This window comes from Paraburkholderia sp. SECH2 (assembly GCF_030464795.1).
GTDB classification, from domain to species: Bacteria; Pseudomonadota; Gammaproteobacteria; order Burkholderiales; family Burkholderiaceae; genus Paraburkholderia; species Paraburkholderia aspalathi.
Genome location: NZ_JALPRH010000041.1, coordinates 1 through 45,789, shown reverse-complemented (window position 1 = coordinate 45,789; position 45,789 = coordinate 1). Strand labels below are relative to the sequence as shown.

41 protein-coding genes and 1 riboswitch are annotated in these 45,789 nt (G+C 63.4%); of the genes, 16 read left to right on the top strand and 25 right to left on the bottom strand.

Translation table 11 applies throughout. The annotated features are described in order from the left end of the window. Positions 1-160: 160 nt before the first annotated feature. The 4 genes from M0D66_RS36105 to M0D66_RS36090 all read right to left on the bottom strand — a co-directional run bounded on the left by M0D66_RS36105 (position 161) and on the right by M0D66_RS36090 (position 5,085). Positions 161-1,396: a multifunctional CCA addition/repair protein gene (locus M0D66_RS36105; RefSeq protein WP_266212754.1), complete on the bottom strand. Its 1,236-nt coding sequence runs from the start codon at positions 1,394-1,396 to the stop codon at positions 161-163. Next, entirely contained in the window at positions 1,393-2,046 is a 654-nt protein-coding gene (locus M0D66_RS36100) for a glutathione S-transferase family protein (RefSeq protein ID WP_211706178.1), read from the bottom strand. The genes M0D66_RS36105 and M0D66_RS36100 overlap by 4 nt, the downstream gene beginning before the upstream one ends. Positions 2,047-2,078: 32 nt before the next feature. Further along, a complete protein-coding gene (locus tag M0D66_RS36095) occupies positions 2,079-3,032 on the bottom strand; it encodes a complex I NDUFA9 subunit family protein (protein ID WP_093640994.1) in 954 nt (317 codons plus the stop codon). Between the two features lie 85 nt (positions 3,033-3,117). Beyond that, entirely contained in the window at positions 3,118-5,085 is a 1,968-nt protein-coding gene (locus M0D66_RS36090) for a lytic transglycosylase domain-containing protein (RefSeq protein WP_093640991.1), read from the bottom strand. Positions 5,086-5,162: 77 nt separating this feature from the next. Between M0D66_RS36090 and M0D66_RS36085 the strand changes: the two genes are divergently transcribed. Then, complete coding sequence (locus M0D66_RS36085; RefSeq protein ID WP_266212753.1) at positions 5,163-5,705, top strand: 5-formyltetrahydrofolate cyclo-ligase; 543 nt, start codon at positions 5,163-5,165, stop codon at positions 5,703-5,705. Positions 5,706-5,763: 58 nt separating this feature from the next. Here the strand turns inward: M0D66_RS36085 and M0D66_RS36080 are convergent, their stop codons facing one another. After that, positions 5,764-6,276, bottom strand: a complete 513-nt coding sequence (locus M0D66_RS36080) for a winged helix DNA-binding protein (RefSeq protein WP_179734916.1) — start codon at positions 6,274-6,276, stop codon at positions 5,764-5,766. A 207-nt stretch (positions 6,277-6,483) separates the two neighbouring features. Here M0D66_RS36080 and pxpB point away from each other — a divergent pair, with 207 nt between their 5' ends. From pxpB to M0D66_RS36050, 6 genes are all read left to right on the top strand, one after another. Next, positions 6,484-7,137 (top strand): 5-oxoprolinase subunit PxpB, encoded by a 654-nt coding sequence (pxpB, locus tag M0D66_RS36075; protein ID WP_266212752.1) that lies wholly within the window; start codon positions 6,484-6,486, stop codon positions 7,135-7,137. Continuing rightward, positions 7,134-8,186 carry a biotin-dependent carboxyltransferase family protein gene (locus M0D66_RS36070; protein WP_093640985.1) on the top strand — a complete coding sequence of 351 codons (1,053 nt, stop codon included), beginning with the start codon at positions 7,134-7,136 and terminating at the stop codon, positions 8,184-8,186. The genes pxpB and M0D66_RS36070 overlap by 4 nt, the downstream gene beginning before the upstream one ends. A gap of 19 nt (positions 8,187-8,205) precedes the next feature. After that, the gene (gene pxpA, locus M0D66_RS36065) at positions 8,206-8,958 is read left to right on the top strand and encodes a 5-oxoprolinase subunit PxpA (RefSeq protein ID WP_093640982.1); all 753 of its coding nucleotides are present in this window, start codon (positions 8,206-8,208) and stop codon (positions 8,956-8,958) included. A 278-nt stretch (positions 8,959-9,236) separates the two neighbouring features. Beyond that, positions 9,237-9,986: a DUF969 domain-containing protein gene (locus tag M0D66_RS36060; protein ID WP_266212751.1), complete on the top strand. Its 750-nt coding sequence runs from the start codon at positions 9,237-9,239 to the stop codon at positions 9,984-9,986. Further along, on the top strand, positions 9,983-10,939 hold the full coding sequence (locus M0D66_RS36055; protein WP_175053966.1) for a DUF979 domain-containing protein: 957 nt from the start codon (positions 9,983-9,985) through the stop codon (positions 10,937-10,939). Before M0D66_RS36060 ends, M0D66_RS36055 begins: the two co-directional genes overlap by 4 nt. A gap of 218 nt (positions 10,940-11,157) precedes the next feature. Then, a complete protein-coding gene (locus tag M0D66_RS36050; protein ID WP_266212750.1) occupies positions 11,158-12,951 on the top strand; it encodes a tetratricopeptide repeat protein in 1,794 nt (597 codons plus the stop codon). Positions 12,952-13,049: 98 nt separating this feature from the next. Here the strand turns inward: M0D66_RS36050 and M0D66_RS36045 are convergent, their stop codons facing one another. From M0D66_RS36045 to M0D66_RS35985, 13 genes are all read right to left on the bottom strand, one after another. Then, on the bottom strand, positions 13,050-13,307 hold the full coding sequence (locus M0D66_RS36045) for a BrnA antitoxin family protein (protein WP_211706175.1): 258 nt from the start codon (positions 13,305-13,307) through the stop codon (positions 13,050-13,052). 51 nt (positions 13,308-13,358) lie between these two features. Further along, a complete protein-coding gene (locus M0D66_RS36040) occupies positions 13,359-13,637 on the bottom strand; it encodes a BrnT family toxin (protein ID WP_266212749.1) in 279 nt (92 codons plus the stop codon). Positions 13,638-13,839: 202 nt separating this feature from the next. Then, on the bottom strand, positions 13,840-14,991 hold the full coding sequence (locus M0D66_RS36035; RefSeq protein WP_200653120.1) for a TraB/GumN family protein: 1,152 nt from the start codon (positions 14,989-14,991) through the stop codon (positions 13,840-13,842). Beyond that, a complete protein-coding gene (locus M0D66_RS36030; protein WP_093640961.1) occupies positions 14,984-16,003 on the bottom strand; it encodes a peptide ABC transporter ATP-binding protein in 1,020 nt (339 codons plus the stop codon). The genes M0D66_RS36035 and M0D66_RS36030 overlap by 8 nt, the downstream gene beginning before the upstream one ends. Continuing rightward, positions 16,000-17,004 carry an ABC transporter ATP-binding protein gene (locus M0D66_RS36025; RefSeq protein WP_093640958.1) on the bottom strand — a complete coding sequence of 335 codons (1,005 nt, stop codon included), beginning with the start codon at positions 17,002-17,004 and terminating at the stop codon, positions 16,000-16,002. Before M0D66_RS36025 ends, M0D66_RS36030 begins: the two co-directional genes overlap by 4 nt. 1 nt (position 17,005) lies before the next feature. After that, complete coding sequence (locus M0D66_RS36020) at positions 17,006-17,923, bottom strand: ABC transporter permease subunit (RefSeq protein WP_200653122.1); 918 nt, start codon at positions 17,921-17,923, stop codon at positions 17,006-17,008. Between the two features lie 7 nt (positions 17,924-17,930). Next, on the bottom strand, positions 17,931-18,941 hold the full coding sequence (locus M0D66_RS36015) for an ABC transporter permease subunit (RefSeq protein WP_093640952.1): 1,011 nt from the start codon (positions 18,939-18,941) through the stop codon (positions 17,931-17,933). A 132-nt stretch (positions 18,942-19,073) separates the two neighbouring features. Further along, a complete protein-coding gene (locus M0D66_RS36010) occupies positions 19,074-20,702 on the bottom strand; it encodes an ABC transporter substrate-binding protein (protein ID WP_256455908.1) in 1,629 nt (542 codons plus the stop codon). 208 nt (positions 20,703-20,910) lie between these two features. Further along, positions 20,911-22,554 (bottom strand): ABC transporter substrate-binding protein, encoded by a 1,644-nt coding sequence (locus tag M0D66_RS36005; RefSeq protein WP_266212748.1) that lies wholly within the window; start codon positions 22,552-22,554, stop codon positions 20,911-20,913. A gap of 315 nt (positions 22,555-22,869) precedes the next feature. Continuing rightward, positions 22,870-23,700 (bottom strand): methylenetetrahydrofolate reductase [NAD(P)H], encoded by an 831-nt coding sequence (gene metF / locus M0D66_RS36000; RefSeq protein WP_093640943.1) that lies wholly within the window; start codon positions 23,698-23,700, stop codon positions 22,870-22,872. Between the two features lie 11 nt (positions 23,701-23,711). Further along, the gene (locus tag M0D66_RS35995) at positions 23,712-24,065 is read right to left on the bottom strand and encodes a phage holin family protein (RefSeq protein WP_054040830.1); all 354 of its coding nucleotides are present in this window, start codon (positions 24,063-24,065) and stop codon (positions 23,712-23,714) included. Positions 24,066-24,193: 128 nt separating this feature from the next. Beyond that, positions 24,194-25,609, bottom strand: coding sequence for an adenosylhomocysteinase (ahcY, locus tag M0D66_RS35990; RefSeq protein ID WP_093640940.1), 1,416 nt, complete (start codon positions 25,607-25,609; stop codon positions 24,194-24,196). 33 nt (positions 25,610-25,642) lie between these two features. Then, a riboswitch (S-adenosyl-L-homocysteine riboswitch) is annotated at positions 25,643-25,777 on the bottom strand. A gap of 53 nt (positions 25,778-25,830) precedes the next feature. Next, on the bottom strand, positions 25,831-26,628 hold the full coding sequence (locus M0D66_RS35985) for a glycosyltransferase family A protein (RefSeq protein ID WP_266212747.1): 798 nt from the start codon (positions 26,626-26,628) through the stop codon (positions 25,831-25,833). Positions 26,629-26,851: 223 nt separating this feature from the next. On the opposite strand from M0D66_RS35985, the gene M0D66_RS35980 reads away from it, so the two are divergent. Continuing rightward, positions 26,852-27,829, top strand: coding sequence for a LysR family transcriptional regulator (locus M0D66_RS35980; RefSeq protein ID WP_200622485.1), 978 nt, complete (start codon positions 26,852-26,854; stop codon positions 27,827-27,829). Positions 27,830-27,974: 145 nt separating this feature from the next. Here M0D66_RS35980 and M0D66_RS35975 read toward each other — a convergent pair whose 3' ends face one another. Both M0D66_RS35975 and M0D66_RS35970 read right to left on the bottom strand, forming a co-directional pair. Further along, entirely contained in the window at positions 27,975-29,726 is a 1,752-nt protein-coding gene (locus M0D66_RS35975) for an OmpA family protein (protein ID WP_266212746.1), read from the bottom strand. Between the two features lie 172 nt (positions 29,727-29,898). Next, positions 29,899-31,548 carry a GMC family oxidoreductase gene (locus tag M0D66_RS35970; RefSeq protein ID WP_266212745.1) on the bottom strand — a complete coding sequence of 550 codons (1,650 nt, stop codon included), beginning with the start codon at positions 31,546-31,548 and terminating at the stop codon, positions 29,899-29,901. Positions 31,549-31,857: 309 nt separating this feature from the next. On the opposite strand from M0D66_RS35970, the gene M0D66_RS35965 reads away from it, so the two are divergent. Together M0D66_RS35965 and M0D66_RS35960 are read left to right on the top strand one after the other, a co-directional pair. Further along, the gene (locus M0D66_RS35965; RefSeq protein ID WP_266212744.1) at positions 31,858-33,543 is read left to right on the top strand and encodes an isovaleryl-CoA dehydrogenase; all 1,686 of its coding nucleotides are present in this window, start codon (positions 31,858-31,860) and stop codon (positions 33,541-33,543) included. Positions 33,544-33,606: 63 nt separating this feature from the next. Continuing rightward, the gene (locus tag M0D66_RS35960) at positions 33,607-35,025 is read left to right on the top strand and encodes a coniferyl aldehyde dehydrogenase (protein ID WP_256455902.1); all 1,419 of its coding nucleotides are present in this window, start codon (positions 33,607-33,609) and stop codon (positions 35,023-35,025) included. A gap of 8 nt (positions 35,026-35,033) precedes the next feature. On the opposite strand, the gene M0D66_RS35955 is transcribed toward M0D66_RS35960, so the two are convergent. The 5 genes from M0D66_RS35955 to fliE all read right to left on the bottom strand — a co-directional run bounded on the left by M0D66_RS35955 (position 35,034) and on the right by fliE (position 38,299). Next, positions 35,034-35,402 carry an EscU/YscU/HrcU family type III secretion system export apparatus switch protein gene (locus M0D66_RS35955; RefSeq protein WP_200565229.1) on the bottom strand — a complete coding sequence of 123 codons (369 nt, stop codon included), beginning with the start codon at positions 35,400-35,402 and terminating at the stop codon, positions 35,034-35,036. Next, positions 35,402-36,829, bottom strand: a complete 1,428-nt coding sequence (locus M0D66_RS35950) for a flagellar hook-length control protein FliK (RefSeq protein ID WP_266212743.1) — start codon at positions 36,827-36,829, stop codon at positions 35,402-35,404. The genes M0D66_RS35955 and M0D66_RS35950 overlap by 1 nt, the downstream gene beginning before the upstream one ends. A gap of 81 nt (positions 36,830-36,910) precedes the next feature. Continuing rightward, positions 36,911-37,237, bottom strand: a complete 327-nt coding sequence (locus M0D66_RS35945; protein ID WP_093640916.1) for a flagellar protein FliT — start codon at positions 37,235-37,237, stop codon at positions 36,911-36,913. Beyond that, complete coding sequence (gene fliS / locus M0D66_RS35940; protein WP_093640913.1) at positions 37,234-37,668, bottom strand: flagellar export chaperone FliS; 435 nt, start codon at positions 37,666-37,668, stop codon at positions 37,234-37,236. The genes M0D66_RS35945 and fliS overlap by 4 nt, the downstream gene beginning before the upstream one ends. A gap of 295 nt (positions 37,669-37,963) precedes the next feature. Next, complete coding sequence (gene fliE, locus M0D66_RS35935) at positions 37,964-38,299, bottom strand: flagellar hook-basal body complex protein FliE (protein WP_093640911.1); 336 nt, start codon at positions 38,297-38,299, stop codon at positions 37,964-37,966. Positions 38,300-38,536: 237 nt separating this feature from the next. Here fliE and fliF point away from each other — a divergent pair, with 237 nt between their 5' ends. The 6 genes from fliF (at position 38,537) to M0D66_RS35905 (ending at position 45,692) form a co-directional block, all read left to right on the top strand. After that, positions 38,537-40,336 carry a flagellar basal-body MS-ring/collar protein FliF gene (gene fliF / locus M0D66_RS35930; protein ID WP_093640908.1) on the top strand — a complete coding sequence of 600 codons (1,800 nt, stop codon included), beginning with the start codon at positions 38,537-38,539 and terminating at the stop codon, positions 40,334-40,336. Beyond that, positions 40,326-41,321: a flagellar motor switch protein FliG gene (gene fliG, locus M0D66_RS35925; protein WP_093640905.1), complete on the top strand. Its 996-nt coding sequence runs from the start codon at positions 40,326-40,328 to the stop codon at positions 41,319-41,321. Before fliF ends, fliG begins: the two co-directional genes overlap by 11 nt. Next, positions 41,308-41,991 carry a flagellar assembly protein FliH gene (fliH, locus tag M0D66_RS35920; protein ID WP_208620711.1) on the top strand — a complete coding sequence of 228 codons (684 nt, stop codon included), beginning with the start codon at positions 41,308-41,310 and terminating at the stop codon, positions 41,989-41,991. The genes fliG and fliH overlap by 14 nt, the downstream gene beginning before the upstream one ends. Then, positions 41,985-43,637: a flagellar protein export ATPase FliI gene (fliI, locus tag M0D66_RS35915; RefSeq protein WP_266212741.1), complete on the top strand. Its 1,653-nt coding sequence runs from the start codon at positions 41,985-41,987 to the stop codon at positions 43,635-43,637. The genes fliH and fliI overlap by 7 nt, the downstream gene beginning before the upstream one ends. Before the next feature lie 2 nt (positions 43,638-43,639). Continuing rightward, positions 43,640-44,089, top strand: a complete 450-nt coding sequence (fliJ, locus tag M0D66_RS35910; protein ID WP_093640896.1) for a flagellar export protein FliJ — start codon at positions 43,640-43,642, stop codon at positions 44,087-44,089. Positions 44,090-44,150: 61 nt separating this feature from the next. Then, the gene (locus M0D66_RS35905) at positions 44,151-45,692 is read left to right on the top strand and encodes a flagellar hook-length control protein FliK (RefSeq protein ID WP_266212740.1); all 1,542 of its coding nucleotides are present in this window, start codon (positions 44,151-44,153) and stop codon (positions 45,690-45,692) included. Positions 45,693-45,789 lie beyond the last annotated feature (97 nt).

Here is a 45,789-nt window from a genome sequence, read left to right as displayed (position 1 = left end):
CTTATCTTTCTTTGCGGCGGCAAAGAAAGTAAGTGCCGCCCCGCACAGGGGCAACGCTAATAGACCACTAACAATTCAAGGAAAGGCACGAAAGCCAGAACAAGGAAAGGCCAACCCCCCAAGAACACTGACGAACAAGCGCCGCACAGGCAAAAAAACCTCAAACAACAAGAGCCCCTTCAACAGCGCGAACGCGCTCCTGATGCACTGCATCCTTAATCCCCGCAGGCGAGTCAACGAGCCGCTTAGCCACGGCACCAGCATCCACCCCCCGCGCAGCAACAAGCGCAACCCGCAGCCGCTCAGCCTGCGGATACTCCCGCATCTCAAACCCAAGCCGCCCACGCGCATCCGCCTCGCAAGCCTGCAAGGCTTCAGCAAACCGCCCAGGTTTCCGAATCGCATCGCTGCGCTCGAGCAGCCTCACCAACGCGGCTGCCCCCATCTCCATCACGCGATGAATATTCCCGTGCTCCCGCGCGACCAGCAGCGCCAGATCGCGGCATTCATTCGGCACCCGCAGCCGCTCGCATAAAGGCTTCAGCAAATCCACGCTGCGCCCCTCATGCCCGATATGCCGCGGCAATACGTCGTCCGGCGTCGTCGCTTTGCCCAGATCATGCGTGAGCGCCGCAAACCGCACCGGCAACGCGTAACCCTGCTGCGCGGCATGGTCGACCACCATCATTACGTGCACGCCCGTATCCACTTCGGGATGATAGTCAGCCCGCTGCGGTACGCCGAACAATGCATCGATCTCCGGCAGAATCCGCGCCAAAGCGCCGCATTCCCGCAGCACTTCGAACATGCGCGACGGCTTCTTCTCCATCAATCCGCGCGACACCTCCTGCCATACGCGCTCGGCGACCAGTGCATCGACCTCACCCTCGGCCACCATCTTGCGCATCAGCGCCATCGTCTCCGGAGCCACCGTGAAATCGACGAAACGCGCCGCAAATCGCGCAATCCGCAAAATCCGCACAGGGTCTTCCAGAAACGCATCGCTGACGTGACGAAACAGCCGCGCCTGCAAATCGCCCCGGCCGTTGAACGGGTCGATCACCGGGCCGGTCAGTTCGCCGTCCGGGCGCATTTCGCGCGCCATCGCGTTGATTGTCAGGTCGCGGCGCGCGAGGTCCTCTTCGAGTGTGACGTCCGGCGCGTAGAAGAACTGGAAGCCGTGATAGCCCGCGGCCGTCTTGCGTTCGGTGCGCGCAAGCGCGTACTCCTCGTGCGTCTGCGGATGCAGAAACACCGGGAAATCCTTGCCCACCGGACGATAGCCCTGCGCCACCATCTGCTCGGGCGTCGCGCCCACCACCACGTAGTCCCGGTCCTGCACGGGTACGCCCAGCAACTCGTCGCGGATCGCACCGCCTACTGCGTAGATATTCATGGGCATACGTCTTGGTACGGAATGGCATGCGTTTCGCGCAGCGCGTCGTCGATCCACGAATTCACCGCCGGCAACGCCGTCACGCGACGAACATAAGCCGCGGCAGCCTCGGAGAGCGCCGGTTGCCACGTGTTGAAGCGCATCACGACGGGTGCGTACATCGCGTCAGCAATGCTGAACTCGCCGAACAGGAAAGGACCGCCGTAGGTATCGAGACACCTGCTCCAGATCGCGTCGATACGCGCAATGTCGGCCAGTGCGCCCGGTGTGGCGTTCTTACCCGGAAACGACGCGCGAATGTTCATCCACATGTTCGAGCGCAATTCGCCGAAGCCCGAATGCATCTCGGCGCTGATGCTGCGCGCGTGACTGCGCGCCGCCGGGTCGCGCGGCCACAGCGCATGCTGCGGGAAGCGCTCAGCCAGTGTCTCGGCGATCGCCAGCGAATCCCAGGTGGCCAATCCATCTTCGCCGATCAGGCACGGCAACTTGCCCGGACCGGTCGGCGCATACGCCAGAATCGCGGACTTCGTGCCGGCTTCATTCAGATGAATCAGCACCTCTTCAAATGGAATGCCGAAATGTTTGACCAGCAACCACGGACGCATCGACCATGACGAGTAGTTCTTGTCACCGATAAGCAGCTTCATGCCTGGTATAAAAGGTAGAGATTAGAAAAGGTTCAACGCCCCGCGCTCGCGCGAAACGTGTCGAAGCGCGAACGCGACGACGCGCCGGTCAGATACACGGGCGCGATCGTTTCGATGCTGGCGGGTTCGATGCCGAGTTCAGGCGCAAGCGGTCCGGTCAACACGTTGTCGACTTTCATCGAATCGAGATTGTCGCGCGAAATCACCGGTTCGCCCGGCGCCATTTCAAACGTCAACGCCTGCAAGCGCGCCAGCGCCTCCGGCAGGCGAATGATTCGCGCATGCCGGCCGATCACGTCGCCGCAATACTTGACGAGGTCTTCGAGCGTATAGACGGTCGGCCCGCCCAGCTCGTAGGTATGGCCGCTCGCCGCGTCGAGATCGAGCACGTTGCAGATCGCTTTTGCCACGTCGCCGACGTACACCGGCTGGAATTTTGCGTCCGGCATCGCAAGCGGAATCACCGGGAACATCCGCTGCAGGAACGCGAACTTGTTGAGCAGTTGGTCTTCAGGACCGAACACCACGGACGGACGGAAAATCGTCCACGCCAGATTCGCCGCATGCACGGCCTTTTCCCCGTCGCCCTTCGAGCGCGAATACATGCTCGGCCCGTTCGAGTCGGCGCCGAGCGAGCTGATATGAATCAGCCGATGCACGCCCTTGCCTTCGCAAGCCGCAACGATTTTGGTCGGCAATTCGACATGCGCGCGGGCGAACTCCGGGCCATAAGGCGTGCCACGTTTGCCATGCAGCGTGGCAACGAGGTTGATCACGCAATCGGCGCCCTCGACGAAACGCGCAAGCTGAACCGGATCGAACACGTCAGCTTCGATCACGTCGATGGGGAGCAGGGTGAGATGGCGGGCGTTGTAGCGCCGCCGGGTGGCGATGCGCACGTCTTTGCCCATTTCAACCAGAGCATTGACGAGATGGCTGCCGATAAAACCGGAACCGCCGATGACCGCAACGGCTTGATGTCGCATTTTCGACTCCCTGGTGGAAGCCGCGGCAACGGCTGGCGTGGCGCACCGCCGCATCAGAAAACCTGACGCGGCGGCGGCACGGCGCTTACGGTGCGATATAACCCAGACGCGCCTTCAGCGATTGCGGACGGCCTTCGAACAATGCCGCGTAGTAGACCGTGTTGGACAACACATTCTTGACGTAGTCGCGCGTTTCCTGGAACGGAATCGCCTCGGCGAAGATCGCGCCTTCAACCGGATGCTGCAACGATTGCCGCCAGTTGCGCGGACGGCCGGGACCGGCGTTATAACCGGCGGTGGCCAGCACAGCAGACCCGTCGAACTGATTGTAGATCATGGACAGGTAGTTCGTGCCGAGCAGGATGTTGGTGTTGATATCGTTCATCTGCTCGCGCGAAATCGGGCCGAGGCCGATTTTCTTCGCCACCAGTTGCGCGGTGCCCGGCATCAGTTGCATCAGACCGCTCGCGCCAACTTCCGAGCGAGCGTTCATGATGAAACGCGATTCCTGGCGAATCAGCCCGTATGCCCATTCGACGTCGAGTCCATTCGACTGCGCATCGCGCTCAACGATATCCTTGAACGGCGACAAATAACGCAGCGAGAAATCGTGCTCGCTCTTCGTGCGGTCCGCCGTGTTCACGGTCCGGTCATACAACTCGATGCGGCGCGCGTATTCGGCCACAGCGATCAGCTGCCGGTCGCTCATATTGCGCAGCGGCCAGTTCCATTCGCGATTGCCCTCGAGCCGCAGATTCAGCGCGTAGAAGCGCTGCGCCAGATCGAGACCCGGCGTGTTGCCGGCCTGTTGGATTTCGGCGTCGGTCACGGTGGTTTTCGGCGGCACGGTGATCTTCTGGCCGAGCTCTTCCGCAGCCAGTTGGCCGTAGAAGTTGAAGCCCTGCGAGATCGACTCGAATTCCTGGTTGGCCGTGGTTGTGTCGCCAGCCTGCTTGAGCGCACGGGCATGCCAGTACACCCACGACGGCTGATTGCGCAGCGCCGCCGGCATCTGTTCGATCGACCAGCGCACCATGGTCCAGTCGCCGGCGAGCAGCGCGGTGCGGGTGCGCCATTCGTACGCCGGGTTCGACAGCGGCGCATTCGCCGAGAGCCGGTACCAGTCGACCGCGCTCGGCATCTGCTTGGCGGCGGCCTGATAGGCAATCGTGCCCCAGCCGATTGCGCGCTCGGGCGAGCTCAACGACGGCGCGACCGAGGCGAAAGTGGCCGCGGCCATGGCCGGATCGTTGCGCGCCATGCGCGTGATCGCGAGCAACGCGAGTTGATGCGATTGCGTATCCGGACCGACGCCGCGCGCCAGCAACAACGGCGGCGTACTCGTGGCCTGGCCGAACAGCACCGGATCGGGCGGCTGGTTGCTAAGCGCATCGACGAGCTTGCTGCCCGTGCTCGTGTAGTTCTGTTCGTACGCGAGGCGGATCTGTTGCCACACGTCGTCGGAACTGAATTGCTGATTGACCGCGAGCGCGGTGATCAGATCGACGCAGCCGTCGCCGTACGACTTCGGGTCGACGAGCAGCGCACGCGCCGCGTCGGCGACGTTTTCACCCCGCGCGGCACGCGACTCGAGCGCGTAGCACTTAACCTGCGTATCGTCGTTCAGCACGAAACGCGCGTATTGCTGATCGAAGTTACGCCAGTCGTGACGTGCGCCGAGCACCGTGAGGTAGTCGTTGCGCATGCGGTCGGCGATGGCCTGGCCGTCGTACTTCTGCAGGAACGACAGCACCGGCGCATCCGGCGCGTCAATGCGCGCGTGACCGCTGGAATCGAACAATTGCGGCTTGAGCTGGAAGTACTCCAGATACGAAGGCGCTGGATAGTTCGGGATCATGCTCGCCAGTTGCGCTGCGCGCGCCGCGTCATTATTGCGGGCGGCTTCGCGAAGCTGGACGAAGGTCTGGTCGTCGTTCGTGAGTTGCGAAAGGGGAATGGGCTTGACGGCGGAGGCCGTGCTGCACGCGACGAGTGCCGCAGCGGCAAGCGCCAGACCGGCCGCGCGATATACTCGATAGAGGCGTATTGACATCGTTGTTTCTGGAGCGCGAATTGAACCCAAGCATAGCATGCAACCCTGTCGCAGAATCGAAAAAGGCGCTGCGTCGAATGCTATTGGAAGCAAGGCTACAAGCGGCTTCCGAGCCGGCGCACAACGCCGCGCTCAACCGTCGCGTTCTCGATGCGTTGAAACACTACGGCGTGAGCAGTGTGGGGTTCTATTGGCCGCTGGCGGGCGAATTCGACGCGCGCGCCGCGATTGCGATCTGGCTCGCGGCCGACTCGCAACGCGAGGCGGGTTTGCCGATCGTCAAGGAACGCGGCGCGCCGCTCGAATTTCACGCATGGGCGCCGGATATGGCGATGAAGATCGGCCATCATAAGATTGCCGAGCCTACTTCGGGGCGCGTGGTGGTTCCCGATCTGCTGTTCGTGCCGTGCGTGGGCTTCGACGCCGACGGCTTCCGGCTCGGTTACGGCGGTGGCTACTACGATCGCACGCTGGCCGCATGGCCGGGACCGAAGAAGCCGGTCACGGTCGGCATTGCCTATGAAGCATGCCGCACGGACGCATTGCAGCGCGAGGCTCACGACATCCCGCTCGATCTGATCGTGACGGAAGCCGGTCTCTATCCACAGCCGGCGGATTAAGCGTTTGAAGAGCGCCCTGCGAGGCGCCCCCTTCAATAACTACCGAGGCAGAACCCTGTTATAAAGACGCCGCCGCCCGTGCGGCCGTGTCGTACAGCCCGGACGCATTGCGCATCAATTGCGCCGCCTCGCCAATCTGTTCGTTGGTCAGGCCGCTTTCCTTCAGCGTCGAAATCAGGCAACTCTCGCGCACTTCACGGTATTTCAGACAAAGCGCGCGGCCCGCATCGGTCGCCGAGAAGAACACTTCCTTGCCGGTCTTTTCGCTTTTTACATACCCTCTAGCTACGAGCTTCTTCAACGCGTAAGTGGCAACGTGCGTGTCTTCGATGTTCAGCACGAAGCAGATGTCCGCCAGCTTCTTGCGCCGCTCGCGATGACTGACGTGATGCAGCAACGAGACTTCAATCGCGGTCATGTCCTTTTCGCCCGCCGCCGACATGCAGCGCACCATCCATCGGTTGAATGCGTTGCCCGCCATGATCAGTGCGTACTCCAGTTCGGACAGCTCCGCGCTGGTGTCGGACACGAGATGTTCCGAGGAAACGATCTTGGTGGGGTGGCGCGACATGGTGAAAATTCTCGAGAAACAGGATGGGAAAGTGTCAGGAGTGTACGACGAGCCACCCATTCCGGGGAGCCTGGCGAAAACGCTTATAGATAAATTGTTGATATTTTATTGATAATGTACGCTTCATACATCGTGGACCCGATGCCGATAACCAGGTATAGGGTCCGATATGTTCGACATTCCGGACTCAACCTGGGCCATTAAGCGATGAGCCAACCAAGAATCTTCCCGCTCGGCGACGCCGCGCTTGTCTGCGAGGCGCCGCCGCCTGCCACGCTGGACTGCCAGCGGCGCGTGTGGACTGCCGCCGAGGCCGCGCGCGACTGGCCGCACGTGCTCGAGGTTGTGCCGGGTATGAACAATCTGACGCTCGTATTCGATTCGCTCGAAGCCGATCGCGAAGCGCTGGTGAGCCTTCTGCAGGCAGCCTGGAATGCGGTGAGCGACGTGCCCGCGGCCGGCCGTGAAGTCGAAATCCCCGTGCAATACGGCGGTGAGTTCGGCCCCGACCTGCAAGTGGTCGCCAATCACACCGGCCTGAGCGTGCGCGAGGTCGTGCAACGTCACGCGGATGGCGAGTACGTGGTGTTCTTCCTCGGTTTTCAGCCGGGCTTCGCCTATATGGGCGGGCTCGACACAGCGCTGCACACGCCGCGCCGTTCATCGCCGCGGCTGGAAGTGCCGGCCGGTTCGGTCGGTATCGGCGGTGAGCAGACCGGCATTTATCCGGCGACCTCCCCCGGTGGCTGGCAGTTGATCGGCCGCACCGAACTGCCGCTGTTCGATCCATCTCGCCGTCCGCCCACGCTGCTGCAACCGGGCGACCGGGTGCGCTTTACCGTCGCGGGGATACACGCATGATCGATGTGATTCGCGCGGGTCTGCTGACCACGATTCAGGATCTTGGCCGTCACGGCTACCGGCACCTCGGTGTCGCGATGGGTGGCGCGCTCGACCGTCTGTCGCTCGAAGTCGGCAACCGGCTGGTAGGCAACCGGCCCGATGCGGCCGGCCTGGAAATTACCTTCGGACCGACCGTGCTGCGCTTTCTGCGCGCCACACGCGTGGCCATCACCGGCACCGAATTCGGCGCAACGCTCGACGGCAAGCCGGTCTATTCATGGTGGAGCCTGCCGGTTCAGGCAGGCCAGGAGCTGGTTCTGCAAGCGGCCAAGCGCGGCATGCGCGGCTATGTCTGCATCGCGGGCGGCATCGACGTGTTGCCGATGCTCGGTTCGCGCAGCACCGATCTCGCCGGCCATTTCGGCGGACTCGGCGGCCGGGCGTTGCGCGACGGCGACCGTCTGCCGGTCGGCGCGCCGCCGCAACGCGGCCACCTCGGCTTTACCCCCGAAGCGCCGGAGTTCGGCGTGAAGGCGCCCGCCTGGTGCAAGTTCGTGCTGGTTCACGAACCGCTGCGGCGCGGCCGGCATCCGTCAGGCGTGCCATGGGCGGTGCCGATCCGCGTGCTGCAAGGCCCGGAATACGATAGCTTCACTGAAGAAGCGCACGAATCGTTCTGGTCCGATGAATGGCTGGTCACACCGAACAGCAACCGCATGGGCTACCGCCTCGCCGGCACGGAACTGAAGCGCACCCGGAAAAACGATCTGCTCTCGCACGCGGTGCTGCCTGGCACGATTCAGGTCCCGCCGAACGGCCAGCCGATCGTGCTGATGAGCGATGCGCAGACCACGGGCGGCTATCCGAAGATCGGCGCTGTGATCCAGGCCGATCTATGGAAGCTCGCGCAGGTTCGCCTGAACGCCGCCATCCGTTTCATCCCGACGACGCCCTATGAGGCACGCCAGGCTTTGCTGGAAGAACGCACGTACTTGCGGCAGATCGACGCCGCGATTGCCATGCACGAAGAACGTTGCGCGCGCCAGCCGGCGGTCGCAGCGCTGTAACACTAAGTAGGGGAACACCATGGAAATCGATTTGAACGCCGATCTCGGCGAAGGCTGCGGTTCCGACGAGGCGCTGCTCGACCTCGTCAGCTCGGCCAACATCGCGTGCGGCTGGCACGCGGGCGGCGCCAACGCTATGCGCGACTGCGTGCGCTGGGCGGTGCAAAAGGGTGTGTCGATCGGCGCGCATCCGAGCTTTAACGATCCTGAGAATTTTGGCCGCAAGGAAATGGATCTGCCGGCCAACGATATCTACGCGGGCGTGCTGTATCAGCTCGGCGCCCTGTCGGCGATCGCGCAGGCCGAGGGCGGGCGCATCGCGCACGTTAAGCCGCACGGTGCGCTGTACAACCAGGCCGCGCGCGACGCGAAGATCGCCGATGCGATCGTCTCGGCGGTTCACGATTTCGACCCGTCGGTGGCGGTGTTCGCGCTCGCCAACAGCGGACTCGTGACGGCTGCCCGGGCAGCCGGCCTGACTGCCATCGAAGAAGTATTCGCCGACCGCGGTTATCGCGCCGACGGCTCGCTCGTACCGCGCAAGGAGCCGGGCGCGCTGCTCGACGACGAAGACGTGGTGCTGGAGCGCACGCTCGCGATGGTGCGCGAGCGCCGCGTGCAAGCCGTCGACGGACACTGGGTGCCGCTCAACGCCCAAACCATCTGCCTGCACGGCGACGGTCCGCACGCATTGGCGTTCGCGCGGCGCATCCGCAGCGCGCTGGAGGACGCGGGCATTGACGTTCACGCGGCCGGCGCCGCGAGCGTCTGATCCGCGCGTCAATCGGCGCGAGCCAGACAGCGCGATTCAACTGTTGCCCAACCCCGAACGCCCCGCTCCGTGCGGGGCGTTTGCCAGGTACACGACGACGCATTGCAGTACCCGCAGTGGAACAGCAAACAAGCAGCAAATGCAGGTGCAGGTGCAGGTGTAGTCGAAGCAACGCGGCCATCAAGAGCCGTAGCAGCAAGACGGCGCGTGGATCATCAGGCGCCGGCCCACGTTAGCCGCCATAAGCGGCGAGGTTGAAACCCTGTTTGGAGATCCAGATGCAGACAACAGTCAGTCTATGGCCGCTCATTGGCGTGGCCGTCATCATCGTCGGCTTTTTATTACGGTTCAATCCGATGCTGATCGTGGCGGTGGCCGCGATCATCACAGGCCTGGCCGCGCACTTCCCGCCTGAAAAGATCCTCGCTGAAATCGGCACCGGTTTCATCAAGACCCGCAATATCCCGTTGATCATCCTGCTGCCGCTGGCCGTGATCGGCCTGCTGGAACGGCATGGCCTGCGCGAGCGCGCGCAAGCGTGGATCGGCGGCATCAAGGCCGCGACCGCAGGGCGCTTGCTGATCGTCTATCTGCTGGTGCGCGAACTGACCGCCGCTGTCGGCCTGACCGGTCTCGGCGGCCATCCGCAAATGGTGCGTCCGCTGATCGCACCGATGGCCGAAGGCGCGACTGAAACGCGCTTCGGCAAGATCAGCGACGCCGTGCGTTTCAAATTGCGCGCCTACTCCGCGGCGACCGACAACGTCGGCCTGTTCTTCGGTGAGGACATCTTCGTCGCGTTCGGCGCAATCGTGCTGATGACGACCTTCCTGAAAGAAGCCGGCATCATCGTCGAGCCGATTCACGTGGCCGTCTGGGGCATCCCGACCGCGATCTGCGCGTTCATCATTCACGGTTTCCGCCTCTATCTGCTCGACCGCAGGCTCGAACGCGAACTGCGCGGCAATGCCGCAGCGAACACCGCCTCCGTTGCGCCGACGCAACCCGCCGCAGGAGACAAAGCATGACGTTCACGATTACCTATTTGTTCTGGCTGCTCGGCGTCGTGCTGCTGGTGATCGGCGGCATGATCGTCACGGATAAGGAACACCCGCGCCGTTTCACCGCCGGCGGTTTCTGGATTCTTTACGCGCTGATTTTCCTGATCGGCGACAAGCTGCCACCCTCGGTGGTCGGCGTGCTCGTAATCGTGATGGCGCTGGCCGCAGGCTTCGGCGGCGTGACCGCGGCCAAGCCGAAACTGCTGTCGCTCGAAGCGCGCAAGGCGAGCGCCGCGCGTCTGGGCAACAAGCTGTTCGTGCCCGCGCTGACGATTCCGGTCGTCACCGTGATCATTACGTTGTCGGCCAGCCATCTGATTTTCGGCGGCATGCCGCTGATCGAGAAAGCGAACGTCACGCTGATCGGCTTCGGCATCGGCTGCGTGATTGCACTTGCGATCGCGTGCGTGCTGACGCGCGATACCGTCGGTCAGTCGATGAAAGAGGCGCGCCGCCTCGTCGATGCGTTGTCATGGGCCGCGGTGCTGCCGCAGATGCTCGGCATGCTCGGCCTCGTGTTCTCGGACGCCGGCGTCGGCAAGGCGGTCGCTCACGTGACCACGGCCTACATCAGCCTCGATTACCGCTTTATCGCGGTGGCCGTGTACTGCATCGGCATGGCGCTTTTCACTATGGTGATGGGTAACGGCTTCGCCGCGTTCCCGGTGATGACAGGCGGCGTCGGCGTGCCGATCCTGGTCGGCGTGTTCCACGGCAATCCGGCAGTGATGGTCGCGATCGGCATGTTCTCTGGCTACTGCGGCACGCTGATGACGCCGATGGCCGCGAACTTCAACATGGTGCCGGCCGCGCTGCTCGAACTGCCAGATAAGAATGCGGTGATCAAGGTGCAGGTGCCCACTGCGCTGAGCTTGCTGGTTGTGAACATCTTCCTGTTGAATTTCCTGATGTTCCTGTAGGGCGGTTGGCCGAGCCGCGTGGCAAATGCCAACATCGCGTAGGACTTTCGCTCTGGTCCATGCACGCGCGTGAGTCCGCGGCAAATGGACGCCGCCGAATTCGGAGGCGTCCGATCGTCCGGCAAGGGGCCTGAACATAAGCTGGTGGATGATCTTCCATCCACATGCGCTGGCGACGCGCGCAACGCGCGCCGTCAGCGCTTTCCAGCAGGTCCCTCATGGAACACCAATCCCACCCCGACACCGCACCGCCCTCCGCTTACCTCACCTCTCTGATCGAGGCCGCGCTCGAAGCACACCAGGCCGGCCGTCTCGATACCGCCGAACCTCTTTACCGCGAAGCCCTCGCACTTGACCCAACGCATGCCAAAACACTGCATTACTTCGGCGTGCTGCAACATCAGCGCGGCGATCATGGTTTCGCCGCCGAGTTGATGAGCGAAGCGCTCAAACTCGATCGCACTGATGCCGCCTGCTGGAGCAACCGTGGCCTCGTCGCCGCTGCGCTCGGCCATCGCGAAGAAGCGATGATCTGCTATGACCAGGCGCTGCAGTTGCAACCGGATTTCGCCGACGCGCGCAACAACTTCGGTGTCGCGCTGCAAGCGCAAGGCTCATTCGAAGTAGCGATCGAACAGTATCGGCTGGCGTTGGCGGTCAATCCCTCGCTGGCCGACGTACATCTGAATCTCGGCACGGCGCTGAACAAGCTCGGCCGCTACGACGAAGCGCTGGCCTGCTATCAAAACGCGCTGTCGCTCGATCCACAATCGGCGGAAGCGCATTTCAATGCTGGCAATGCGTACAACGCGCAAGGCGATCACGCGGCGGCCATCGCCAGTTTCGAGCGGGCACTGGCACTGCGCGGCGACTATGCCGAGGCTCACATCAACCTGGGCAGCCTGATCGGCAAGCTCGGCGACTACGTCGGCGCCGAATCGCAGTATCGGCGTGCGGTCGCACTCAAGCCGAACCCGACGAATCTGGTTTGCCTCGGCGGCTCGCTTGGCGCGCAGGATCGCCTCGATGAAGAAGAAGGCTTCTACCGCCACGCACTGGCGCTCGATCCCAACTACGCAGACGCGCATCAGGGCCTCGCGTGGCTGTTGCTCAAGCGCGGCGACTACAAGCAGGGTTGGGCGGAGTTTGCGAAGCGCTGGCGCAAGAGCGACTACGAGGCGATCGCTGTGCCGGACGTTGCCGAGTGGCATGGCGAGCCGCTCGACGGGCGCCGTCTGTTGCTGGTCGGCGAACAGGGTTTCGGCGACCATTTCCAGTTCCTGCGCTATGCGCGCGTCCTCGAGCAACTCGGCGCCGCGGTCGATCTTTGTGTGCGCGAGCCGCTTCTGCCGCTGGTCGAACGCATCCCGGGCTTGCATCGCGCGTTCAGCGGCAAGCCTGAAGGTCCGTACGATTTCTGGGTGCCGATGATGAGCGTGCCGTCGTGCGTCGGCACCGAACTGTCGACCATCCCCGTGGACGTGCCGTATATGTTCGCCGACAAGGCAAAGATCAAAACATGGCGCAAGCGGGTGGACGCAGCCGGCAAAGCAAAACGCAAAGTGGGCCTGGTGTGGTCCGGCAGCCCGACGTTCGGCAACGATCGTTATCGCTCGATGGCTTTGGCCGCCCTGAGCCCACTAACCGAGCTGAAGGACATCGCGTGGTACGCGCTGCAAAAGGGCGCCGCGCACGCTCAGTTGGCTGATGCGCCCGAAGCTTTCCGCGCCCACGATTTCACCGAAGATTTGAAGAGCTTCGACGACACCGCCGCGCTCATCATGAATCTCGACCTTGTGATCGCCGTGGACACCGGCGTGGCGCACCTGGCGGCCGCACTAGGCAAGCCGGTGTGGGTGTTGCTGCCCGCCAACTCGGACTGGCGCTGGCTCGAAGAGCGCAGCGATTCGCCGTGGTATCCGGCGATGAAGTTGTTCCGGCAGACCAGGTTGGGCGATTGGGCGCCGGTGGTCGAACGCGTATCGGAAGAACTACGCGACGGCGGCCTATAAAACCTGCGCTGCGCAGATTTCAGACGTTTCTGCGCAGCGCTTTCTCAATCCCTTCGAACACACCTTCGTACGCAGACAGAATGCCGCGTCGCCGCGCCTTAAGAACGGCGACGCTGCTGCGCCAGCATGTAAGCGCGCAACAACTTGTTGATGCGAGTTTGATAGCCCGCCCCCTGCTCTTTGAACCAGCTCAGTACATCCGCGTCCAGTCGCATGGTCACAGCCTGTTTCGGCGGAACGTGCAGCTCGGCACGGTCAAAAAAGTCGTCACCCAATTCGGGCACGTCGCTCGTGTCGATTTGCGCGTCGCCTGCTTTTGCAAGTCGCTTCCAGTCGGTTCCTGATGTTTTACCCATGATTTCGCCTCTGCTCCTTTTCAGCCATTCCCACGCTACCCACCGTGCCGGTCAATTCCAGACGCTGTATTTGTAGCGTTTGACCTCGTGCTTCGTCGCCTTGCGGACCGAAATGATACGGATCACATCGGCATTGCGTTCGACGTACACCACCACACCTACGATGGCGGCCATCCAACCCAGCGCGATCCAGCGTTCCTCGCCGTAGTCTTCCCGCTGGTCTATCGCCGTCAGCACCGGATGATCGAACACGTCGACAGCATCCCGGAAATCGATGCCATGCTTACGAATGTTGATTTGATTCTTGAGTTCGTCCCATTCAAACCGCACACAGCACCTGTATTGATATCTGTACATACATCATAGCACGCACGCGTAGCTATGTCCGCGTGAGCCGCGAGCAGTTTGCGACACACGTCAGCATCGGACTGGCTGTGAAATTACCGGTTCCTGATCTGGCCGAACGGCCTACCCCGGTTAGGACTGTGACCAACCACGCCGCAGATTTCGCAGCGTAAGGCTGAGGTGGGTCTCACCCCGCATCCACCACGAACCCGTGCTGCCGCAAAAGCTGCAGCACGCCCTTGCGGCCACCCAGATGCAACGCGCCGATCGCTACGAACACCGGCTTGTTCGGCCCGGCGATCAGCAGCATCCGCGATACGAAGCGCCGGTTGCGCTCGTACACGATCCGGTTGTCGATCGAATCGGAAATCCGCTTGTCGCGCGCCAGCTTTTCGGTTTTGGCGGCTTGCCACGCCGCAATCGCATCGGCATCGCCCACTCGCCACAGCCGATGCAACGTCTTCACATCGTCGACGTTTTCCGCGGGCGTCTGCACCAGGTCCTGGGCGAGCATTTCGCGTTGCTGCGCAAGCGTGAGTCCGGTGAACGCACGCATTTGCTGTGGCAAGGTCTCGAGGCCGACGATCTTGCCGCGCGTCCTGATGTACACGTTCTGCAATTGCGCTTCCGTGCCGTACTCGGTCTGCAAGCCGGCACTCAACGAATCGTAGGTTTCGACCACCAGTGACGCGAGCCACGGCCGCATCTTCTTGATTTCATCCTGCGCCGCGGGATTGCCGCGCAGGCGCAAGGCCAGCTTGCGCCACAAAGGCTCCGGCAACAGACCTGGCAAACAGTCGCGCCGGCATACGCCGTACTTCGACACATCGTCTTGCGAGACCAGCAGTTCGTCGGGTGAAAGTTCGAGCGCCAGCGTCGGCGAGGCCGCCAGGGCGCCGAGGATCGGCGCGCGGAACGGTTGCCCGGGCGGATAGTCGGCCGGGTCGCCGACATGCAACGTGCCAAGCACGTAAATGGTCGTGGTGCCGCGCGTCGCGACATAGAACGGCATGCGCGCCGGCTGCGCGCGTACCGGACCGCTCGCCGTGGTACCAGGCGTAGCGGGCGGCGGATTGAAGCCGGGCAAGGTGCTGCGTGGCGGCGCCGGCAGACTGGGCACCGGCACCGCCGGCCGCCCCGCCTGAGCGGGCGCATTGGCGGCCGCGCCAGCAGCATGCGCGAGGCCGATCGGCCCTGCGCTCAGGTGAAAAGCAGAACATACGCCGAGGAGCGTGGCACCGGTCAGTGCAAACGCTCCCCAGCGCCGCGCGAAAGCAGTGTGGCGGCCACCATCACGCGAGCGGCGCGCAAGACGACGCGCCGCCACTGCATCAGGCATCCATGTCCCCCACCTCCTCGGCGCGGTGACACGACACCTGACGGCCATCCACTTCACGCAACTTCGGTTCTTCGCTGCGGCAACGGTCGATCGCGTACGGGCAGCGCTGATGGAACGTGCAGCCCGACGGCGGATTCAGCGGCGACGGCATTTCGCCTTGCAGCTTGATCTTGATCGTGCGATCCGCTTCGAAGATCGAAGGCGTGGCCGACATCAACGCACGCGTGTACGGATGTCGCGGATTCGAGAAAATCCGCTTCTTGTCGCCAAGCTCCGCCACGCCACCGAAGTACATCACCATCACATCGTCGGCGATATGTTCCACCACCGAAAGATTGTGCGAGATGAACACGTAGCTGGTCTTGAACTGCTCCTGCAGATCCATGAACAGATTGAGAATCTGCGCCTGGATCGACACGTCGAGCGCGGACACCGGTTCATCGGCGACCACGATTTGCGGATCGAGGATCATCGCGCGCGCAATCGCCACACGCTGCCGCTGACCGCCCGAGAACATATGCGGATAGCGCTTGGCATGCTCCGGACGCAGGCCGACCGTGCGCATCATCTGCGCGATCCGTTCGGCGCGTTCGGTCGTGCTCAGTTGCGTGTTGATCGCGAGCGGTTCGCTAAGCGTCTGCTCGACTGTCTTGCGCGGATTCAGCGAGGCAAACGGATTCTGGAACACCATTTGCACGCGCCGCCGCAACGCTGCGATCTTCGCATGATCGGCGCCCGCTACGTCTTCACCGTCGATCAACAGACGGCCCGCGCTGGGCTTTTCGATCATGGTCAGTTGACGTGCGAGGGTGGATTTTCCGCAACCGGATTCACCCACCACCGCCAGAGTCTTGCCGCGTTCGAGCGCAAACGACACGCCGTTCAAAGCCTTGACCGTGCCCTGGCTGAACATGCTGCGCTTCACCGAGTAGTAGCGCGCCAGTTTGTCGGCAACCAGGACGTGATCGCCCGCATGGTCCGACTGGCGCCGCGGTTCGAGTACTGCGTTCATCGTGCGCCTCCATGGGTGTGAACGTTGGCGTCGCCGCTCAGGTTCAGGGGTTTGATGCAGCGCACGCGCGCCACTTCTGCGTGACCTTGCATCGGTGTCAATGCCGGTCGCGCCTTCATGCAGTCGTCGACCACGTACTTGCAGCGCGGTGCGAAGAGACACCCTTTCGGACGATCATCACGCCCCGGCACCATGCCCGGCAGTGCGGCGAGCCGCACCGCGCCGACATTGTGTTCCGGAATCGCCGCCAGCAGCGCTTCCGTGTACGGATGATGCGGCGCCGCGAAGATGTCCGGCACGCGGTTCGTTTCGATCACTTCGCCAGCGTACATGACCGCGACTCGCTGCGCGACCTCGGACACCACCGCCAGATCGTGCGAGATCAGCACGAGCGCCATGCCGCGTTCCTTCTGCAGCTTGATCAGCAGTTCCATGATCTGCGCCTGGATCGTCACGTCGAGCGCGGTGGTCGGTTCGTCGGCGATCAGCAGCTTCGGGTTGCAGGCAATCGCCATCGCGATCATCACGCGCTGGTTCATGCCGCCCGACATCTGATGCGGAAATGAACCGATGCGGCCTTTCGGGTCAGGAATACCGACCTGGTCGAGCAACTCCAGCGCGCGTTTGTCCAACGCACTGCCGCGCAGGCCTTCGTGCAGCTTCAGCACTTCCTTGATCTGATAGCCGACCGTGTAGCTCGGATTCAGACTGGTGAGCGCGTCCTGGAACACCATCGCGATGTCTTTGCCGATGATCTTGCGGCGCTCTTTGGCCGACGCCTTCAGCAGATTCTTGCCGTTGAAGGTGATTTCGTCGGCGGTGACTTTGCCGGGCGCGTCGATCAGGCCCATCAGCGCCATCATCGTCACGCTCTTGCCCGAACCCGATTCGCCGACTACGCCGACCACTTCGCCGGGCGCGACATCGAGATTGATCCGATCGACTGCGGGCAGTCCGTTGAAATTCACCGCCAGATTGCGGATGGTCAATAAGTTGCTCATGTCATGCCATCCGTTTCAGTTTGGGATCGAGTGCGTCGCGCAGCCCGTCGCCGAGCAGATTGATCGCGAGCACCGAGATCAGGATGGAAAGACCCGGCATCGTGACGATCCACCAGGCGCTGTCGATATAGTCGCGCGCCGAGGCCAGCATCGCGCCCCACTCTGCCGAAGGCGGTTGCACGCCGAGACCGAGGAAGCCGAGCGCGGCAGCATCGAGAATCGCCGACGAAAAACCCAGCGTAGCCTGCACGATCAACGGTGCGGTGCAGTTCGGCAGCACTTGCGAGAACATCAGACGCAGCGTGCCCGCGCCGGCGACGCGCGAAGCCGTCACATATTCCTTCTGCAATTCGCCTTGCGCCGACGCTCGCGTCAAACGCACATAACCCGGCAGCGCGACGATCGCAATCGCCAGCATCGTGTTGACGAGACCCGGGCCGATGATCGCGACCACCGCGACTGCCAGCAGCAGCGAGGGCAACGCGAGCAGCACGTCCATGATGCGCATGATCGGCGTATCGGCCCATTTCTCGAAGAACGCCGCGATCAAGCCAAGCACGATGCCCGGAATCAGCGCGAGCACCACCGAGACGAAGCCGATCCAGAACGACAGCCGCGCGCCGTACATCAGACGCGAGAGGATATCGCGGCCTGCTTCGTCGGTGCCGAGAACGAACTTCCAGTTACCGCCGTCGAGCCAGGCGGGCGGGATTTTCACGGAGTCGCGATACTGTTCGATCGGGCTATGCGGCGCGATCAAGGGCGCGAAGATCGCGATGAAGATCAACACCAGCACGATGATGCCGGCAACAACCGCACCACGGTTTCGCGAGAAATTCGCCCAGAATTCGCGGGCGGCGATGGCGCGGCCGCTGGGCGGCGTTACTGCTGTGGGGACTGTATTTTGTATGTCTGCCATGATCAGGTTACCTCGTATGGCGAATGCGCGGATTCAGCACGCCGTACAACAGATCGACGACGAGGTTCACAACGATCACCAGCGTAGCGATCATCAGGATACCGCCCTGCACCACCGGATAGTCGCGCCGGCCGATCGCGTCGATCAGCCACTTGCCGATACCCGGCCACGAAAACAGCGTCTCCGTCAGCACGGCGCCTGCGAGCAAGGTGCCGACCTGCAAGCCGATCACGGTCACGACCGGAATCAGCGCATTACGCAATGCATGCACGACGATCACGCGGCCCGGCGACAAACCCTTCGCACGTGCAGTGCGAATGTAGTCTTCGCGCAGCACTTCGAGCATCGACGAACGCGTCATGCGCGCGACGACCGCCAGCGGAATCGTGCCGAGCACAATGGCCGGCAAAATCAGATGGCTGACCGCGGATTTGAACGCGCCTTCATCGGTGGACATCAACGCGTCGATCAGCATGAAGCCGGTCACGTGCGGAATGTCATATTCGACGGCAATGCGTCCCGACACCGGCGTCCAGCCCAGGTCGACGGAAAAAAACATGATGAGGATCAAGCCCCACCAGAAGATCGGCATCGAGTAGCCCGTGAGCGCCGTGCCCATCACGCCGTGATCGACCACCGTGCCGCGCCTGAGCGCCGCGAACACGCCCGAGGGCAAGCCGACGATCAACGCGAACAGCATCGCGCAGATCGACAGTTCGACGGTAGCGGGAAAACGTGCGAGGAATTCGCCCATCACGCTGGTATTGGTGATGATCGAGGTGCCGAGGTCGCCGTGCATGGCGCGACCGATGTAATGAACGTATTGCATCGGCAAGGACTCGTCGAGCCCGAGGCGGTGCATCGCGGCGGCGTGCATGGCGGGATCGACGCCGCGCTCGCCCATCATCACTTCGATGGGGTCGCCCGGTATCAGGTGAATCAGCGCAAACGCGAGGATCGTGATGCCGATGAACGTCGGTATCACCATGCCGATGCGGCGCAAAACGAAGCGGAACATGGTTCGTCCCTATGGTCTTGATGAAGAAAAAACGCAACCGGCGACGAGGGCTTGTGACCCCGGTCGCCGGACCATTTCGACCAGTTTTCTAACCGTGCGAAAAGCTACTGCGTAAGCTTGACTGTATGACTGTTACTTGACGCTGACGCCGTCGAAACGCGCATAACCCAGCGGTTCGATACGCATATCGACCACCTTCTTGCTGACAGGCTGGTACACGGTCGAGTGAGCGATCGGCGAGAACGGCAGTTGCTGCGCGAAGATCTGCTGCGCCTGCATGTAAGCCGTCGTACGTGCGCCCTGATCGGACGTGACGCGCCCCTTCTGGATCAGATCGTCGAACGGCTTATAGCACCACTTCGAGAAGTTGTTGCCGTTCACCGCTTCGCAGCCGAGCAGCGTGCCGAGCCAGTTGTCCGGATCGCCGTTGTCGCCGGTCCAGCCGATCAGCATCGTGTCGTCTTCACCTGCGTGCGCGCGCTTGATGTACTCGCCCCATTCGTACGTGACAATCTTCGCCTTCACGCCGATCTTGGCCCAGTCGGCCTGGATCATTTCCGCCATCAGGCGGGCGTTCGGGTTATAAGCGCGTTGCACCGGCATCGCCCACAGCGTGATGTCGAAACCGTTCGGATAACCGGCCTTGGCCAGCAGCGCCTTGGCCTTGTCCGAATCGAAGGATGCGCCCTTCAGGTTCTTGTCGTACGACCATTGGGTCGGCGGCATCGGGTTCGTCGCGGACTGGCCTGCGCCTTGATACACCGACTCGATGATCGCCTTCTTGTTGATCGCCATGTCGAGCGCCTGACGCACTTCGAGCTTGTCGACCGGCTTGTGCGTCACGTTGTACGCGAGATAGCCCAAGTTGAAGCCCGGTTGCGACGGCATGTCGATATTCGCTTCAGCCTTCAGCGGTGCGATGTCGGCCGGACGCGGATAGCTCATCACCTGGCATTCGTCGCGCTTGATCTTTTGCACGCGCACGCCGGCGTCCGGCGTGATCGAGAAGATCAGCTTCGAGATCTTCACCGCGTTCGGCTTCCAGTAATCCGGATTGCCGTCGAAGCGGATCGTCGCGTCTTTCGTGTAGCTGCGGAAGATGAACGGACCCGTGCCGACCGGGTACTGGTTGATGTCGGCGGCCTTGCCGGCCTTCATCAACTGGTCGCCGTATTCACCCGACAGAATCGACGCGTATTCCATCGCCAGATTCTGAATGAACGGCGCGTTGACTTCCTTCAGCGTGAACTTGACCGTGTACGGATCGACCTTTTCGACGCTAGTGATCAGCTTGTCGAGGCCCATGTCGGTGAAGTACGGGAACTGCACCGGATAAGCCTTATGGAAGGCCGAGTTCGTATCCAGCATGCGCTGGAACGTGAACACGACGTCGTCCGCATTGAATTCGCGCGTCGGCTTGAAGAACGACGTGGTCTGGAACTTCACGCCATGACGCAGGTGGAACGTGTACGTCTTGCCGTCCGCGGAGACTTCCCATTTTTCGGCGAGGCCCGGCTCGACCTTGGTGCCGCCGCGCTCGAATTCGACGAGGCGGTTGTAGACGGTGAACGTGTTAGCCGTGAAATCGGTGCCCGTGGTGTACTGGGCCGGATCGAAACCCGCAGGGCTGCCTTCTGAGCAGTAGACGAGTGTTTTGTTCGGAATCTCGGCATGCGCGCTCGTAGCGCCCAGCATCGATGCCGCTGCAGCTGCGACGAGCGTCGTAACACGCGCGGCGCGCAACAGGTTGTTTTGCTTCATGTTTCCTCCAGGTTCGGGGCCGGCTTCCGCCGGCGTAGCGCGATCTTACTTGAGCTTGGCTCACAGCAACAAGCGGAGGAAAATACCCCTGTTGACGATCGGAAACAGTTAGGGCATGTGGGCGGCCGTACGCCGGCGCTGGCCGGAGCGTACGGCTGTTACGAAGACGAGGCGAGGCGGCCTCGGCCGGAAAACCGCCCGCCTGCTGTTATTTCAGGCCGACGTTCATGAATTGCGTCGGGCCGAACGGGTCGATCTTGAAGCCCGTGACGTTTTTGCTGATGGGCTGATACACCGTGGAATGGGCGATTGGCGTGAACGGCACCTGGTCCTTGAAGATTTCCTGGGCTTCCGTATAAGCCTTGGTGCGCTCGGCAAGATCGGTCGTGCCGCGACCCTTCCGGATCAGATCGTCGTAAGGCTTGTAGCACCATTTGGAAAAATTACTGCCGTTCACCGCGTCGCAGCCGAGCAATACGCCCAGCCAGTTATCCGGATCGCCATAGTCGCCGGTCCAGCCGATCAGCATTGCCTCATGCTCGCCCGAATGACCGCGGCGAATATATTCACCCCATTCGTAAGTAGCGATCTTCACCTTGACGCCGATCTTCGCCCAATCCGCCTGCAGCATTTCCGCCATCAGACGCGCGTTCGGGTTGTAAGGCCGCTGAACCGGCATGGCCCACAGCGTCAGATCGAAGCCGTCGGGGTAGCCCGCCTCCTTGAGGAGCGCTTTCGCTTTGTCGACGTCGTACGGGGCGTCCTTCAGATTCTTGTCGTAGCCCCATTGCGTCGGCGGCATCGGATTGGTCGCCGCCTGGCCGGCGCCCTGATACACCGATTCGATAATCGCTTTCTTGTTGATCGACATATCGAGTGCGCGGCGCACCATCAGATTGTCGAGCGGCTTCTTGGTGTTGTTGTACGCGATATAGCCGAGATTGAAACCGACCTGACTCGGAATGGCGAGCGATGCATCGGCTTTAACCGCTGGAATATCGCCGGGGCGCGGATACGACATCACCTGGCACTCACCGCGCTTCAATTTTTGCAGCCGCACGGCCGGGTCGACGGTAATCGCGAATATCAGCTTGCTGATTCTGACGACACCCGGTTTCCAGTAATCGGGATTGCCGTCAAACCGGATTGAATCGTCCTTCGTATAGCTGCGGAAAATGAATGGACCGGTACCGACCGGATATAGATTCATATCGGACGCTTTACCTGCTTTCAGTAACTGATCGGCGTATTCAGCCGACAAAATCGACGCAAACGGCATTGCGATCTGCTGCAAAAACGGCGCATCGACTTCCTTCAGCGTGAAACGCACCGTATACGGATCGAGCTTCTCGACCTTGGTGATGTTCTTCGCGAGGCCAAGGTCGGTGAAATACGGAAACGGCACTGCGTAGGCTTTGCGGAACGGCTGTTCCGGATCGAGCATCCGCTGATAAGTAAAGACGACGTCGTCAGCGTTGAATTCGCGAGTGGGTTTGAAGAACGAGGTGGTCTGGAACTTCACGCCGTGCCGCAGATGGAACGTGTAAGTCAGGCCGTCCTGCGATACGTCCCATTTCTCGGCAAGGCCAGGCTCGATATCGGTACTGCCGTGCGCGAACTCGATCAGCCGGTTATAGACCGTGTACGACCCGGCGGTGAATTCCACGCTGGTGGTGAACTGGGCGGTGTCGAAACCCGCCGGACTGCCTTCGGAGCAAAACACGAGGGTTTTGTCGGGCAGCGTGGCCGCGTCGGCTACGGCGGGCGCGAGGCCGGCAGCCAGCACCGCACAGGCGCTCAAGACTGGCAAACAGGCATGGCGAACTGCAAACAGCAATCGGGATACTGTCATCACGTTCTCCGCACAGCAGCCAAGTCAGCTGCGCTTCGATCATAGACAGTGCAAAAATCGGGTTCAATGCGGGCTTACGCTTCGCAAGAAATGCCCAAATGGGCATGTTTGTTGCGTCGCAGCAGGATGTGATGCCTGACGCGGAGCTCGGATTGCCCGCGCCGCTGGCGTGCACTGCACTGCACGCCGGTGCAACGTAAGGCACAGAATGCGCGGGCACATTTCAGGCGCGAGGCGCGGCCGCGTCGGATTTCACCTATAAAAAAACCGCGCGGCAGGTAAGCCGCGCGGTTTCTGGACAACGGTGCCTAAAGTTTAAGCGCCCAGCCGTTCGCAGATCGCCTTGGTCGCCGCGGCGCCATTGAGCGTGTAGAAGTGCAGGCCCGGCACCTTCGCCTCGATGAGACGCCCGCACAGGTCGGTCACCACGTCCAGCCCAAAGGCGCGAATCGACTCGCGGTCATCGCCGAAGCTTTCCAGACGGCGCGCGACCCAACGCGGCACTTCCGCGCCGCACATCTCCGAGAAACGCATCAGCTGCGAGAAGTTCGTGATCGGCATGATGCCCGGCACGATCGGCACGTCGACGCCGAGTTTCCGCGCGTCGTCGACGAAGCGGAAGTACGCATCCGCGTTGAAGAAGTACTGCGTGATCGCCGAATTGGCGCCGGCCTTCACCTTGTGGGCGAAGTTTTCCAGATCGTGACGCGGCGAGCGCGACTGCGGGTGGTACTCCGGATAGCCGGCCACCTCGATCCAGAACCAGTCGCCGAATTCGGCGCGGATAAAGCTCACCAGTTCCGACGCGTAACGCAATTCGCCGACTTCGCCCATGCCGGACGGCAGATCGCCGCGCAGCGCGACGATATGGCGGATGCCATGCGCGCGGTACTCGTTGAGGATCGCGCGCAGGCTCTCTTTCGAGGAGCCGATGCACGAGACGTGGGGCGCCGCTTCGAGCCCTTCCTTCGCCATTTCGACGACGGTGTCGAGCGTGCCCTGTTGCGTCGAGCCGCCGGCGCCGAACGTGACAGACACGAACTTGGGCTTGAGCGACGCAAGCTGCCCGCGGGTGGCGCGCAGCTTGTCGACGCCTTCCTGCGTTTTCGGCGGGAAGAATTCGAATGAAAGTTCGATCGGGTTCATGATTCAGTAGATCAACCGAGACTGCGGTTGCCGAAAATAAGCGCGGACAGCAGCCAGGAAACGATGCTGTACAGAATCGAGCCGAAGAAGGCCGACCAGAAACCCGACACCTCGAATCCCTTCAGCAGCGACGCGCACAGCCAGAAGCACAGCGCATTGACCACCAGAATGAAGAGTCCGAGCGTGACGATCGTGACGGGCAGCGTCAACAGGATCAGCACCGGACGCAGGATCGTATTGATCAATCCGAGCACCACCGCGACGATCAAGGCGGTGCCGAAACTACGGATATGAATCGACGGTACGAGGTAGGTGATGATCAGGAGCGCAAGCGCGTTGATCAGCCAGGTCAGCAGCACGGTCATGTAGAGCTCCTTTGGCAGGGTGTCCGTTTGAACGGAAACGGGCGGGCATGGCGAACAAAGCGGCGCCTTACGCGCCGCCTCGCCGTCAAACTGTCATGCTTTAAAACCGCCCGCGCGCTTGATGCTACTTAGTAGCGGTAGTGGTTCGGCTTGAACGGACCGTTCTTGTCGACGCTGATATAGCTCGCCTGATAGTCCGACAGCACCGTCAGTTCTGCGCCGATACGGCCCAGATGCAGACGCGCCACCTTTTCATCAAGGTGCTTCGGCAACACGTAGACCTTGTTTTCATACTTGTCGCCGTGCACGAACAGTTCGATCTGCGCGATCGTCTGGTTCGTAAACGATGCCGACATCACGAACGACGGATGGCCCGTTGCGCAACCCAGATTCACCAGACGCCCTTCAGCCAGCAGGATGACGCGCTTGCCGTCCGGGAAAATGATGTGGTCGACTTGCGGCTTAATGTTTTCCCACTGGTACTTACGCGTCGACGCAACGTCGATTTCCGAATCGAAGTGACCGATGTTGCAGACAATCGCGTTGTTGCGCATGGCAGCCATATGATCGTGGCCGATCACGTGGAAGTTGCCCGTTGCCGTCACGAAGATGTCAGCCTTATCTGCCGCGTATTCCATCGTCACGACGCGATAGCCTTCCATCGCTGCCTGCAACGCGCAGATCGGATCGATTTCCGTGACCCACACCGTCGCGCCCAGACCGCGCAACGATTGCGCGCAACCCTTGCCCACGTCGCCGTAACCCGCCACAACCGCGATCTTGCCCGCGATCATCACGTCGGTTGCGCGCTTGATACCGTCGACCAGCGACTCGCGGCAGCCATACAGGTTGTCGAATTTCGACTTCGTGACCGAATCGTTCACGTTGATGGCCGGGAACGGCAGGCGCCCTTCCTTTTCCATCTGATACAGACGGTGCACGCCGGTCGTGGTTTCTTCGGTCACGCCCTTGATGTGCGCGAGACGCGTGGAGTACCACACCGGATCGGCGTCGAGATGCTTGGCGATCGACTTGTACAGCGCGACTTCTTCTTCGTTTTCCGGCTTCGAGATCACCGAACGGTCTTTCTCAGCCTTCGAGCCGAGGATCAGCAGCAACGTGGCGTCGCCGCCGTCGTCGAGGATCATGTTGGCGAACTCGCCATTCGGCCATTCGAAAATGCGGTGCGAGAATTCCCAGTATTCGTCGAGCGATTCGCCCTTGAACGCGAACACCGGCACGCCGCCTTGCGCAATCGCGGCGGCTGCATGATCCTGCGTCGAGAAGATGTTGCACGATGCCCAGCGCACGTCCGCGCCGAGTGCCGTCAGGGTTTCGATCAGCACGCCGGTTTGAATCGTCATGTGCAGCGAACCCGCAATACGCGCACCCTTCAGCGGCTGCGAGCTCTTGTATTCCTCGCGCGTCTGCATGAGGCCGGGCATTTCGGTTTCAGCGATATTCAGTTCCTTGCGGCCCCAGGCTGCAAGCGACATATCGGCGACGAGGAAATCTTGCTTTGAATCGAGAACTGCGGCGTTCATCACGCCCTCCTTTCTAAAAAATTGACTAGAAATTTGACGTGAGCGCGGTTCGATGCGGTGGATGGGAGCGCAATGCGCATCCTGGCCCTCCGATTGAAGCCTCCGAGCCTGGCGGGCGGCCGGCGAATATGCTGATTCGCGGTACCCGTCGCAACGCTCCTCGAAGACGAACGGCGATTGTAGCAAATCGAGATGGCTTCGGGGTGGTGCCGGGCTGGTGATTACGCGGCGCGATTCTGGGGAGCAGAGGCGGCTGGCACGGCAGCGACGCTTGCCGTGCGCAACTGCTCGATGCCCGCGCGGGCGGTTTCGAGAAACTGCCTCGAAAAGCGAAATGCGTCGGCCACGTCGGCGGGATCCGGTGTCTGCAAACCAAGAGCGATACGGAAATAGCGTTCGGCGTGAATGCCCGCGTGGTAATGCATACGCACGCGCTTCGCGTCGTCCAGACGCCGGTTGCCGAAAATGTCGCGCAGAGCCCATGAAAACGCGCCGTCTTCGCCACCGATGCGGCGGAACGCGTCGTCCATCGGAAAGCCGCCGAGCGCGGCATATACCGCGCGGCGGATGATCAGGCTGCTCGGTACCGTATTGCTAAGCGTCGCGGCGTGCTGGGCGAAGTCATCATGCCCCGTGAGCTCTGCCGGAAAATCCGTGTACTCGACGTCGAGCCGTACAGACACTTCATTCGGGTTCTGCGTGAGAAACGCGCTCGCGGCGGCTAACGCGCCGGGCAGGTATTCATCGTCGGCGTCAAGGAAGGCAAGCAGACCGTGAGCCGCACGCATCGCGCCCCAGTTGCGCGCCCGAGCCGGGCCGCCGTTGTACGGCATCTGCAGCAAGCACACGCGTGCGTCGAGACGCCCGTAGTGTGCGACCAGATCGGCGGATGCATCGGTCGAGCCGTCGTCCACCACGATGATCTGCGCGGCTTCCGGCTGAATCAGGCAACTTTGGAGCGCACGGCCGAGCGTCGCCGCGCCGTTGTAGCAGGGAATGATGATCGAGATGGACGTCATGAATTGAAACGGGCGCTGCGGGCCAAACGGTAGAGAACCGTCGATGGTAGCCCGCTTCCCGTCGGGTCCATCCTGGAAAAGCGGCGTGCGCGGCCGTGCCGACCAACGCACTGCGCGCAAACGGCGCCGACACGAAGCGCGCCATTCGCTTGCCCCTCAACATAAATACGATGACTTACAATCGCTCGGGTCATTCCAAATTGGAATTCTGGAGCCTGAGATCGTGGAACTACGAGCGCTGCGATATTTCGTCGAAGTGGTCCGTCAACAGAGCTTCACTGTCGCCGCCGAGCAGATGTTCGTCACGCAGCCGACCATCAGCAAGATGGTCAAGTCGCTGGAAGACGAAATCGGCTCGCCGCTGCTGCTACGCGACGGGCGCCAGATGGTGCTGACCGACGCCGGCCGGATCGTCTATCAGCGCGGTCAGGATGTGCTGGCCGCGCACGCGCAGTTGCAGGCCGAGTTGAATGACCTCGACACGCTCGGCCGCGGCGAGCTGACCATCGGCATTCCGCCGATGGGCGGCTCGCTGTTCACGCCGGCCATCGCCGCCTTCCGCCAGCGCTACCCAAAAATCGAGCTGAAGTTGTTCGAGCAGGGTTCGCGCGCGATTGAGACCGCGCTGATCCACGGCGAGCTGGAGTTAGGTGGCGTGTTACAGCCGGTCGATCCGGAAAACATCGAGGTGCTGCCAATGACCCGGCAATTGCTGTGGCTGGTCGCCCGCACCGGCTCGCGCTGGGACGATCTGCACGAAGTGCCGCTCGTCGAACTCGCCAACGAGCCATTCGTGTTTTACGGCGAGAGCCTCGCGCTCAACGACGTCGTGCTGAACGCGTGCCGCACCGCCGGCTTTGCGCCGACCATCGTCGGGCGAAGCGGACACTGGGATTTCATGGCGGCGCTGGTGCTGGCCGGCGTCGGTATCGCGCTGTTGCCGGCGCCGTACTGCCGGCGGCTCGACGCGGCGCAGTTCACCTGCCGACCCGTGGTGGAACCGGAGATTCCGTGGGAAATGGCAATCGGCTGGCGCCGCAATGGGTATCTATCGCACGCAGCGCGCGCGTGGCTGGAGGTAGCGCGCGAGACGCTGCCGGGTCAGGCCGGCGACGATTTCATGCTGGGGCCGGGCATCGGCATGACCGGCATCACGGCGCCCGTTCAAACACCGCCGCCGGAAACGCGGCCGGCTAAGTGACGACATGCCGCCCGGTGCAGACCGGACGGCATGCCTTCCTAGCTAAGCCGACCTTGACGGCTTGGCTCAAAAGTCCGCCTCGAGAGCCTGCGCCAAGGCGCATCTCAGAGACTTACTTACCTTCACGGCTTACCAAGCTCCATCATTACTGCTGCGCGACAAACTCGATGCGGCGATTGGCAAAACGGCCGCTTGCCGTGTCGTTGCTCGCGACCGGATTCGCATCGCCATAACCTTGCGCGACCAGCGAATCCGCCGGCACACCCGTCTTCACGAGATACGCGCGAACCGCTTCGGCGCGCTTCTTCGACAGTTGCAGATTGCCTTGTGCACCGCCGACATTGTCCGAATAGCCGGCTACTTCGAGCTTGGCCGTCTTGCCGTTACGCGCGCAGGCATTCAACACTTGCGCCGACTGATTCAGATCTTCCAGCGCCGAGGCCGGCACGCGAGCACCGGCGCTTGCGAAGTTGATCACCTGCAGGTTCAGCACCTTGACCACGTCTGCTGTCACGCACGAACTATCCGGCGCGAGGAGGCCCTTGATCGCGCTGCGGAAGTTTTCCGTTGCGTTGGCGACCGCCTGTTCGACGTTGAACGAACCGATCTGATACGAGGCGCCGAACAGAGATTTGAGTTTGTCGAGCCAGCCGAGCTTCGCGTTTGCCGCGCTGCCGCTCAGTTCGATGTGCGCGCCACCCACTTTCACCTCGGCGCCCGGCAATGCCATCAGCGGCAGCAGGCCATTCAGATGAACGAGCCAGTCGGCTTGCTTGGTGTCCTGATCGACGGTGACGTTCGCGACGAAACGGTCAGCGCCGAAGTGCTTTGTCAGCGCGTCGATTAGTTGGGTCTTTTCGGCTTCGCTGCCAACCGTGGCGGTGAGCGTCGGCTTACCGGCGGGGTCGACTGTGAAGCTGAGTTGGCTGTCTTTGGTCGGCGCGGGCGCGGCGGCAGGTTGCTGCGTGTCGCTGGCGGCGCTTGCTGCGACGGCACTGGCGGCAGGCGTCGAAGCAGCGACATCAGCGGCCGCGGGCGCGACGGCCGAAGCCCCAGCCGATGCGGAAGCGGGCTGCACCGTTGCCGCGGCTTCCGCACTACTGCGCTCACCGCTTTGTTCGCCTCGTTGCTCGCTATGGCAACCACGCAGGAACAGGAAAGCCAGCACCGCAGCAATCGCCGCGAGCAGCCACCACACCCACTTGCGCGGACGGCGCTCTTCGCGCACCACCGCGTCGGCCGGCACGCGGATGCTCGACATGGCTTCGGCCACGGGTTTGGCAGCAGGCGTCGGATGATCGATGTGCGCCGAGACCGCTTTCAGCTGCGACAGAATATTGCCGGTGAACGCGCCGAGTCCGCTCAGCCCAAGGCCTGCCATCAGACGATCATTCAGGTACGGCGCAATGGCCGGCAGTTGATGGCCGAGCAGCGTCGGCAACTGGCCGACATTGCCCCGACCTTCGAGAAAATGCCGCTTCAGCAAACCCAGCAACGTAGCGCCGACGATGCCCGTCATGGCGTGCGTTGCATGCGCCGGGACGCCGGTTTGGGTGGCCACCTCGTCGCTGAGCGTGTCGACGCGGCGATCGAATGCGCGCTCGAGCAATTGCCGCCCCACGCCTTCCAGCTGGCTCACGCCGGTAGTGGTACCGAGCAGTTGCGGCAACTGCTCGGCGATGTGGCCGTTCACCTCAGGCAAGAGAATCGTTGCGAACAGCGAACGCGCGCCATCGAGCGTCGCGCCCTTCTGCATCAGACCGGCCACCAGCGCCGGGCCGGTTGTTGCAAGCACCTTCTGGGTCGCGTCCGGCGGCAGCCCGAAGCGGGCCGCCATCTGTCGCACGACACCGTCCGTCAACGCGGACTGAATCAGCTGAATCACATTGATACTCATCGCTTCGCTTCCTTGATTTCCCGAACGCATCACCTGACGCGTCCTTTTTCGCGGCGCGATTATAGGTTTGGGGAAATCTCATAAACGAAACGACACAATTTATGACGAATTAGCCGACGTTCGCCTAAATATTCTTATATTTGCGACCCAGATTAAGAAAATTGATGTCCGATCAAGCCGCCACGCCGGTGACGCCGGTCGACTTCATCGCCGACGCCGTTTGCCCTTCACGCCGGCTCGCCGCGATCAGTTCGGCCGCGCGCTCACCGATCATCACCGTGGGCGAATTCGTGTTTCCGCCGATCAGCGTCGGCATCACGGAGGCATCGACGATCCGCAGCCCCGTCACGCCGCGCACGCGCAATTGCGGATCGACCACCGATTGCGCATCGCCACCCATCCGGCACGTTGCCACCGGGTGGTAGATCGTGTCGGCATGCTCGGCGATGGTCCGGCGCAATTCCTCCTCGGTCTGGCCGACATGCGTGTACAGCTCCTTGCCGCCATGCAGCGCGAGCGACGGCGCGTCGAGAATGCGCCGCGCCATCTGCGCGCCCTCCACCAGCAGGTCGAGATCGCGCGAGTCGCTGAAAAACCGCGGATCGATCACGGGCGCGGTGCGCGCGTCGGCGCTCGCGAGCGTCACCGCGCCGCGGCTATGCGGCCGCAGCACGCAGACGTGCAGCGAATAACCGTGGCCCCAGTGCATATGGCGGTTGTGGTCGTCGACGATCGCCGCGCAGAAATGCAGTTGCAGGTCCGGTCGATCGAGTGTCGGCCGGCTCCTAAGAAAGCCGCCCGCTTCGGCGACATTGCTCGACAGCATGCCCTTCCCATGCCGCATGAAGGTCACGAACTGCGGCAGCATCCGCGCAATGCCGCGAATCGAAAAGCCGGTCGGCTCGATCGACGACACCCGTTTGTTGATCGTGAAGTCGACGTGGTCGATCAGGTTCTGGCCGACCTCGGGTGCATCGTGCAGCACGGCAATGCCGAGCGACTGCAGATGCGCGGCCGGCCCGATGCCCGAGCACATCAGCAGTTGCGGTGAATTGAACGCACCCGCGGCCAGCACCACTTCGGCACGCGCTTCCAGCGTTTCGGTACGGCCGCCGCGCACAATCTCGACGCCGCTCGCGCGCTTGCCGTCGAAGGTCACGCGCAGCACCGTCGCATCGGCGATCGTATGCAGATTGGGGCGCGCGCGGTCATAGATATAGGCGCGCGCAACACTGCAGCGCCGTCCGTCGCGCTGCGTCACCTGGTAGAAGCCGATGCCTTCCTGGTCCGCGCCGTTGAAGTCGCTGTTCGATTTGTAACCGGCTTCGATCGCGGCCTGCACGAAACGCTTCGAAAACGGATTGCGATAGCGCAGATCGGACACCGTCAGCGGGCCGTCCGCGCCATGCCATGCGTCGGCGCCGCGCTCGTTGCCCTCCGCGCGCCGAAAATACGGCAGCACGTCGGCCCACGACCAGCCTTCGCAGCCGAGCTGCGCCCATTCGTCGTAATCGAGCGGATGGCCGCGCGTGTAGATCATCGCGTTGATCGCGCTCGATCCGCCGAAGCCGCGCCCACGCGGCTGATAGCCCTGGCGGCCGGCGAGCCCCGGCTGAGGCGTCGTCAGATAGCCGTAGTTGGTTTTGAGTTTGTGCGGCACGACGGCCGCCACCCCCACCGGCATGTTCACGAACAGATTTCGGTCCGTATGCGGACCGGCTTCGATCAGGGCAATCGTGGCGTCCGGACAGCTATCCGCGAGACGGCTCGCGAGCGAGCAGCCGCCTGAGCCCGCACCGACGATGATGTAGTCGTATTGCATCCGCTCCTCCAATTGGGGCCGCGTTGCTCGCGGACCCTGTCTAGTACACACTTGTCTACGTGTGTTTTAACGGCATTGTAGGGAGCGTTCGGTTGCGACGGCGGGTTCGTGTCAGAGCGATCCCTCTAAACGAAAGCCCTCCCGCGACCCTATGATGAAAGACGCGCGTGCGCCCGTCAGGCCGCCGCGCAGGGCATTCAAACACGGCGCCCGGTGCGCCGTCCTCAAAGCGTGCGGTACGACACGCCACGATAAAACAGCACAGCGTCGATTAACGATCGGCGTACATCCGGCGAACGGAGACAGCAGATGGAACGGCACAGCTTCGGCCACACTCACGACGTGACAAATCAGGCGCCTCCGCTCGCGGATTACAACCTGTTTGCGAGCGACGTGGCGTTGTCCGCCGCCCTCGAACGCGACGGCGCCGCGTGGCATCGCGAGGCGCTGCTACGGCACGGTGCAGCGCTCACCACGCCGGAGACACTCGCGCTTGCCGAACTGGCGAACCGCCACGCGCCCGAACTTGTCACGCACAGCCCGCGCGGCGAACGCATCGACGCGCTCGAATTTCACCCTTCGTGGCACACGCTGCTGTCGCTGTTGCGCGGCGAAGGCCTGCACGCGTTGCCGTTTTCGGACCCGCAGAGCGGCGCCATGGTCGCGCGTTGCGCCGGCTACTTCCTGCACGCGCAACTCGAATCCGGCTCCCTCTGCCCGCTGACGATGACCTTCGCGAGCATTCCGGTATTGCAACGCGAACCGGCTTTGTTCGAGACACTGCGCGACAAGCTCTACGCCCGCGAACACGATCCACGCGACCTTCCGCTCACGCAAAAAACCTCGGCGATGATCGGCATGGGCATGACCGAGAAACAAGGCGGCTCGGACGTGCGCAGCAACCAGACCCGTGCCTATGCCACGCGCGGCAGCGGCCGTGGCGCCGAATATCGCCTTGTCGGCCACAAATGGTTTTTCTCCGCGCCGCAATGCGACGCGCATCTGGTACTCGCCCGCACCGACGATCACGAAGGCCTGTCGTGTTTCTACGTGCCGCGTTTCGCGCCGGACGGCAGTAAGAACGCCGTGCAGATCCAGCGCCTGAAAGACAAGCTCGGCAACCGCTCGAACGCCAGCAGCGAAGTCGAATTCTTCGACGCGTTCGGCATCATGATCGGCGACGAAGGCCGCGGCGTGCCGACCATCATCGAAATGGCGAACTACACGCGGCTCGATTGCGTGATCGGCAGCGCGGCCCTGATGCGTGCGGCGCTGGTGCAGGCGATCCACCATGCACGGCATCGCAGCGCCTTCGGCCGGCAACTGGCCGATCAGCCGCTGATGCGCAATGTGCTCGCCGACCTGGCGCTGGAATCGGAAGCCGCGACGGTGCTGTTCATGCGACTAGCACGCGCTTTCGAAGCGTCGACGGATGCATCGTCGACCGCGCCCGCCGAGCGCGCGTGGCGCCGGATCGTCACGCCGGCGGCGAAGTACTGGGTCTGCAAGCGCGCGCTGGAATTCACCGGCGAGGCGATGGAAGTGTGGGGCGGCAACGGTTATGTCGAAACCGGTCCGATGGCGCGCTTCTATCGTGAAGCGCCCGTGAATTCGATCTGGGAAGGCTCGGGCAACGTGATGTGCCTCGACGTGCTGCGCGCCATGGAACGCGAGCCCGAAGCGGCGCAGGCCCTGTTCGCAGCGTGGCAAGCGGATGCGCAAGGGCACCCGGCTCTGAGCGCCGCGCTCGGCAAGCTCGCCGCCACGCTCAACGGGCCCGCCGAACATCGCGAAGCCTCCGCGCGACGGATCGCGCAGCAGATCGTGCTGATCGCGCAGGCCACCTTGCTGGTGAAGCACGCGCCGCCGGAAGTCGCCGACGCCTTCATCGCAACGCGTCTCGCCGACGGCTGCGGCGAGAGCGGCCGGGTGTACGGCACGCTGCCGGCGACGTTCGATCACGCCGCGATCATCGAGCGGGCATTTCCCGCTTGAACAGCACAACACACCAATAAGCGCGACCCAACGCGCACGTTATCCATCAGGGAGTGGACACACATGAAGAACGATTTGCCAGAAGTCGTCGCGCTCGAAGCGCTGCTGCGCGATCAACGCCATGCGTATTTGCGCGCGCCGTATCCGTCATGGGATGCGCGCGCCGGCCATCTGAAAGCGCTGCGCAAAGTCATGCTCGACAACCGCGACGCACTCGCCGCCGCGATGAACGCCGACTTCGGCAATCGCGCGAAACAGGAAGTGCTGCTCGCCGAATTCCTGCTGATCAAGGGTGAGATCGACGCCGCGCTCAGACACGGCAAACGGTGGATGAAAGCGCAACGCCGCAGCACCAACAAATGGCTGATGCCGGCGCGCGCGAAAGTGGTGCCGCAACCGCTCGGCGTGGTCGGCATCATCGTGCCGTGGAATTATCCGGTGCTGCTCGCAGTCGGCCCGCTGATCAGCGCACTGACGGCCGGCAACCGCGCCATCATCAAGATGTCCGAGTTGACGCCGCGCACCTCGGCGCTATTCGAACAGCTGATCGGTCAGACCTTCTCGCGCGACCACGTCGCCGTAGTGAACGGCGATGCTGCATTGGCCGCCGCGTTTAGCGCGCAACCGTTCGACCATCTGCTATTCACCGGCTCGACCAAGGTCGGCCATGAAGTGATGCGCGCCGCCGCCGAACATCTCACACCGGTCACGCTCGAACTCGGCGGCAAGTCGCCGGCGATCATCGGTCAGCACGCACGCTTCGACAACGCCGTGGATAACCTCGTCGCCGGCAAGACGCTCAACGCAGGCCAGACCTGCGTCGCGCCGGACTATGTGCTGGTGCCGCGCGGCAAGGAGCAGGCGTTCATCGAACGGGCACGCGCGCGGATGGCGACGATGTACCCCGACTTTGCGCGCAACCTCGACTACACATCGATCATCTCGGAGCGGCATTTCGCTCGGCTGCAACGTCTCGCCGACGAAGCGCAGGCCGCCGGCGCGCAACTGCACACGCTCACCGACAGCACGCCCGATGAGGCAAGCCGCCGCTTTCCGCTGATCGCCGTGACGAATGCGCCGGATGAAAGCGCGCTGATGCAGGAGGAGATTTTCGGCCCGCTGTTGCCGATCGTCCCCTATGACACGCTCGACGATGCGATCACGTGGATCAACACGCGTCCCCGCCCGCTCGCGCTGTACCTCTACGCCGACGACAGTGCGACCATCGACCGCGTCACGCGCGACACCATCGCGGGCGGCATGGCGATCAACGAAACGCTGATGCATCTGGCGTGCGAAAGCCTGCCGTTCGGCGGCGTCGGTGCGAGCGGCATGGGTGCGTATCACGGTTACGAAGGCTTCGTGACCTTCTCGAAGATGAAGCCGGTGCTGACGCAGGCGCGGCTGAACGCGCGCGGATGGATCTCGCCGCCGTACGGCAAGCGGGTGAATGCGCTGCTGAAGCTGATGATGAGGTTTTGACGGGGCACTCAGCGCCTGGACGTCCCACCCGAAGCATCCGCAATATCCGTAGCGACCACATCCGTGACATCCTGCGCGGCGGCGGCGACGCCGCCCTCAGGCGCATGCTCGGCCCCGCTTTCCAGCCGATGCAGCCACGCGAGCAACTCGGCCACCGCCTGATAAAGCTGCGGCGGAATCCGCGTATCGAGATCGACCTGCATCAGTAACGAGACCATTTCCGGCGCCTCGTGCACATACAGGCCGGCTTCCTTGGCGCGCTGCACGATCATCTCGGCCAGCATGCCGTAGCCTTTGGCGATCACGCGTGGCGCGGGATCGTTGCCTTGTGCGTCGTAGACGAGCGCGGCCGCGCTGCGGCGATGTTTGCGGCTCATCACATATCCCAATCGAAATCGTCGACCGGCGCGGCTCCCGGGCGTGCGACACGCGCCGTGCGGCGCCCCGCCGACACTTTATCGGTCGCGGCGGCCGCCGCTGCCGCCGACGCCGAACGCGCATAAGCAGACGCCGCCGCCTGCCCGGCCGCCGCAGCTGCAGCACCCGCCGCGGTCGCTGGTATGCCGCCGCCGATCTCGCGAATCGTCAATCCGTTCAGTTCGATACCCGCTGCCGCGAGCCGCTGACGAAAGTTCTCACCCTGCGCCGCCAGCCGCGCCGCGCCGGCAGGACTCGCCTGCACGCGCGCGACCAGCCGCATGCCGGTCAGCGTCAGGTCCGCATCCACAGTGCCGAGCGTGGGCAGCGACAGCGTCAGCCGCGTGCGCCACGGCTGGCCGTCCTCGCTCGCCGTGCCGCCGCCGCTGCGGTCCCATTCGTCGCCTTCCTGTTCGATGGTCCAGTCGAGCTTGGCGCCAGGCCACGCTTCGCCGGTCCAGCGAAACTGCCCGGTAGCAAGCAGATCGAGCTGCTGACGCACCAGAGGGACGGTCGCGGGATGAACCGCGGCCGCCATCGATTGCGAGCTTTGCGACGACCCGTCGTCGGCCAGTTGCGCCGCGGCACTGTGCACGCTCGAGTGCGCCGGCTGACCGTTCAGCTCGGACAGAGAACTTGCCAGCACCTCGCCGGCCACGAAGCGCGCGGCCTGCGCGGTCTGGATCGACGGCATCGCGCGGGCGGCCGCGTTGCCTTCCGGCGCGCCGTTGCCCGGACCGTTGGGCGCGGCGCCCGTGCCCTGCCGGGTTGTCGTGTTCGAGGAAGAAGCCGGATCGGCGTCGCTCGCCCAGTCGAGCGGCAATTGCGCGGCGGCGGCCACCAGCTTGTTTTGCGCTTCGCTGGCGAGGGCTGCGGGCGGACGCTGCCCGGCCAGCCATTGCGCGAGATGGGATTCGTAGAACAGGCCGCTATCGCCGACCGTCTGTTGGAGTGCGGCCGCGAGCGCGGCGACCGGCACCTGAGCCGCCGCCACATTGGCGGTGGCTGCGGTACCGGTGGTAGCGGCGGTATTCGGATTGGCAGATGAAGCAGCAGGCGTGGCTGTCGTATCGAAGAGCGACAAGCCGTCGCCTTCGACGTCGAGCGCCGGCGCGGCCGGCCAGATGGGCAACTGCCCGAGCACCGCCGGAGTCGCCTCGCCGCCCGAATTCACAATCGCATTAAGCGTGAGCGCAACGGCGGACAGCGCGGTTTGCGCGGAAGCCGGCGCTGGCGCGGGGGGCGCGACGGGGGTGGTATTGAGAATCTCGGTATCGACGCCCGCCGCACCGGTCTGCGAGGCGGTCGCACTACCCGGCGCGAGATTGAGCAGACTGTCGACCCGGTTCGCGAGCAGCGAAGTGACGACCGCGTCGATTCCGTTCATACCGATTCCTTGGTCACATTGGCAGCAACGCGCTCAAATCCAGTCAGGCGGACTCAACCAGCGCCTTGCTCGCGGGCAAACTCAGCGTGCCCCGTACAGTTCCTTGAGCACACGAGTCGGCCGTCCGGCGAACAGCGCCGACAGATTGGCCATACGCGGATTCGCCAGATCGCGGATCGCAGCGTCGTCGGCCAGAATCTGACGGATCAGCGCGTATTTGCGCAGGCGCTCCGCATCGTCCAGTCTGACCCCGGCTTCCGCGTCTTTCAACGCGTCCACCAGATTCCGATATTCCTCCTGCAAGTGGACCAGATCATTCCACAGGGCTCGCCGGGCAGCTGTCAGCATGCGGCGGGAAATCGCTGCAATCGCCTCGTAGCGGGCGAAATATTCTGCGTTCGATGTCATCTCATGCTTTCCGCGGCCGGCTGGGCTGCCATCCGCGCGATCTCCGGGGCGATCCCGATCCATGCCTCTTCGAGTGTCGCCAGCAGGCCGTCGACTTCGACCAGCATCGCCTCGCTCTGTTTTATATTGGCTTCGAGCAGCCGGCGCGACATATAGCTATATAGCGCGTCCAACCGCTCTGCAATCTCGCCGCCCACCTCAAGGTTCAGCGATAGTTGCAGCCCGCTTTCGACGATCTGAATCGCCTTGCCGATCGCCTCACCACGCGCCGACACATTGCCTTGCTGCACATGCATGCGCGCTTGCGCAATCGCCTGCCGGGCGCCCTGATACAACATCACGATCAGACGATGCGGACTCGCGCCCATCACCCCTGTCTCGACGCCGACGCGCGCGTACGCATTGGCTCCAGAGTGTCCTGGGGAAAACATCGGCGCTCCTCCTCTCTTGCACTGCGGTTGGTCGCGGCACCCCATCCGTGCACGTTGCCGCACCCGGATTTCTGCCTGTATCTGGTTATCGGATAGGCAGCGGGAAAGCTTTAGGCCGTTGTAAGGGGGATTAAGGGGCCGAAAGGGGCGATATCGCGCTGAGCGTGGCAAGGCCGCCTGCCACGAAGCGCCTCGTGGGCGCGCCGGGCCGGCTGTCCTGCCGTGAAACCACACAGCGTTGCATCTGGGCGCATGCGTTCGGGCGGGCGGAACGGCCCTGCCGCCCGAGCGGCACTTACACCGACATCTGCATGATGTCGTTATAGGCCGACACCAGTTTGTTGCGCACCTGCAGACCGAACTGGAAGCCGATGTTGGCCTTCTGCGAGTCGACCATCACGTCGTTCAGCGAGACATTCGACGCGCCGAGCTCGAACGCCTGCGATTCGCCGGCCGCCTTGGTCTGATCGCCGCTGATCTTGTCCAACGAGGCCTTCAGCGCCGAGGCGAAACCGCCGGCCGTCGCCGCGCCGGACTGCTCGGCCACCGGGGTGTTGCCGCCGGCCGCTTGCGCCGCCATCGACTGCATCTGTTGCAGCGCCGACGAGAGCGCGTTCACGGGCAAAGTCATGTTCTCTCCAGGGATTGACGACCGGGATGCCAGAAACCGTACCGATCTGAACGAAAGCATAGCAGTGGGTCATCCGGGAAAGCCCCGAAACTAGGGGGGAAACCCGGCTCTATTCAAGCAATCGGGTTGAGCCGCGCTGCGGATAATTTCAATGGTGAAAGTCTCTGTCCGCACGCCCGCCGACCCTCGGTGCGCAGAAGCGGCAGAACGCAAAGGCATCCCGGAGATACCCGACGCATGGATTCGTCAGCCAACTCTTTGATCAACCCCGACGCCCGCATGGGCCTCGCCGGCGCGCAGCCCGGCGCCGGTGCTGCCGGCACCGGCCAGGCCGGCGGTGCCGCGGACCTCGGCGGCCTTGGGGGCAACCTGGGCGGCAACTTCGGCCAGCGTCTGTCAGGCCTCGCGCAAATGCGCGGCAACCCGCGCGCGCCGCTGATTTTCGCGGTCGCGCTGCTGGTCGCCATCGTCGCGGGTCTGTTCCTGTGGTCGCGCGCACCGGACTACAAGGTGCTCTACAGCAACCTGTCGGACCGCGACGGCGGCGCCATCATCACCGCGCTGCAGGCGGCCAACATCCCCTATAAGTTCTCCGACGCCGGCGGTGCGATCCTCGTGCCGGCCGAGCAGGTGCATGAAATGCGTCTGCGTCTGGCTTCGCAGGGCCTGCCCAAGAGCGGCTCGGTCGGCTTCGAACTGATGGACAACCAGAAGTTCGGCATCAGCCAGTTCGCCGAGCAGATCAATTACCAGCGTTCGCTCGAAGGTGAACTGGAACGCACGGTCGAGTCGATTTCCTCGGTGAAGTCGGCGCGTGTGCATCTGGCCATTCCGAAGCCTTCCGTGTTCGTGCGCGACAAGGAAGCGCCGTCGGCTTCCGTGCTGGTCAACCTCTACCCGGGCCGCGCACTCGACGAAGGCCAGGTGCTGGCGATCACCCATATGGTGTCCTCGGCGGTGCCGGATATGCCGGTGAAGGGCGTGACCATCCTCGACCAGGACGGCAACCTGCTCACGCAGCCGTCCACCGGCAGCGGTCTGGACGCCTCGCAACTCAAGTACCGCCAGCAGATCGAGCGCAACACGCAGCAACGCATCGACGCGATCCTGTCGCCCCTGTTCGGTTCCGGCAACGCGCACTCGCAGGTCAGCGCCGACATCGACTTCTCGCACACCGAGCAGACCTCGGAAAACTACGGCCCGAACGGCAACCCGCAGCAGTCGGCGATCCGCAGCCAGCAAACGAGCACCGCGACCGAAATGTCGCAAGCCGGGGCCTCCGGCGTGCCGGGCGCGCTGTCGAACCAGCCGCCGCAACCGGCCTCCGCGCCGATCACGGCGAGCAACGGCGCGAGCGGCGTGACCACGACGCCGGTCAGCGACCGCAAGGATTCGACCACCAACTACGAACTGAACAAGACCGTGCAGCATCTGGAGCAGCCGATGGGCGGCATCAAGCGTCTGTCGGTGGCGGTGGTGGTCAACTATCTGCGGGTGGTGGACGCCAAGGGCCACGCGACGATGCAACCGGTCACTGCCGACAAGCTCGCGCAGGTCACTCAGCTGGTGAAAGACGCGATGGGCTTCGATCAGGCGCGCGGCGACTCCGTCAACCTGGTCAACAGCCCGTTCACCGCCGACGTCGACCCGGACGCCGATCTGCCGTGGTGGCGCACGCCGGACATGATCGCGCTTGCCAAGCAGATCGCGACCTACCTCGGCATCGCCGCAGTCGCCCTGTTCCTCTACTTCGTGATGGTGAAGCCGGCGCTGCGCCGCGCTTTCCCGCCGCCGGAGCCGGTTGCCGCCGCGGCGCTGCCGTCGCCGGACGAGCCGGTGCTGCTGGACGGCATCCCCGCCGCCGAGCGTGCGGGTGCGCCGACCGTCGCCGAACTGGAAAGCGACAACGAATTGCTCGCGCTGGAAAACTCGAAACACAAATACGAACGGAATCTGGAATTCGCGCGCAACATCGCGCGCCAGGATCCGAAGATTGTTGCAACCGTCGTGAAAAACTGGGTGTCCGATGAGCGCTGAAGGCGTAATGAAGAGCGCGCTCCTGCTGATGTCGATCGGCGAGGAAGAAGCCGCGCAGGTGTTCAAATTCCTCGGGCCGCGTGAGGTCCAGAAGATTGGCGTGACAATGGCCGCGCTGAAGAACATCACGCGCGAGCAGATCGACGAGGTCCTGCAGGAGTTCGTGCGTGAGGCCGAGAAGCACACCGCTCTCTCGCTCGATTCGAGCGACTACATCCGCTCGGTGCTGACCAAGGCGCTCGGCGACGACAAGGCCGGTGCGATCATCGACCGGATTCTGCAGGGCAGCGATACCAGCGGGATCGAAGGCCTCAAGTGGATGGACTCCGCGGCGGTGGCCGAGCTCATCAAGAACGAGCACCCGCAGATCATCGCGACCATTCTCGTTCACCTGGACCGCGATCAGGCTTCGGAAATCGTCGCCTGCTTCACCGAGCGGCTGCGTAACGACGTGCTGCTGCGGATCGCCACGCTCGACGGCATCCAGCCGGCCGCGCTGCGCGAACTCGACGACGTGCTGACGGGCCTCCTGTCCGGCAGCGACAACCTCAAGCGCAGCCCGATGGGCGGCATCCGCACGGCGGCCGAAATTCTCAATTTCATGTCGAGCAACCATGAAGAAGGCGTCATCGAGAATGTTCGTCAATACGACGCGGAACTCGCGCAGAAGATCATTGATCAGATGTTTGTGTTCGAGAACCTGCTCGATCTGGAAGACCGCGCGATCCAGCTGTTGCTGAAGGAAGTCGAGTCCGAGGCGTTGATCATCTCGCTGAAGGGCGCGCCGCCCGCGCTGCGCCAGAAGTTCCTGTCGAACATGTCGCAGCGTGCTGCCGAACTGCTCGCCGAAGACCTCGATGCGCGCGGCCCGGTCCGCGTCTCCGAAGTCGAGACGCAGCAACGCCGCATCCTGCAGATCGTGCGCAATCTGGCGGAAAGCGGCCAGATCGTTCTAGGCGGCAAGGCGGAAGATGCGTATGTCTGATCAGAACTCCGCAGCGAAGGAGCGCCTCTCGGCCTACCAGCGCTGGGAGATGGCCTCGTTCGATCCGGTGCCGCCGGCGCCGCCCGCACCCGAAGTCGACGACGGTGCGTTCGAAGCCGAACTCGAACGTCTGCGCGACGCCGCGCATGCACAGGGCATCGCGACGGGTCACGTGGCCGGGCAGGCGCTCGGTTATCAGGCCGGTTACGAGCAAGGCCACGCACAGGGTTTCGAGCAGGGTCAAAGCGAAGCACGTGAAGAAGCGGCGCGCCTCGCCGCGCTCGCCGAAACCTTCAAGGCAGCGCTCGACGGCACGCAAGGCGCGATCTCGGAAACGCTGGTCGCATTGGCGCTCGACATCGCCCAACAGGTGGTGCGCCAGCACGTGCAGCACGATCCGACCGCGCTGATTGCCGCCGCCCGCGAGGTGCTGGCCACCGAACCGGCGCTGGTCGGCGCGCCGGCGCTGATCGTCAGCCCTGCCGACCTGCCGGTCGTCGAAGCCTATCTGATGGAAGAGCTGCAAACGCGCGGCTGGACCGTGCGTACCGATCCGTCGGTCGAACGCGGCGGCTGCCGCGCGCAAGCCGGCACCGGTGAAGTCGACGCCGGCATCGACACGCGCTGGGAGCGCGTCGCCGCCGCACTCGGCAAGGTGAGCACATGGTGAAGCCGACACTCGAAGAGATCCGCGCCAGCGATCTGACGCCGCTCGAACGCGAGCTGGCACTGGCGTCGTTCGGCGCCGAGGCGTTGGCGGATGTGCCGGCCGCGGTGACGCCCGCGGCGGCTGCCGTCGCCGCGATCGACGCCGCGCTGCGCGATCCCGCTCATGGGCACCCGGCGAAGGGCGTTGCGGCGAGCCGCGAATCCGCCGTTTCTTCGAATCCCGCTTCACCCCCTCCCGCCCCTGCCCCGTACGATCCTGCCCTCGACAGCAATCCGCACATGCAAGCCTGGCGCGGCCGGCTCGACGCGCTGCGCGCCCGCAACGCAATCGCCAAGCCGATGCGCGCCTGCGGACGTTTGACGCGCGCCGCCGGCCTGGTGCTCGAAGCGGTCGGTCTGCGCCTGTCGGTGGGCGCCGAAGTGATGATCGAGCTGCCATTCGGCAGTTCGCTGGCGATGGCCGAAGCCGAAGTGGTCGGCTTCTCCGGCGACAAACTGTTTCTGATGCCGACCACCGAAGTGATCGGCCTCTTGCCCGGCGCACGCGTGTATCCGCTCGAAAGCGCGCCGATCGCCGATCCGATGGCGGGCGCGAAGCGCCTGCCGGTCGGCTGGGAATTGCTCGGCCGCGTGCTGGATGCATCGGGCCGCCCACTCGACGGCCTCGGCCCGCTCGGCGCGCACGCCGATGCGCCGCTCTCCTCACCGGTCATCAACCCGCTGAACCGCGAGCCGATTCACAAGGTGCTCGACGTCGGCGTGCGCGCGATCAACGCACTCCTGACCGTGGGCCGCGGCCAGCGCATGGGCCTGTTCGCCGGTTCGGGCGTCGGTAAATCGGTGCTGCTCGGCACGATGGCGCGCTACACCAGCGCCGAGGTGATCGTGATCGGCCTGATCGGCGAACGCGGCCGCGAAGTGAAGGAATTCATCGAACAGATTCTCGGCGAGGAAGGTCTCGCGCGCTCGGTGGTGATCGCCGCGCCCGCCGACGTCTCGCCGCTCCTGCGGATGCAGGCCGCGTCGTACTCGACCTCGCTCGCCGAATATTTCCGCGATCAGGGCAAGCACGTGCTGCTGCTGATGGATTCGCTGACCCGCTACGCGATGGCGCAGCGCGAGATCGCACTCGCCGTGGGCGAGCCGCCCGCCACCAAGGGGTATCCGCCTTCGGTGTTCGCCAAGCTGCCGGCGCTCGTCGAACGGACCGGCAACGGCCCGGCGGGCGGCGGTTCGATCACCGCGTTCTACACCGTGCTGACCGAAGGCGACGACCAGCAGGACCCGATCGCCGACTCCGCACGCGCGATTCTCGACGGCCACATCGTGCTGTCGCGCTCGCTCGCCGAGGCCGGCCACTATCCGGCGATCGACATCGAAGCCTCGATTAGCCGGGCAATGACCGCGCTGATCGACGATAACCATCTCGAGAAGACGCGTATGTTCAAGCAGATGCTGTCGCGCTATCAGCGCAACCGCGATCTGATCAACGTCGGCGCCTATTCGAGCGGGCGCGACGCGCTGCTGGACCGGGCGATTGCGCTGTATCCGCGGATGGAAGCGTTTTTGCAGCAGGGTTTTCGCGAATGCGCGAACTTTGAACCAAGTCTCGAAATGCTGGACGCTCTGTTTGCCCAAGGAGGCTGACGATGGCGAAACACTTTCCGATCAAAACGCTCATCGGCCTCGCCCAGGACGATGTGGACGCCGCCGCACAACGCCTGGGCCGCGCGCAGCGCGAACGCAACGACGTGCAGTCGCAGCTCGACTCGCTCGTGCAGTACCGCGACGAATATCACGCGCGTTTCACGGCGACCGCTCAGACTGGCATGCCCGCCGGCAACATGCGCAATTTCCAGGCATTTATTGACACACTCGACGCCGCCATCGAACAGCAGCGCAATCTGCTGGTGACGGCCAATGCGCGCGTCGAGGCTGCCAAGCCCGACTGGCAACGCCAGAAGCAGAAGCTCGGCTCGTATGAAGTGCTGCAGGCGCGCGGCGAAGCCGCCGAAGCAAAAACCATGGCGCGGCGCGACCAGCGCGATGCAGACGAACACGCCGCCCGCATTCTGAGGATGCGTGTCGAAGGCGCCTGATGCGCCCGGGCACCGCCTCGATTGACCGAACACCCCGTTTGACGGATTGACAGGATTCCCTATGTCGCTTCTTTCACAGATCGGCTCACTGCTCGGCTCGGCCAGCAGCACATCCACCAATGCGGCGATGGCCGCTGCGGCGAACGCCAAGCCGTTCTCGCAAACCTTGCAGCAGAGCATCGACCTGCAAAACAGCGCGGCCGCGCAGATCGCAAGCACGCCGCCGACTCCGTCGTTCTCTCCGCCGCCCTCTTCGTCGGCGTCCGATTCGTCGTCTTCGGCAGATTCGTCGAGCGTGCATGATGCACCGCCGCCGCCCGATCCGTCGACGAAGAGCCAGGATGCCGCGAGCAGCAATACGGACAACAGCAGCTCGACGAGCGCTTCCTCATCCAGCTCATCGTCGGGTTCATCGTCCACTTCGTCTGCCAATACGCAGCAGAGCTCGACCGACCAGACCAACACGACGCCGGCGAAATCCGGCAACACGACCACGCAGACCGACGCCGCCACGGCAGCAGCGGCTGCGGCTGCCCAAGCACAGGCTCAAGCGCAGGCCAACGCGAATAGCGCGACCGACCCGACGACGGCAGATCCCGCCACGGCGCTGACTGACGCCGCGACTACGCTGCCCGGCACAGGCACGGACCCGACGACGGGCACCACCACGGGCAAAAAGACGGGCGCGACCGATTCAAAGTCGGCGCAGGACGCCTTGCAGGCGGCGCTTGCCGCGCTGGCGAGCGGCCAGGGCGTGGTTCCGCAGCAGGCACTGGCGAGCGGCGCGGCGGCGAATGCGGCGACGGCGGCGAACGGTTTGGGTGCTGACGCGAGCAACGGACTCAACGGAACGGCGGATGGCAAGACACTGGCGGCCGGTTTGTTCGGCGACGGCAAGGGATCGAACGCGAGCAAGACTGCATTGACGACGGCGGCCACAACGATGGCGGATCCCTCGACGGCAGCAAAGGCAGCGGCTGACGCGCTGAGCGCGACGGCTGCGGCCGGCGGTGCGCAAGCTGACGATCTGGCGTCCTTCAAGAGTGCGTCCGATGCCGCGACGGCGGCGCTGGCGGCTGGCCAGGCAGCGGCGAGCGCCGCGAACACGACGGCGGCTGTGCAGACGACGGGTAATGCCGGTGCGGCCGAAGCGGCGAATACGTTGTCACCGCAGGTGGGCACGACGGATTGGGAAGATGCATTGAGTCAGAAGGTGGTGTTTTTGTCGAATGCACATTCGCAGAGTGCCGAGCTGACTTTGAATCCGAAGGATCTGGGGCCGCTACAGGTTGTGTTGCAGGTTGCCGATAACCATGCACATGCGTTGTTTGTTTCGCAACACCAGCAGGTTCGTGAGGCCGTCGAGGCGGCGTTGCCGAAGCTTCGCGAGGCGATGGAGTCCAACGGTATCGGGTTGGGGAGCGCTAGTGTTAGCGATGGGTTTGCCCGGCAGGGCGGGCAGCAGCAGAGCGCAGATTCGGGGCGCTCTGGGGCGCGCGGTGCTGGGGGTTATGCAGGCGACGCCGGTGGTTCGGATTCTGACTCTAGTGTTGCTAATGTTGCCGTTCGGCGGACTGTTGGGTTGGTCGATACGTTTGCTTAAGCCCGTTCGGGCGGGGGATTGCCTGCTCGGCGCTTATTGTCAGTGTTCCTGGGGCTTTGGCCTTTCCTTGAATTGTTAGTGGTCTATTAGCGTTGCC

Coding starts and splice junctions, on each gene's coding strand:
- M0D66_RS36030 (WP_093640961.1), bottom strand. CDS start 16,003: ATGAACGCAGTACTCGAACCGCGGCGCCAGTCGGACCATGCGGGCGAT.
- M0D66_RS35955 (WP_200565229.1), bottom strand. CDS start 35,402: ATGAGCCGCAAACATCGCCGCAGCGCGGCCGCGCTCGTCTACGACGCA.
- M0D66_RS36080 (WP_179734916.1), bottom strand. CDS start 6,276: ATGTCGCGCCACCCCACCAAGATCGTTTCCTCGGAACATCTCGTGTCC.
- M0D66_RS36090 (WP_093640991.1), bottom strand. CDS start 5,085: ATGTCAATACGCCTCTATCGAGTATATCGCGCGGCCGGTCTGGCGCTT.
- fliS (WP_093640913.1), bottom strand. CDS start 37,668: ATGTTTTCCCCAGGACACTCTGGAGCCAATGCGTACGCGCGCGTCGGC.
- M0D66_RS36100 (WP_211706178.1), bottom strand. CDS start 2,046: ATGAAGCTGCTTATCGGTGACAAGAACTACTCGTCATGGTCGATGCGT.
- M0D66_RS35985 (WP_266212747.1), bottom strand. CDS start 26,628: ATGACGTCCATCTCGATCATCATTCCCTGCTACAACGGCGCGGCGACG.
- M0D66_RS36010 (WP_256455908.1), bottom strand. CDS start 20,702: ATGAAGCAAAACAACCTGTTGCGCGCCGCGCGTGTTACGACGCTCGTC.
- ahcY (WP_093640940.1), bottom strand. CDS start 25,609: ATGAACGCCGCAGTTCTCGATTCAAAGCAAGATTTCCTCGTCGCCGAT.
- fliG (WP_093640905.1), top strand. CDS start 40,326: ATGAGCGCTGAAGGCGTAATGAAGAGCGCGCTCCTGCTGATGTCGATC.
- fliF (WP_093640908.1), top strand. CDS start 38,537: ATGGATTCGTCAGCCAACTCTTTGATCAACCCCGACGCCCGCATGGGC.
- M0D66_RS36005 (WP_266212748.1), bottom strand. CDS start 22,554: ATGACAGTATCCCGATTGCTGTTTGCAGTTCGCCATGCCTGTTTGCCA.
- M0D66_RS36025 (WP_093640958.1), bottom strand. CDS start 17,004: ATGAGCAACTTATTGACCATCCGCAATCTGGCGGTGAATTTCAACGGA.
- M0D66_RS35960 (WP_256455902.1), top strand. CDS start 33,607: ATGAAGAACGATTTGCCAGAAGTCGTCGCGCTCGAAGCGCTGCTGCGC.
- M0D66_RS36070 (WP_093640985.1), top strand. CDS start 7,134: ATGATCGATGTGATTCGCGCGGGTCTGCTGACCACGATTCAGGATCTT.
- metF (WP_093640943.1), bottom strand. CDS start 23,700: ATGAACCCGATCGAACTTTCATTCGAATTCTTCCCGCCGAAAACGCAG.
- M0D66_RS35945 (WP_093640916.1), bottom strand. CDS start 37,237: ATGACATCGAACGCAGAATATTTCGCCCGCTACGAGGCGATTGCAGCG.
- M0D66_RS36105 (WP_266212754.1), bottom strand. CDS start 1,396: ATGAATATCTACGCAGTAGGCGGTGCGATCCGCGACGAGTTGCTGGGC.
- M0D66_RS36035 (WP_200653120.1), bottom strand. CDS start 14,991: ATGCCTGATGCAGTGGCGGCGCGTCGTCTTGCGCGCCGCTCGCGTGAT.
- M0D66_RS36050 (WP_266212750.1), top strand. CDS start 11,158: ATGGAACACCAATCCCACCCCGACACCGCACCGCCCTCCGCTTACCTC.
- fliE (WP_093640911.1), bottom strand. CDS start 38,299: ATGACTTTGCCCGTGAACGCGCTCTCGTCGGCGCTGCAACAGATGCAG.
- fliI (WP_266212741.1), top strand. CDS start 41,985: ATGGTGAAGCCGACACTCGAAGAGATCCGCGCCAGCGATCTGACGCCG.
- M0D66_RS35995 (WP_054040830.1), bottom strand. CDS start 24,065: ATGACCGTGCTGCTGACCTGGCTGATCAACGCGCTTGCGCTCCTGATC.
- fliJ (WP_093640896.1), top strand. CDS start 43,640: ATGGCGAAACACTTTCCGATCAAAACGCTCATCGGCCTCGCCCAGGAC.
- fliH (WP_208620711.1), top strand. CDS start 41,308: ATGCGTATGTCTGATCAGAACTCCGCAGCGAAGGAGCGCCTCTCGGCC.
- M0D66_RS36060 (WP_266212751.1), top strand. CDS start 9,237: ATGCAGACAACAGTCAGTCTATGGCCGCTCATTGGCGTGGCCGTCATC.
- pxpA (WP_093640982.1), top strand. CDS start 8,206: ATGGAAATCGATTTGAACGCCGATCTCGGCGAAGGCTGCGGTTCCGAC.
- M0D66_RS36045 (WP_211706175.1), bottom strand. CDS start 13,307: ATGGGTAAAACATCAGGAACCGACTGGAAGCGACTTGCAAAAGCAGGC.
- M0D66_RS36095 (WP_093640994.1), bottom strand. CDS start 3,032: ATGCGACATCAAGCCGTTGCGGTCATCGGCGGTTCCGGTTTTATCGGC.
- M0D66_RS36015 (WP_093640952.1), bottom strand. CDS start 18,941: ATGTTCCGCTTCGTTTTGCGCCGCATCGGCATGGTGATACCGACGTTC.
- M0D66_RS36020 (WP_200653122.1), bottom strand. CDS start 17,923: ATGGCAGACATACAAAATACAGTCCCCACAGCAGTAACGCCGCCCAGC.
- M0D66_RS36055 (WP_175053966.1), top strand. CDS start 9,983: ATGACGTTCACGATTACCTATTTGTTCTGGCTGCTCGGCGTCGTGCTG.
- M0D66_RS35905 (WP_266212740.1), top strand. CDS start 44,151: ATGTCGCTTCTTTCACAGATCGGCTCACTGCTCGGCTCGGCCAGCAGC.
- pxpB (WP_266212752.1), top strand. CDS start 6,484: ATGAGCCAACCAAGAATCTTCCCGCTCGGCGACGCCGCGCTTGTCTGC.
- M0D66_RS35950 (WP_266212743.1), bottom strand. CDS start 36,829: ATGAACGGAATCGACGCGGTCGTCACTTCGCTGCTCGCGAACCGGGTC.
- M0D66_RS35965 (WP_266212744.1), top strand. CDS start 31,858: ATGGAACGGCACAGCTTCGGCCACACTCACGACGTGACAAATCAGGCG.
- M0D66_RS35975 (WP_266212746.1), bottom strand. CDS start 29,726: ATGAGTATCAATGTGATTCAGCTGATTCAGTCCGCGTTGACGGACGGT.
- M0D66_RS35970 (WP_266212745.1), bottom strand. CDS start 31,548: ATGCAATACGACTACATCATCGTCGGTGCGGGCTCAGGCGGCTGCTCG.
- M0D66_RS36085 (WP_266212753.1), top strand. CDS start 5,163: ATGCTATTGGAAGCAAGGCTACAAGCGGCTTCCGAGCCGGCGCACAAC.